The organism is Clostridium sp. (assembly GCF_050717515.1).
In the GTDB taxonomy this organism is placed as follows: domain Bacteria; phylum Bacillota; class Clostridia; order Clostridiales; family Clostridiaceae; genus Clostridium_AD.
On record NZ_JBOITL010000023.1, the window covers coordinates 1 to 57,671 of the forward strand.

At 32.1% G+C, this 57,671-nt stretch carries 46 protein-coding genes, 1 other RNA gene, 1 pseudogene, 1 riboswitch and 1 other annotated feature (1 of these 50 running past the window's edge); of the genes and pseudogenes, 9 read left to right on the forward strand and 39 right to left on the reverse strand.

Annotation, left to right across the window (positions count from 1 at the left end; genetic code table 11):
* Positions 1-53 precede the first annotated feature (53 nt).
* From ACREV6_RS08010 to ACREV6_RS08025, 4 genes are all read right to left on the reverse strand, one after another.
* Complete coding sequence (locus tag ACREV6_RS08010; RefSeq protein ID WP_431577489.1) at positions 54-1,166, reverse strand: aspartate kinase; 1,113 nt, start codon at positions 1,164-1,166, stop codon at positions 54-56.
* A gap of 197 nt (positions 1,167-1,363) precedes the next feature.
* A riboswitch (Lysine riboswitch) is annotated at positions 1,364-1,535 on the reverse strand.
* A gap of 56 nt (positions 1,536-1,591) precedes the next feature.
* Entirely contained in the window at positions 1,592-2,503 is a 912-nt protein-coding gene (locus tag ACREV6_RS08015) for a PLP-dependent cysteine synthase family protein (RefSeq protein WP_431577490.1), read from the reverse strand.
* Entirely contained in the window at positions 2,487-2,984 is a 498-nt protein-coding gene (locus ACREV6_RS08020) for an S-ribosylhomocysteine lyase (RefSeq protein ID WP_431577491.1), read from the reverse strand. Before ACREV6_RS08020 ends, ACREV6_RS08015 begins: the two co-directional genes overlap by 17 nt.
* Positions 2,974-3,618 carry a class I SAM-dependent methyltransferase gene (locus tag ACREV6_RS08025; RefSeq protein WP_431577492.1) on the reverse strand — a complete coding sequence of 215 codons (645 nt, stop codon included), beginning with the start codon at positions 3,616-3,618 and terminating at the stop codon, positions 2,974-2,976. The genes ACREV6_RS08020 and ACREV6_RS08025 overlap by 11 nt, the downstream gene beginning before the upstream one ends.
* A gap of 125 nt (positions 3,619-3,743) precedes the next feature.
* Positions 3,744-3,975 (reverse strand) — a binding site (T-box leader).
* Between the two features lie 206 nt (positions 3,976-4,181).
* Here ACREV6_RS08025 and ACREV6_RS08030 point away from each other — a divergent pair.
* Positions 4,182-5,282 (forward strand): PRK06851 family protein, encoded by a 1,101-nt coding sequence (locus ACREV6_RS08030; RefSeq protein ID WP_431577493.1) that lies wholly within the window; start codon positions 4,182-4,184, stop codon positions 5,280-5,282.
* A gap of 86 nt (positions 5,283-5,368) precedes the next feature.
* On the opposite strand, the gene hypB is transcribed toward ACREV6_RS08030, so the two are convergent.
* Together hypB and ACREV6_RS08040 are read right to left on the reverse strand one after the other, a co-directional pair.
* The gene (gene hypB, locus ACREV6_RS08035) at positions 5,369-6,028 is read right to left on the reverse strand and encodes a hydrogenase nickel incorporation protein HypB (RefSeq protein ID WP_431577494.1); all 660 of its coding nucleotides are present in this window, start codon (positions 6,026-6,028) and stop codon (positions 5,369-5,371) included.
* Positions 6,029-6,045: 17 nt separating this feature from the next.
* Complete coding sequence (locus tag ACREV6_RS08040) at positions 6,046-6,384, reverse strand: hydrogenase maturation nickel metallochaperone HypA/HybF (RefSeq protein ID WP_431577495.1); 339 nt, start codon at positions 6,382-6,384, stop codon at positions 6,046-6,048.
* Between the two features lie 180 nt (positions 6,385-6,564).
* Here ACREV6_RS08040 and ACREV6_RS08050 point away from each other — a divergent pair, with 180 nt between their 5' ends.
* A complete protein-coding gene (locus ACREV6_RS08050; protein WP_503417271.1) occupies positions 6,565-6,924 on the forward strand; it encodes a DUF5658 family protein in 360 nt (119 codons plus the stop codon).
* Positions 6,925-7,027: 103 nt separating this feature from the next.
* Positions 7,028-8,140, forward strand: coding sequence for a DUF362 domain-containing protein (locus ACREV6_RS08055; RefSeq protein WP_431577496.1), 1,113 nt, complete (start codon positions 7,028-7,030; stop codon positions 8,138-8,140).
* A 507-nt stretch (positions 8,141-8,647) separates the two neighbouring features.
* On the opposite strand, the gene truA is transcribed toward ACREV6_RS08055, so the two are convergent.
* From truA to ACREV6_RS08095, 8 genes are all read right to left on the reverse strand, one after another.
* Positions 8,648-9,385 (reverse strand): tRNA pseudouridine(38-40) synthase TruA, encoded by a 738-nt coding sequence (gene truA, locus ACREV6_RS08060; RefSeq protein ID WP_431577497.1) that lies wholly within the window; start codon positions 9,383-9,385, stop codon positions 8,648-8,650.
* Positions 9,386-9,558: 173 nt separating this feature from the next.
* Positions 9,559-11,292 (reverse strand): glycoside hydrolase family 13 protein, encoded by a 1,734-nt coding sequence (locus tag ACREV6_RS08065; protein WP_431577498.1) that lies wholly within the window; start codon positions 11,290-11,292, stop codon positions 9,559-9,561.
* Between the two features lie 36 nt (positions 11,293-11,328).
* On the reverse strand, positions 11,329-12,000 hold the full coding sequence (locus ACREV6_RS08070; protein ID WP_431577499.1) for a helix-turn-helix domain-containing protein: 672 nt from the start codon (positions 11,998-12,000) through the stop codon (positions 11,329-11,331).
* An 80-nt stretch (positions 12,001-12,080) separates the two neighbouring features.
* On the reverse strand, positions 12,081-13,970 hold the full coding sequence (pulA, locus tag ACREV6_RS08075; protein ID WP_431577500.1) for a type I pullulanase: 1,890 nt from the start codon (positions 13,968-13,970) through the stop codon (positions 12,081-12,083).
* A 119-nt stretch (positions 13,971-14,089) separates the two neighbouring features.
* Positions 14,090-15,088 (reverse strand): LacI family DNA-binding transcriptional regulator, encoded by a 999-nt coding sequence (locus ACREV6_RS08080; protein ID WP_431577501.1) that lies wholly within the window; start codon positions 15,086-15,088, stop codon positions 14,090-14,092.
* Positions 15,089-15,234: 146 nt separating this feature from the next.
* Positions 15,235-16,077: a sugar ABC transporter permease gene (locus tag ACREV6_RS08085; RefSeq protein WP_431577502.1), complete on the reverse strand. Its 843-nt coding sequence runs from the start codon at positions 16,075-16,077 to the stop codon at positions 15,235-15,237.
* A complete protein-coding gene (locus ACREV6_RS08090; RefSeq protein WP_431577503.1) occupies positions 16,077-17,363 on the reverse strand; it encodes a carbohydrate ABC transporter permease in 1,287 nt (428 codons plus the stop codon). Before ACREV6_RS08090 ends, ACREV6_RS08085 begins: the two co-directional genes overlap by 1 nt.
* A gap of 84 nt (positions 17,364-17,447) precedes the next feature.
* Complete coding sequence (locus ACREV6_RS08095; protein ID WP_431577504.1) at positions 17,448-18,716, reverse strand: sugar ABC transporter substrate-binding protein; 1,269 nt, start codon at positions 18,714-18,716, stop codon at positions 17,448-17,450.
* Positions 18,717-19,292: 576 nt separating this feature from the next.
* Between ACREV6_RS08095 and ACREV6_RS08100 the strand changes: the two genes are divergently transcribed.
* Positions 19,293-21,017, forward strand: a complete 1,725-nt coding sequence (locus tag ACREV6_RS08100; RefSeq protein ID WP_431577505.1) for an alpha-glycosidase — start codon at positions 19,293-19,295, stop codon at positions 21,015-21,017.
* Between the two features lie 85 nt (positions 21,018-21,102).
* Positions 21,103-21,297 carry a hypothetical protein gene (locus ACREV6_RS08105; protein ID WP_431577506.1) on the forward strand — a complete coding sequence of 65 codons (195 nt, stop codon included), beginning with the start codon at positions 21,103-21,105 and terminating at the stop codon, positions 21,295-21,297.
* On the opposite strand, the gene ACREV6_RS08110 is transcribed toward ACREV6_RS08105, so the two are convergent.
* From ACREV6_RS08110 to ACREV6_RS08135, 6 genes are all read right to left on the reverse strand, one after another.
* Complete coding sequence (locus tag ACREV6_RS08110) at positions 21,294-22,661, reverse strand: vWA domain-containing protein (RefSeq protein WP_431577507.1); 1,368 nt, start codon at positions 22,659-22,661, stop codon at positions 21,294-21,296. The two genes, ACREV6_RS08105 and ACREV6_RS08110, sit on opposite strands and share 4 nt — an antisense overlap.
* 8 nt (positions 22,662-22,669) lie before the next feature.
* Complete coding sequence (locus ACREV6_RS08115) at positions 22,670-23,788, reverse strand: ATP-binding protein (protein WP_431577508.1); 1,119 nt, start codon at positions 23,786-23,788, stop codon at positions 22,670-22,672.
* A 13-nt stretch (positions 23,789-23,801) separates the two neighbouring features.
* Complete coding sequence (locus ACREV6_RS08120; protein ID WP_431577509.1) at positions 23,802-24,605, reverse strand: hypothetical protein; 804 nt, start codon at positions 24,603-24,605, stop codon at positions 23,802-23,804.
* Between the two features lie 253 nt (positions 24,606-24,858).
* Positions 24,859-25,047: non-coding RNA, 6S RNA (gene ssrS, locus ACREV6_RS08125), on the reverse strand.
* Positions 25,048-25,212: 165 nt separating this feature from the next.
* A complete protein-coding gene (locus ACREV6_RS08130; RefSeq protein ID WP_431577510.1) occupies positions 25,213-26,568 on the reverse strand; it encodes an L-cysteine desulfidase family protein in 1,356 nt (451 codons plus the stop codon).
* Positions 26,569-26,802: 234 nt separating this feature from the next.
* A complete protein-coding gene (locus tag ACREV6_RS08135) occupies positions 26,803-28,590 on the reverse strand; it encodes a sigma-54 interaction domain-containing protein (protein WP_431577511.1) in 1,788 nt (595 codons plus the stop codon).
* Positions 28,591-28,841: 251 nt separating this feature from the next.
* Here ACREV6_RS08135 and ACREV6_RS08140 point away from each other — a divergent pair, with 251 nt between their 5' ends.
* From ACREV6_RS08140 to ACREV6_RS08155, 4 genes and pseudogenes are all read left to right on the forward strand, one after another.
* Positions 28,842-29,546, forward strand: coding sequence for a DUF421 domain-containing protein (locus ACREV6_RS08140; RefSeq protein WP_431577512.1), 705 nt, complete (start codon positions 28,842-28,844; stop codon positions 29,544-29,546).
* A gap of 24 nt (positions 29,547-29,570) precedes the next feature.
* Positions 29,571-29,936, forward strand: a complete 366-nt coding sequence (locus ACREV6_RS08145; protein WP_431577513.1) for a DUF4363 family protein — start codon at positions 29,571-29,573, stop codon at positions 29,934-29,936.
* 400 nt (positions 29,937-30,336) lie between these two features.
* Positions 30,337-30,615 carry a CD3324 family protein gene (locus tag ACREV6_RS08150; RefSeq protein ID WP_431577514.1) on the forward strand — a complete coding sequence of 93 codons (279 nt, stop codon included), beginning with the start codon at positions 30,337-30,339 and terminating at the stop codon, positions 30,613-30,615.
* A 170-nt stretch (positions 30,616-30,785) separates the two neighbouring features.
* Positions 30,786-32,042: pseudogene (locus ACREV6_RS08155) on the forward strand (serine hydrolase domain-containing protein).
* Between the two features lie 360 nt (positions 32,043-32,402).
* On the opposite strand, the gene ACREV6_RS08160 reads toward ACREV6_RS08155, so the two are convergent.
* The 19 genes from ACREV6_RS08160 to uvrC all read right to left on the reverse strand — a co-directional run.
* A complete protein-coding gene (locus ACREV6_RS08160; protein WP_431577631.1) occupies positions 32,403-34,550 on the reverse strand; it encodes a HelD family protein in 2,148 nt (715 codons plus the stop codon).
* Positions 34,551-34,601: 51 nt separating this feature from the next.
* Complete coding sequence (locus tag ACREV6_RS08165) at positions 34,602-35,690, reverse strand: dipeptide epimerase (protein WP_431577515.1); 1,089 nt, start codon at positions 35,688-35,690, stop codon at positions 34,602-34,604.
* A gap of 207 nt (positions 35,691-35,897) precedes the next feature.
* A complete protein-coding gene (pepV, locus tag ACREV6_RS08170) occupies positions 35,898-37,289 on the reverse strand; it encodes a dipeptidase PepV (protein WP_431577516.1) in 1,392 nt (463 codons plus the stop codon).
* A gap of 414 nt (positions 37,290-37,703) precedes the next feature.
* Positions 37,704-38,222 (reverse strand): signal peptidase I, encoded by a 519-nt coding sequence (gene lepB, locus ACREV6_RS08175; RefSeq protein WP_431577517.1) that lies wholly within the window; start codon positions 38,220-38,222, stop codon positions 37,704-37,706.
* Positions 38,223-38,403: 181 nt separating this feature from the next.
* The gene (locus tag ACREV6_RS08180; protein ID WP_431577518.1) at positions 38,404-39,792 is read right to left on the reverse strand and encodes an alanine/glycine:cation symporter family protein; all 1,389 of its coding nucleotides are present in this window, start codon (positions 39,790-39,792) and stop codon (positions 38,404-38,406) included.
* 117 nt (positions 39,793-39,909) lie between these two features.
* A complete protein-coding gene (locus tag ACREV6_RS08185; protein WP_431577519.1) occupies positions 39,910-40,116 on the reverse strand; it encodes a hypothetical protein in 207 nt (68 codons plus the stop codon).
* 161 nt (positions 40,117-40,277) lie between these two features.
* A complete protein-coding gene (locus ACREV6_RS08190) occupies positions 40,278-41,213 on the reverse strand; it encodes a DUF5692 family protein (protein WP_431577632.1) in 936 nt (311 codons plus the stop codon).
* A gap of 372 nt (positions 41,214-41,585) precedes the next feature.
* Positions 41,586-42,977, reverse strand: a complete 1,392-nt coding sequence (rlmD, locus tag ACREV6_RS08195) for a 23S rRNA (uracil(1939)-C(5))-methyltransferase RlmD (RefSeq protein WP_431577520.1) — start codon at positions 42,975-42,977, stop codon at positions 41,586-41,588.
* 135 nt (positions 42,978-43,112) lie between these two features.
* Positions 43,113-43,472 carry a DUF1540 domain-containing protein gene (locus ACREV6_RS08200; RefSeq protein WP_431577521.1) on the reverse strand — a complete coding sequence of 120 codons (360 nt, stop codon included), beginning with the start codon at positions 43,470-43,472 and terminating at the stop codon, positions 43,113-43,115.
* Positions 43,473-43,785: 313 nt separating this feature from the next.
* Complete coding sequence (gene pyk, locus ACREV6_RS08205; protein WP_431577522.1) at positions 43,786-45,546, reverse strand: pyruvate kinase; 1,761 nt, start codon at positions 45,544-45,546, stop codon at positions 43,786-43,788.
* 81 nt (positions 45,547-45,627) lie between these two features.
* A complete protein-coding gene (gene pfkA / locus ACREV6_RS08210) occupies positions 45,628-46,587 on the reverse strand; it encodes a 6-phosphofructokinase (protein WP_431577523.1) in 960 nt (319 codons plus the stop codon).
* Positions 46,588-46,945: 358 nt separating this feature from the next.
* Entirely contained in the window at positions 46,946-50,509 is a 3,564-nt protein-coding gene (locus ACREV6_RS08215; protein ID WP_431577633.1) for a DNA polymerase III subunit alpha, read from the reverse strand.
* Between the two features lie 99 nt (positions 50,510-50,608).
* A complete protein-coding gene (locus ACREV6_RS08220; RefSeq protein WP_431577524.1) occupies positions 50,609-50,893 on the reverse strand; it encodes a Dabb family protein in 285 nt (94 codons plus the stop codon).
* Positions 50,894-50,937: 44 nt separating this feature from the next.
* On the reverse strand, positions 50,938-52,242 hold the full coding sequence (locus ACREV6_RS08225) for a DRTGG domain-containing protein (protein WP_431577525.1): 1,305 nt from the start codon (positions 52,240-52,242) through the stop codon (positions 50,938-50,940).
* Between the two features lie 8 nt (positions 52,243-52,250).
* A complete protein-coding gene (whiA, locus tag ACREV6_RS08230; protein WP_431577526.1) occupies positions 52,251-53,201 on the reverse strand; it encodes a DNA-binding protein WhiA in 951 nt (316 codons plus the stop codon).
* A gap of 56 nt (positions 53,202-53,257) precedes the next feature.
* A complete protein-coding gene (gene mgfK, locus ACREV6_RS08235; protein ID WP_431577527.1) occupies positions 53,258-54,589 on the reverse strand; it encodes a gluconeogenesis morphogenetic factor MgfK in 1,332 nt (443 codons plus the stop codon).
* Entirely contained in the window at positions 54,586-55,470 is an 885-nt protein-coding gene (gene rapZ, locus ACREV6_RS08240) for an RNase adapter RapZ (protein WP_431577528.1), read from the reverse strand. Before rapZ ends, mgfK begins: the two co-directional genes overlap by 4 nt.
* Before the next feature lie 317 nt (positions 55,471-55,787).
* A complete protein-coding gene (gene murB, locus ACREV6_RS08245) occupies positions 55,788-56,717 on the reverse strand; it encodes a UDP-N-acetylmuramate dehydrogenase (protein WP_431577529.1) in 930 nt (309 codons plus the stop codon).
* 152 nt (positions 56,718-56,869) lie between these two features.
* Positions 56,870-57,671 carry the 3' portion of an excinuclease ABC subunit UvrC gene (gene uvrC, locus ACREV6_RS08250; protein WP_431577530.1) on the reverse strand. It continues 1,061 nt past the right edge of the window, so only the last 802 of its 1,863 coding nucleotides appear in the window; the start codon falls outside the window, past its right edge; the stop codon is at positions 56,870-56,872.

Sequence of the window (57,671 nt, forward strand, 5' to 3'; positions counted from 1 at the left end):
TAAGGTAGTTTGAAATCTCCACCTGCATGGCGATTTCGGAGGGCCCTCCTCCATCATCTGTATAGCACAGCTATATTAAGCCACTCTTGCGAGTTGCTTACCACGCTTTCGTGGCGCACAGTCGTCTTCATTCCAAGTCCTACCATCGAAAATTTAGTTATGTCCGCGTCTACTATAACTTTATTGTCCATTATTATATTTTCTATAATTTCCAAACTATCCTTTAAACTTTCTTTAGGAATTGTAAAGGACACATTTACGGTTCCATCTATAGGAGATGTTTGACTTATCATATCTATATTTATTCGCCTGCTTCCTATAGCTTCAAATATAGTGGACAATATATTCACATCTTTAGGTATACGTTGAAGAGTTACTGCCACATCCTCATCACTAGTTGCTATTCCTGTTACTGGTTTACTTTCCATATTCATATTTTTAACCTCCCTAATTACAGTTCCCTTAATATCACTATTACTGAGTCCTACATATATAGGTATCCCATATTTTTGAGCAAGCTCTATAGATCTTGAATGCATTACTTGGGCTCCCAAACTCGCTAGCTCCAGCATCTCTTCATATTCTATTTCATCCAATTTCTTAGCCTCTCCATATGCCCTAGGGTCTACACTATATATTCCAGCCACATCCGTATATATTTCACAGCTGCCCTCCAGCTTCACTGCCAAGGCTACAGCTGTGGTATCAGAACCGCCTCTACCTAAAGTGGTAATATCACCCTCTCCATTTATTCCTTGGAATCCAGCAACTATTACAATTTTACCTTCTTTTATACTTTTTTTAATTTTCTTATCATTTATATCCTTAATTAATGCTTTACCATATTGTCCACTAGTTTGAATGCCAATTTGGTGTGCAGTATAGCTTATAGACTCATACCCCAAAGCCTTAATTGCCATGGCGAGTAGGGCACTTGAAATTATTTCTCCTGTTGATAATATAGCGTCGAGTTCCCTCTTATCTGGCTGCTGAGTTATACCTTTTGATAGGGCTATTAAATCATCTGTAGTTTTTCCCATAGCAGATACAACTATAACTAAATCTGTGTCTTCATTTTTTCTTTTTACTATACTTTGTGCAATCCCTTTAATTTTCTCTGTAGTGCCTACAGAAGACCCACCATATTTTTGAACAACTACTGCCATAATTCAATCATTCCCCTTTATATCTAGTGTACTTGCTTGTGCACTGATTGATTTCACCTATTTTATACAATGTTAAATAAAGTAGTAAAATTTTAAAAATTACCTCCAGAAACATTAAGATATTGTTTCAAAAAAAATAAATGCAGCAAAGGAACACCTTTGCTGCATAAAAATACATGTTTTTATACAAACCTTGTGTACCTTGTAGTTCTCCACTGAAAAATCAGTGACAATTTTACACATATTATATGTAAAACCAGAAAATATTTTCACAAAATATATCTTCTTCGGCTATAGCTCCTTTCCTTATTCATCCTCGCCTGTCAGCTCCGAACAAGTACTTTTAGATACAGCACCTCTACCCTAGGTAGTTTACTTTTTAAATTTGTTCCTAGTTTATCACAGTATGTTTATAAGCACAAGTATTAATTATAAATGTTCTTACTAAAATATCTATCTCCTCTATCGGGCAGTATCACAACAATGTTCCCATTTTTAATGGTTTTTCCAAGTTTTACTGCTGCTACTAATGCAGCCCCCGAAGAGCTACCGACAAACAGCCCTTCTTTTACCGCAATTAGGTTTAGCATACTTTTAGCTTCCTCATCAGATACTTTTGTAATGCCCTCCACTAAATCCATATCCATGGTGCCTGGCACAAAATTGTTTCCTATTCCTTCTATATCATAACAAAACTCTTCTCCACCACCAAGAGTTGAACCATAAGGATCCACTAGTATACCTTGTGTATTTTTATTCATTTCCTTTAAATATTTCATAACACCACTAAAAGTACCACCACTTCCTGCTCCTGCTACAAAATAATCAATTTCACCTTCTAAGGCATCATATATTTCTGGTCCTGTAGTCTCATAATGAGCCTTTGGGTTAGCATCATTTTCGAACTGCTGGAGTGAAATAGAATTAGGAATTTCATTAAGCAGTTCTTTTGCTTTCGCAATAGCACCGAGCATTCCGTCTTCCCTCGGTGTATTAATAATAGTTGCTCCTAATGCTCTCATCAAGGTTTGCTTTTCTACAGAAAACTTTTCTGGAACCACAAATATTACTTTGTACTTTTTATTTAAGGCTGCAAGTGCAACTCCTATGCCAGTATTTCCTGCAGTAGCTTCAACAATAGTATATCCAGCCTTTAAGATACCATTATCTTCTGCATCTTTTATCATGTAAACTCCAACTCTATCTTTAACACTACCACCGGGGTTCTCCCCCTCTAGTTTTGCGAAGATATTTACGCCTTCTTTTACGCCCAAATTGTTTAATTTAATAAGTGGTGTATTTCCTATAATATCTAATATACTATTTATATATTTCACTGCTAACACCTCTATTTAGAACTAATTTTGCATACTCTTTTGCACCTTCTAATGAATGATCTTTATAATTTCCACATTGAAATTTATTGGCTGCTGGTATCTCCTTTGACTCTATTACCTTTGTAAGTCCATAATTTAAAGTTTCTATAACCTTATCCACACTCACATCATTCCATGTAATCATATAAAATCCTGTTCTACATCCCATAGGTGAAATATCTATAATTCCTTCCATTACTTCTCTCATATATCCAGCAAGCAAATGCTCTAAGGTATGGATAGCCGCTATATCCATAAATTCTTCATTTGGTTGCATAAATCTTAAATCAAACTTTGTTACTATATCACCCTTTTCACCTATCTTCACCTCACATTTTCTTACAAAAGGTGCTTTTACCTTTGTGTGATCTAATGAAAAGCTTTCAACTTTCACATTTTCCTTAGGTATCATGTCCTCAGTTAATAATGTATTAAATTTCATAATTTAGTCCTCCCTTATTTGCTACTGCAATGAAAATTCCTGTTTCAGTAAATTCACCTTTACTAGAATATCCTTTGCATTTTAAATTTGTATTTTCAATATTCACTATGTCAAACCCAGCTTCGTATAACCACTGTTCCAACTGCTGATTTGAAAAACCAAGCCATTCGTCAAACATCTCATCCTTTGCCCACTGTCCATTGTGCTCTAGTACATCTGATATTATTAAAGTCCCATCTTTTTTAATTATTCTATGCATCTCTTCAATTGCTTTTTTAGCATCCTTCACATGATGAAGAGCCATATTAATAAAGACCACATCTACAGATTCATCAAACAAAACCAAGTTGTCTATGGATGATTTTATTGGATATACATTGTTGAATTTTTTAGTTTCCATTAATTTTTTAGATTCTCTAAGCATATTTATAGATTGATCTATAGAAAATACAATACTTGCTTCTAAGGCCAGTGCCAAGGATAAAAATCCAGTGCCGCATCCAAGGTCGGCCACTACTTTATCTTTTATATTTACTTTAGATAATACCTCATACTTTAACCTTTCCTCAAAATATTCACTTCTTATTACATTCCAACTTTTAGCTATCTCGTTAAAATAATCTAACGAACCCATAACATCGCCTCCATTTAGTTTTTATGTTTAATCTTTGCATAACATACTAAAAAAATAGTGTTGTGGCTAAGACCTTTTTCAAAAATACAGATATATTTTTGACGTCAAAAAAGCCCGTCTCCTTTTATAGAGACGAAGCTATAAACTTCGCGGTCCCACCCTAATTAGATATAAAATCTCACTTAATTTCAAGCACAAAATGCTTTATCGCTTTAACGGGCGAGCCCGTAGTCCCCTACTATAATTTCGGGTCCATACTCCAAAGGGCACTTCATATATCTTTCGGTAGAAGCTTCTCAGCAGCGCTTCCTCTCTGTACCCGTGCAACATATTACTTTCCTTTTTCATTGTATATATTAGTATTCATATAGGAATAGTTATGTTTTTATTATATGCCATATTTTATTTTTGTCAACCCTAGTTTTCAACTTATTTTCAATTGTTAATTTATATATCCTTCTAACTTAGGCGGTGTCTAAATTATATCAACACGTTTTTTATATCACCATTCTCTATGCTTGTGAATATTATATATTGATATGATAATATGGAGTGTGATATTTATGCAAGGTACTATTAAAAATATTTTCCCTGGTGGCAATACTTCAAGAGGATTCTATTCCTTCTACAGGTATATACTAGGACAGGATGAAGCAAGAAGAATAATATGCATAAAAGGAGGCCCTGGAACAGGTAAATCCTCCTTAATGAAGAAAGTTGGTAAATACTTCAATGAGAAAGGCTATGACATAGAATACCATCACTGCTCTTCTGATAATAGCTCATTAGACGGATTAGTTATTAAAAGACTTAATGTAGCAATACTTGATGGAACTTCACCTCATGTAGTTGACCCCGTAAATCCAGGCGCCGTAGATGAAGTGCTAAACATGGGAGATTGTTGGGATGAGGAAGGCTTTAAGAAATATCGACATAAAATAATCGACATAAATAAAAAAGTTGGGAAAACTTTTAAAAGAGCCTATAGATTTTTTGGAGCAGCTAAATTAGTTTATGATGATTGGTATACCTATAATAATGAAGCCTTAAATATTAATAAGCTAAACCTACTAAAAGAAAATCTAAAAGAATCACTATTTACTACCTCGCCCTCTAATATAGGTTATGATAGGCATTTATTTGCTACAGCTTTTACTCCTAATGGTATTGTCACCTACATTGAAAACTTGTGCTCAGATTATAAGAACATTTATGTGTTAAAAGGTGGTCCTGGTACTGGAAAGTCAAATATATTGGAATTTTTATCTTCTGAAGCCCTAAGGCGTGGACACTATATAGAAATTTTCCACACACCCCTTATTCCTGAAAAAATCGAGCATATACTGATTCCTGACTTAAATGTTGCCATTTTAACCTCTAATGAAATAAATAATTTAGATATCCCAGGTACTATAATTGACATGAAAGACTGTTTAAATCTAAGTACCCTTGAGAGAAACAAAGTTGAAATGGAATATGATTCAACTGAGTTTTTCACACTTTTAAACAAAGGTTTAACTACAATAAAAGAAGCAAAAGCTCTACATGACGAACTTGAAACTTCCTTTATACCAAATATGGATTTTTCTAAAGTAGACGAAGTTTTGACAAAGCTTATTAAAAAGATAAATGGATATGAAGATGATTATTTAAATAATAAGTAAATTTAAAAAGAGCTGTGCTTGTACACAGCTCTTTGCAGTTAATACACATTAATATGCACTTAATCCACCTTTTAAGACGTGATTTACTATTTTAGTGATTTCGTGTTTTTCCTTATCCATTCTGTGACTTCCTTAAATCCTGTGTTTTCTGTGGATGAAACCCTCGCTACCAATGCGGTAGGGTTGAGAGCTCTCACCCCAGACATAAAGTATTCTTCATCAAAATTCACATAAGGTATAAGGTCCCATTTGTTTATGATAATAATATCAGCCTTTTCAAAAGCAAGAGGATATTTATATGGCTTATCGCTTCCTTCTGTAACCGTCACTATAAGCATTTTAATATCTTCACCAATGTTAAACTCTGCAGGGCAAACAAGATTTCCTATGTTTTCTATAAACATAACTCCTGGATTATCCATCTTGAATTCTTTTAAGACTGATGAAATAGTGGGAGCATCAAGATGACATGCTCCGTGTGTATTTATTTGTATTGTATCTATGCCAAGTGAGGTTAAAATTCTTGTGTCAATATCTGATTCTATATCCCCTTCCACCACATATGCTTTTAAATCATTAAGTTCTTTTATCATAGAAATTATAACGGAAGTTTTCCCTGCTCCCGGTGCTCCCATTACATTTATAGCAAATATGCCTGCTTGTTTTAGGGTATAATTTATTTTTTCTGCAATTATATTATTGTGATACAGAATAGATTCCATCACATCTATTTTTTTATTATCCATTTTTGACCTCCTCAATTTTATACTTCTATATATTCAACATAAAATTCTTTACCTATATCCGTAGGTTGTCCAATACCACCGCAGTAACTACAAATGAATGAAAAAGACCGTGTTTCAAAGAATTTATGACATTCTCTGCATTTAAGCCTCGGATGGATATGTTTCATACTTATTATTGCCCCCTCGCAAAGAGACCCCACTGAAATCTCATCAAAGTACATCTGAATAGATTCCCCTATGAACCCAGAATAGTCCCCTATTACAAGCCCTATTTTCAAAACCTTTAATGCACCATTGTCCCTTGCATTACATTCCGCAATACGTATTATTTCACAGGCTATAGAATACTCATGCATATAATTATCACCTTCTTAACTATTATTATGAGCCTCTTTTACTCCTACCTCTATGCTTCTGTATATTTATTTTTTATATGCAAACACTAGGCACATAAAAATAAACTTTAGCTAATATATAATAATATATTCTTTATTCCACTAAGATATACTAGCATTTCATTGGAGGCGCTTACATTGATGTTTTTTATAAAAAACTATACATTTGAAAATATAAAACATAAGCTTTTAGTATTATACCTACTGAATGTAACAGATATATTCTTTACTCTTTTACTCCTGTCTACAGGCTTATTTGTGGAGGCAAACCGCCTAATGATCAATGCAGTGCAAAGTGCATCTGCTAGTTTTATATTGAAAATTTTACTACCTGCAGTATTATTATTATACATATGCATTAGAATGAAAAAAGCAAATGAGACTCAGCTAAAACAATCTAACATTATTCTTAATATCATTACTGGAGTTTATATAATAATTAATATTTCTCATTTAATATGCTTTTTGTTATTTTGTTTATTTATAATATTTCCTATTTAATAAAAATATGCTTGAGTGTGATCCCAATGCAATTGGAAGAGTTTGCTTCCATATGTTATAATGATAAAAATGTATAAAATAAATTATACAAGGGGGTAAATAAATGAACAAATCAAAGGTATTTTTTACAAACTTAAGAACAAAACCGGGATGTAATCTATTAGATAAGCTTCAAAAACTTGTAGTAGATGCAGGTATGAAAAATATAGATTTTAAAGATCAATTTGTAGCTATAAAAATTCATTTTGGAGAGCCAGGTAACCTTTCATACATAAGGCCAAACTATGCTGCCAGTATTGTTAAACTTATTAAGGAGCTCGGTGGTAAGCCATTCCTTACTGATTCGAACACCTTATATGCTGGAAGAAGATCTAATGCTGTAGACCATATTGAATCAGCTATGGAAAATGGTTTCAATCCTATGTCTGTTGGATGTAACGTAATAATAGCGGATGGATTAAAGGGTGGAGATTATAGAGAAATTCCAATCAACCAAAAACATTGCAAAACTGCTAAAATAGGTGCAGCCATTGCCGATTCAGATATAATTATTTCTATGACTCACTTCAAAGGTCATGAAATGACCGGTTTTGGTGGAACACTCAAGAATTTAGGTATGGGCTGCGGTTCCGTTGGAGGAAAGCTTGAAATGCATTCTGCATCTAAGCCTTTTATGAAAAAAGATAACTGTGTAAGCTGTGGAATGTGCATTAAAAATTGCCTACATGAGGCAATTTCCTTTGATGAAAATAAAAAGGCAACCATAGATTATGACAAATGCGTAGGCTGTGGCCAATGTGTTGCAGTATGTCGTTTTAACTGCGCAACAGTAAAGTGGAATGAATCTGCTGATAGTGCTAATGAAAAAATTGCAGAATATACCTATGCTGTTATTAAAGATAAACCAAACTTTCATATTAGCTTTATTATGAATGTTTCCCCTAATTGTGATTGTTCTCCAGAAAACGATGTGGCAATTATTCCAGATATAGGTATGGCTGCTTCCTTTGATCCAGTAGCCTTAGATCAAGCCTGCGTTGATATGGTTAACAGTGCAACTGCATTAAATTCAACTGAGCTTTCAGATAGACATTACCATGAAGGCCAAGATAAATTTTCTCATATACATCCTGATACAAATTGGAAGGTTGGTCTAGCCCATGCAAAAGCTATTGGCATTGGCACTGACGAATATGAGCTAGTAATAGTTAAATAAAAAAAGCACATAAGAAAGAAGGAATATCGTGAAATTTGTACCATTAATATTTGTATTATTATTCAGTATAAGTCTAATTATATATGGGATTAAGAAACAAAATAAGTCAACTAAATATGCAGGTATTTTTTGTATAATTATAGTTGTTATTTCTAATTTAATAGATAATTTAAACTTTTAATAATAAGATTCATTTATATAAACATTATTTTCAAAATACAAATTTAGGAAATTATTATAACTTTCCTTTAGGAAGTATGAAATCCCTCCGGAGTGACTTGCAATAAGAAGCGAAATAACATTGAAATTTCATTTAGAAATTCTTCTTTTGCTAATATAAAATTCTCGTGAGCTTGCCAGGACGGCAAGCTAGCGAACCTGAGCCAGGAAGGCGAATGTGAGCGCCAGAGAATTTTATATTCGCAAAAAATTAGAATTTGTTAATGAGATTTCACGTTTCGAGCTCTTATTGCAAGGCTCGCAGGAGAACTTCCATACTTTTATATTTTAATATTCAACATTTCTAAGTGATAGCCCTTTTGATTTAGCCATTAAGCTATATTTTGACTCCGTTTCTTCAGTTAACAATGTTTCTATATCCTCTAACTCTAGTTTTCCTTCACCAATGTCTATAAGACTTGCTATAATAATCCTTTCCATATTCCACAAAAAATCATTTCCATTAATTTCTATTTCTATCATGCCGTTTTTTTCTGTTATGTCTATATAATTGATAGTTCTAACAGTGGATTTATTATCAGATGTGACCGTAGCAAACCCTTGAAAGTCATGAGTTCCAACTAAAGATTTTGCTGCAATTCTCATTTCATCTAAATTAAGTTTTACCTCACTATGATAAACATATTTTCTGTTAAATACATTTCTTAATTCATTATTATTTATTTTATACACATAAGTAATTGATCTTATGTTATATGCCACATGAAATCTTTCACTTGCTTCTACCATAGATTTCACTGCTATATCTTCTGGTAAAAACTCATATAGATAATCAAGCATTTCATCAATACTTAAATCACAATTAGTATGAAAGTTTGCCATATAATTTTCAGCATGTACCCCTACATCCGTTCGCGCACAACCTGAAAGTTCAATAGTCTCTCCCGCCATCTTAGATAATACACTTTGAATTTTACCTGCAACCGTTAAATCATTATCTTCTTGTTTTTGCCATCCTTTATATCTACTTCCATCATATTCTAGTATCATCTTTAAATTTTTCATATATATATCCGCCTTTAACTTATTTGATTATTCATAATTTAATTTTACCCAATGAACACTTTAATTATATCTTTCCTATTAAAATAAAGCTATTACATTTCAGATAAACTCCAAGATTTTATAATGTTGAAGATGAAAGCATGTAGGCATATGAAATTTATATTCGCAAAAGATTAGAATTTCTTAATGGAATTTCTTGTTTTGAGTTCGGTTGCAAGGCAGGCAGGAGAAATTTCATATACCCGTGTTTCATAAGGTCTTAATTTTATATTCACACTAGCATCGCAACCTTCCACCACATAGTTTGATAGCAATAGTTTAGCCTTTTCATAATGGATATGCTGAGGAAATTCAAATATTGGTTCATTTCCAAAGAAATTAACTATGATTAAGACAATCTCCCCCTCTAATTGTCTTAGATATGCATATATCTCCTCATGTTCTCTATTAATCTCCTCAAAGCTACCATATACCAGTACAGATCTATTCTTTCTTAAAGCTATCAATTTTTTATAATAGTTTAGTATTGAATTTGGGTCTTCTAGTTGTTCCTCCACATTAATTTTTCTATAGTTTGAATTAACTTTTATCCAGGGGTTACCAGTAGTAAACCCTGCATTTTCACTATTATTCCACTGCATTGGTGTTCTTGAGTTATCCCGTGACATATAGCGTAGTCCCTTTAGATAGTTTTCTTCACTTACTAACCCACCCTTAACTAAATCCTTGTGTTTATTAAACACAGCCACATCTCTATAATCTTCTAATTTAAAGTCCCAGGCATTGGTCATTCCTATTTCATCTCCATAATAAATAAATGGAGTTCCCTTTTGAGTCAGTTGTAGACAAGCTAACATTTTTGCAGATTCTTTTAAGTAGTTCTTCTCTTCTCCTAGTCTTGATATAGTCCTTGTAGTGTCATGGTTCGAGTAAAATAAAGGACACCAACCTTCTTCTTCAGGCTTTACTTGCCATCCACTCATATTTTCCTTTATATCTTTTATTAAGTTTATAGGTTGCCTTTCCCAATCGGTTTCCCCTTTGCCTACACTATGCATATCAAAATGAAAAGTAAAATCTAATTCACCTTTATCTTTGCCCGTATAAACATGGGCATTTTTATAATTTACTCCACCAGTTTCACCAATTACTACATGATACCCAGTATTAAATACATCTTTTCTTAATTCTTTTAAATAATCATGAACCTCTGGTAGATTTTGTATATATTCTATGCAATTGCCATATACATGACCTTCTTCTATTATTCCATCAGGAAAGGAATGATCTTTTCCGAGATGATTAATAGCATCCATTCTAAAGCCATCTACACCTTTTTCCATCCAGTACTTTATCATGTGTTTTATTTCTTCTCTTAATTTTTCATTTTTCCAATTTAAATCTGGTTGTTTTTTAGAAAAAATATGAAGATAATATTCTTCTGATATCTCATCATATTCCCAAGCGCTACCTCCAAAAAAAGATCCCCAATTGTTTGGAGGGTTGCCATTTGTACCTTTATTCCAAATGTAATAATCTCTATAATGATTGTCTTTACTCTTTCTACTCATTTGAAACCAAGGATGCTCATCAGAGGTGTGATTAATTACCAAATCCATCACTAACTTCATTTTTCTAGAATGAAGTCCTTTAACTAACTCATGAAAATCCGTAAGCGTCCCAAATTCATCCATTATGTCTCTAAAGTCACTGATATCATATCCATTGTCGTCATTAGGTGATTTATTTATAGGATTTAAATACAATATACCTACTCCTAAGTCTTTCAAATAGTCTAGTTTTTCTATTATCCCTTTTAAGTCACCTATTCCATTACCATTTGAATCCTTAAAACTTCTAACATATGCCTGATATGCCACTGCTTCTTTCCACCATTTTTTATCCATCGTTATCCCCCTCTTCAATTTTATTAGGTTTATGACTTATGCGTAATTCCTATTTCTATACACTGTTGGAGAAACCCCCACTATAGATTTGAAAGTTCTGCTGAAATGACTTTGGTCATAAAACCCCAATAAAATTCCAATATATAAAATACTTTCATCTGTACTGAGCAATAGATTTTTTGCCCTGTCTATTTTTATTTTTTGCACATATTTCATTACTGAAACACCCATCTTCTTTTTAAAGCAATCGCTTGCATAACCCACTGAAACATTTAAATCTCTAGCCAACTTATCAAGCGAAGAGTGATTTTCGATATTAACATGTATGTATTGAAGCATTTTATTAATCATGAAATTATCAGTGACTTCAATATCATTTATTAAAATATTAAAATATGCTGTGACCATACTAATTTCTAAAGCTTGTAACTCAGTTAAATCAGTAATACCTTGGATTTTATCATAGAATTTATTATATAGTGGATGCAGAGCGCTTTTTGATACACCATTTTTTATAATTTCCTTTGTGTATATGGCATTCCATATAATTAAATCATTTTTTTTATTATTAATGGAGTGTCCATTTTCTTTTTCCTGGATATGTTTTTCTTTTAGGGTGCCTAATACTTTTGGTATATTTTTTGATTCGATCAAAAAGGATATATCATTATTAAAAATATAAATATCAGATTCAAAGGTCTCTAGCATGTTTTCACCTCACTATTTTAATCATCACCTTTTAGATGCTGCAATATTAAAAAGACAACCTTTACGTCGTCTTTTTGTTATTACCTACATAATATACAAGTAGAAAGATCAGCTACACTTACCTCATTAATAGAAATTTTAGGCCCTTTACTTACACCCATTTTATTAACCTCATATTCATTGGCTAAAATTTTCCACTCATTATCATCCGGTAAAGTTACTTTTATCACTTCACAGTTAGAATTATGGATTATAATTAATTTACTGTAATCCGCTTTATATATGGAAGTTAATTCATAAGCTACAGAATTACAAGGCGATTCAAGAAATATCAATGATTTTCTTACTGACTTATCATTATCTAAAGTCATAACCTTTTGGCTTTTTCTTAAAGCAATTAAACCCTTAATATACTCATAAGTTTCCATGTATTCAGTTTTTCTACTCCATCCTATTTCATTAATAAAGTCACCAGAATTATAGCTATTATGATTCCCTTGTTTTGTCCTTAGTATTTCTGTTCCTCCTTGAATAAATGGAACTCCTTGAGATGTCAGAATTATTGACAATGCCAATCTACTCATTTTTTCTCTTTCCAAAGGAGTGTTATTAGGATTGCTTTTTTCAAATTTATCAAATAAGCATAAATTATCATGAGCACTTACATAGTTTATGCTTTCACCAGGCTCTTGTGTGAAACCATATATTTCCTTGTTATAATTAATGCTACCAACAATGCCCTTTTTAATTTCTATTTCAAAGCCTAATCCACCATTTACAAAGCCTACTTGGTTACCGTCATTATCCCCTTTTATTACATTCCTCATATCGTCATTAAATACAGCTACTTGCATACCCTTTTGACTTCCTTTTGTTACTCGTTTAGATAGCTCTAATGAAGAATATCCACCGTTCCATGGTTCACCATAGATAATAATATTCGGATTAATAATTTTCGCTTGCATCACAACTTCTTTCATTGTATCTATATCATGAAGAGCCATTAAATCAAATCTAAACCCATCTATCTTATATTCCTCAGCCCAGAACTTAATGCTATCTACTATAAATTTTGTCATCATCGGCTTCTCTGAAGCTGTTTCATTCCCACAACCTGAACCATTAGTATAGTTGCCGTTCTCATCCCTTCTATAATAATATCCAGGAACCAAAATGTCCATTGGTGAATTTTCTATAGTATAAGTGTGATTGTAGACAACATCCATGACTACACTTATACCATTTTCATGTAAAGATTGAATCATAGTTTTAAATTCTCTAATTCGTACACAACCATCATTCGGATCTGTAGCATAAGAACCCTCTGGAACATTATATAAATAAGGATCATAACCCCAATTATATTCACATTTAGTTTCATCAACACTTGCAAAATCATAAACAGGTAATAATTGAACATGAGTTATTCCTAAATCTTTAAGGTGGTCCAGCCCAGTAACTACCCCCTCAGAAGTTTTTGTGTTTCTTTCAGTAAATCCCAAATATTTTCCTTTATGTTCAATCCCAGAGTCCTTTGAAACTGAAAAATCTCTAACATGCATTTCATATATTATTGCCTCGGTTCTATTAATAGGTAAAGGTCTTTTATGAGATTCCCAATTAACGGGGTTTATAGAATTGAAATCAACAATCATACCCCTTTCACCATTAGCATTGGATCCCTTAGCATATAAATCTGGTGTTTCTTTTTCTACCCCAGCATTTGTTACTAAATAATTATAATACTTATTTTTAAAATCCCCCTGAAGTTTAAGCTCCCAAACGCCCGCATCACCTTTTGTCATAAGGTATTTTTGTTTTAAGTCATCTTTGAAATTTTCATAAACTATTACTGCGATTTTTTCTACTGTAGGTGCCCAAACTTTAAATGTTGTATAAAGAGGTGTATAAACTGCGCCTAAATCATTCTCATCATATGGTATTTTTTGATTTTCTAATATTTTTTTCATTATTAAATCTCTCCTTAAAGTCTTTATGAAATAGATCACCTTTAAAATAAATATTTGTTAAAATGTATTTTATTTATAATATGTAATTAATAACCAAAAATAACCCTAGAAATCTAGAGTTATTTAGTTGACTCTCTTTCAATTAATTTTGTATCAATAATATAATTGGTTATATATTCTTTCTCATTTTCCAATTTGTTTATTAATAGCTTAACTGCAAAATAACCTAATTCTTCAGAATTAATATCCACTGAAGATAGTGTAGGATTTCTGTAAGCAGTTAATGGTGTATTATTAAACCCAACAATTGAAATAGGTGTTTTGGACATTTCGCTTATAGCTTTTGATGCACCAAATGCAATTAAGTCGTCAGTAGTGACAACCGCTGTAGGGCTGGATTTATCTAAAATTCTTTTCATAGCATCATAACCACTAATTTCTGCAAACTCTGCTACTTGTACCATATTTTCTTCTACTTTTACTCCAATATTTTCCATAGCTTTTTTGTAACCTTCTAACCTATTTATAGTTACATTAAGCGTAGCTGGTCCTCCTATAAATGCAATTTTTCTCTCACCCTTTTGTATAAGATAATTAACAACACTATACATGGCATGAAAGTTATCATTATCAACCCATAAAAGTCCTTCTGTATCTTCTGGTTTGCCTATTACTACGAAAGGATAATCCGCTTCCTTTAAATAAGCGATGCATTTGTCATCCTTTTTTACAAAAGGCAAAATAATGCCGTCAACTCTTCCACTATTTATTAAACTTGCTATATACTCTACTTCTTGATCTTCATTACTACTGTAGGCATACATAATATAATATCCCTTTTTTTGAGCATAATGGCTTATGCCCCTCATAATTTGAATAAAAAATGGATTAACAAATAAATCTTCATCAGTGCTAGGTAAAATAAGTCCTATAGTTTTGGTTGTTTTACTAACTAAGCTCCTAGCTATTGCATTAGGATGATATTTAATTTCCTTCATTGCTTTATAAACTTTTTTCTTTGTTGCATCACTAATTGTAGGATTATCCGCAATAACTCTTGAAACTGTTGAGGGTGATACCTTTGCTAGCTTTGCTACTTCTCTTATAGTTATCGACATGAAAACTTCACTTCCTACTTTCTAAAAATATTTATGCTAATTATATTGTGAGACTTGATTTCTGCAAGTCCAGCTTGTTCAAGTTTTAAACATCATCTAAAATAACTAATTAGTATGTTAGTCTAGATGATATCTAATTATAAAAACTAACCTTTAGTAGCACCGGATGATAGTCCTTCTACAATATATTTTTGTAAATATACAAATAATAATGTAATTGGAATAGCAACTAGAATTGCACCCGCAGCAAACATTGTAAATTGAGTGTTTTGTTGTTTCTGAACCCATTCAAATAATCCCATAGCAAGCGTTTTCTTCTCACTGCTTTTTAATATTATTTGAGGAAATATAAAATCAAACCAAGGTGCCATAAAGTTTGTAAGTGCAACTAATGTAATTATTGGCTTTGCTAAAGGTAATATTACTTTTACGAAAATAGTCATATTTGAAGCTCCATCTATTTTTGCAGCTTCATCTAAGCTTTTAGGAATACCATCGAAAAAGCCCTTGCATAACCAAGTATTATATGGTATTTGTCCACCCACATACACAAGAATTAACCCCCAATGACTATTTAATAATCCTAACTTACTTATTAGAATAAATGTAGCAGCCATAGCTAAGAATGCAGGAAACATTTGCAAAATCATCATTGCCATAAGTCCTTGCCTTCTACCCTTAAATTTAAATCTAGAAAATGCATAGGCAGAAAGTGTTGTTAGTATAACTGACAAAAACATATTAATTGTAGCAATTTTTAATGTATTCATATACCATTTTGGAAAATCAGTTTGTGTAAACAACTCTTTATAATGGATTAATGTTGGGTTTTTAGGAATTATAGAAGAACTAAATAAACTTGTACCGCTATTGAATGAGGACATAACAATCCAAATTACAGGTGTCACTGTTACTATACATAGTAACACCAATAGAGCATATACTAATATTTTTCGAATTAAACTAGATAAATTCATTTTTTTATTCATTACATCATATCCTCCTCTTTGAAGGCTTTGGTTTTACTAAACGTAAATGCTGAAATACTTGCAACAAAAATAAATATTATAATGGTAACTACAGCTGCCATATGGAATTGATTCTGATCCTTTGTCATCTTATAAATCCAGGAAATTAAAATATCAGTATCTCCTGCATATTGCATGTTTCCATTAATTGGATTACCATCTGTTAACAAATAAATCATTCCAAAGTTATTAAAATTATAAGCAAAAGTCATTGTCAATAGTGGCAATGTTTGAAAAAGCACTAAAGGCAATGTGATTTTAGAAAACTGTTGCCACTTAGTTGCGCCATCAATTTCAGAAGCTTCATATAGAGACTTGTCTATATTAGTAAGTATTCCTGACATAAGTGCCATAAAATAAGGTGCTCCTAACCAAACGGCTATTATTAGAACCATTATTTTCGCAAGTAGTGGGTCTGAAAAAAAAGGCATTTTTTTTATTCCAAAGGAAGCTAGCATATTATTTACTGGGCCAGGTCCACTAAATGCTAATCTCATTATAAGTAAGGATATAAATCCTGGTATAGCATAAGGCAAAAGAAAAATTGTTCTAAAAAACTTTTTAAATCTTATTCCCTTAACATTAGTTATTAGTGCTAAGAACAAGCCTACAAAAAAGGTACTAGCAGTGGTTACTACAGCAAATATAATTGTCCAAATTCCTACTCTTAGAAGAGTACTGCTCCACATTTTCATATTTACTAATTGTTTAAAATTATCAAATCCTACCCAATCAACTAAGTTCCTTGGTGGCAAATGATTAGGACTTGAATAGTTAGTAAATGCTATTGCTATGGTGGACAGAATAGGAACTACAATAAAAAATGCAATAAACAAAAATCCAGGTGTTAGCATGATATGAGGAAAATATTTTTCCCACACATAACTCAAAAATTCTTTTGTATTTAGTGGTTTATTGCCTTTTTCTATGTTTTCACCTGCTCGTTTTGCATCATAGATATTAAGTATGTATACTGAAATTACAAGAAATAAAACAACAACAGCTATAAGCCCTTCAATCAATAAGAAAATAGAATGATCTCCTGTTGCTAGCCCATTTACAAATTTCAGACCAGAATCTCCTAGTGAAATTAGACCATTTATTGATGTTGAAAAATATCTTATATTAAATATAGCTACTATTTCTATAATTGCAAACATAATTCCTTTGAATATTTCTTTGTTATATATTTGTCCAAGGCCCATAAAGAGCACAGAGAAAAGAGTTGATTTTTTTGATTTTCTCATTTCATACCTCCTAAATCGGATAGAATTTTATTTAAAATTAGTCATTTGCTATATAGCAAATGACTAATTTCTATTTACAACTAATTATTTTTGAGCTGCTATTGCGTCTCTTACAGTTTTAGCTGCAGTTTTAAGTGCTTTTTCAGGAGCAACTCCGTCATTCCACATTGATGAAAATGCTGCTCCGTATGGAGTCCAAACAAGTCCCATTTGAGGAATTGATGGCATTGGTACAGAATATTTTATTTGCTCTAAAAATGGTGCAACCATTGGATTGCCTTTGATTTTAGCGTTTTCCATTAGTTTTGTTACTGGTGGTATTTGTTTAGTTAATTCATATCTTTTTAATAACATTTCATCCGATGTTGCTAAACTAGCGAACATTTGAGCTGCTATTGGATATTTTGAATAAGCACTAACAAATAATGTTTTTACTCCTGATAAACTTGATTGTTGTTTTCCATCAGTTAATTTAGGTAATGGTGCTACACCAAATTTAACTTTAGATTTTTCGCAACCTGATACTGCCCATGGTCCATCTATCATAGCTCCTATTTTTCCTTCATTAAATAAACCTTCCATAATAATAGCAGATGAATCTGCTGCATTAATTGGCAAAACTTTTTTCAAGTCCATCAAAGATTTTGCTCCTTCAATTGCTCCAGGTGAATCAATACCTACGTCAGTTTTATCAGTTCCATTTTTAAAAATATAACCGCCGCCTCCTGCTATAAAACTATGAGAGAAGTAAGCATTTCCAACATCCCACATAAATGCAAATTTATTTGATTTTGCATTGTTAAACGTTTTAGCTTTTGCGATTATCTCTTCATAAGTTTTTGGTGCTGTTGGGAATACATCTTTATTGTAAAACAATCCATAAGTTTCTATTGCTGTTGGGTATCCGTAAACCTTACCCTCATATGATACTGCATCTACGGCTGATTTTAAATAGTCCTTCTTAACTCTTTCTGCAAATAGGCTATTTTCTAAAATTAAACCTGATGATACAAGTTCTCCAGTGTGATCATGTGGTGCATCAAATACATCAGCACCTACTCCAGCTGGTCCATCTGTAGCCATTTTGCCTTTAGCATCAACAGCTCCTACTTCTTCGTATGTAACTTTTACTCCGTATTTCTTTTCAAACTCAGTACCAATAACTTTCATATATTCTGTTTCAACACCTTTAGCAGTCCAAACTACTAGTTTAGCTCCTGATTCAGGTTTCGCTTCAGTTGTAACTCCTTCTTTAGCTGCTGGTGCTTTTTCTGCTACTTTTTTAGTGCCACATGCCGCTAATGATACAGTACATGTTAAAGCTAATAATAGACTTAATACTTTTCTTTTCATATTTAATCCCCCTAAAATAGTATTCTTGTAACGTCATTGCAAATCCTTGCAAGCGTTTGCATGATTTAATTATAAACCGAATTTTCTCAACTGTCAAACACTATTATAGTTAAATTTCATTTATTTAAATATAGTCATTTTTCTTATATTATTATTAAATATCTATAAAATCACTTAGAAACAGTATAATCTTTAGTTTAACGTCTCTCAATTACAAATTTAATTTACTTCTATTATAATAATGTTCTCATGAAATAGAAATTATTTTGTGCAAACGCATTCACAAAATATACAGTTACCCTGATAATTCCCTTTGTATATATAGAATTCCAAATAATCAACTCACTTTTCTTATTATTCTATGCCTTTAACATTTTTTTAAATTTCGGTCAATAACTACAAATAAAATCGCATAGTGTATATACATATTTTACGAAGTATATACAATTACCACTAAATGCTTATGCTATAATTGCTTCATAAATATACTAGGGCATACAAAAAATATCTATGACAACTTCCACTGTTTATTTTTATCATATGCCTTGGTTAAACATAAAAGTGAGGTAGATTAAAATGAATAAACATGCAATATACCATATTACTGAAACACCCTATGCCTATGGCAAAGATTTAAACACCCTAGTGCTTCGTTTAAGAACCGCAAAAAACGATGTTAAAAAGTGTAATTTACATTATAAAGATAGATATAACTGGGATAACCCATATGATGTTAAAGAAATGAAAATTACAGCTCAAGCTGACTTGTTTGATTATTTTGAAACAGAAGTATCTGTAGAGAGAAACAGATATAGATATTACTTTGAGCTAATTGATTGGAATAATAACATAATATATTTTGATGAAAGAGGCTTTAGAGATAGGGCTCCAACTCTAAAAGAGTTCACAGCTTTTCAATTTGCCTATTTAGCACAGGGAGATATATATGAACAAGCTACTTGGCTGCAAGAATCAGTTGTATATCAAATTTTTCCAGATCGTTTTTACAATGGGAACAAGTGTATTGACCCTAAAAACACTTCCCCCTGGGGCACCTCAGTAAAAGTCGAATCTATGTTTGGTGGAGATCTTCAAGGAATTATTAATAAGTTAGACTATTTAGAAGAATTAGGTGTTGATTTAATTTACTTAACTCCGATATTCAAATCTTCCTCAAACCATAAATATAATACAGCAGATTATTATGACATAGACCCTCAGTTTGGAACTTTAGATACAGCAAAAGAGTTAATAAAAAAATGTCATGAAAAAGGAATGAAAATTATTTTTGATGCTGTATTCAATCATTCTGGAAGCGACTTTTTTGCCTTTCAAGATTTACTAGAAAAGCAAGAAGCTTCAACCTATAAGGAGTGGTATTTTATAGATAGTTACCCGGTTACTACTGATAAGGTGAACTACTATACTTTTGCTAATGACGTAAGCAGCATGCCTAAATTAAATACTCATAATAAAGAGGCAAGAGAGTATTTATTAAAGGTGGGAGAATATTGGGTAAAAGAAATAGGAATTGATGGTTGGAGACTGGATGTTTGCGATGAAGTTGACCATGATTTTTGGAGGGCCTTTAATAAAGTAGTTAAATCCGCTAACAAAGATGCTGTTATTGTTGGAGAAATAATGCATGAAGCAAATTCCTTCTTAAAAGGAGATCAGATGGACAGCATAATGAACTATCCTTTTAAATCTGCCTTAGTGGATTTCTTCGCAAATAGAAGCATTCCTGTAGAAAAATTTGAGGACATACTATCCTCTAATAGGACTCTTTACATGGACAGTATCACAAGGCAACTCTGGAATCTAATGGGTAGCCATGATACTAAGAGATTTTTAACTGAATGTGAGAACAATGTAGACAGAATGAAGCTTGCAATTGCCTTCCAATTTTGCTACCAAGGAGTTCCATATATTTATTATGGAGATGAAATAGGTCTTAATGGTGGTGAGGATCCTCAGTGTAGAAAATGCATGATTTGGGACGCCGAAAAACAAAACAAAGAATTATTAAACCACTACAAGACTATGATATCTCTTAGGAAAAATAATAAAGCTTTAATTTATGGAGATTACAAAAGACTTTATTGCAAAGATAACGTATTGGTTTTCCAAAGAAGTTATGAAGATGAAACCCTATTAATTGCTATTAACAATAGTGACGAGGAGTATACTGTTAAGTTGTCTTTAGACAACACTGCTATAGATGTTTTCACTTCACAGAAAGTAAAATTAAACAATGGATTAATATTAGAACCTATGAAATTCGAAATATTAAAATTATAGCAACAAAAAAGCGGGGCAGTCATTGATAAAGGCATGCCCCTTTTTATCTTTAAGCTGTAAGAAATTTTGATAGGAGGATTTATAAATGAAAATTGATTCACATGTACACATAGGTAAAATTATTAATTTTAATATGCAAGAGGAAACAGTTTTGGCATCAATGAAGAAATATAAAATAGACTTTTCCTTAGTATCTAATGTTGAAGCTGCAGAGGTTGGACATGATCTAAAGCCCATTCCTAAGAAAAATCAATTTGGACAAATAGAAAAAAATTCTTAATATATTGGCTCATGGTGATTCCCAGAAAAACCATCCACCATTACATCCATCCTATCCTCAGTGTCCTCTTTTATGTCTACAGGTTTTAGTTTTTTTACCGTGCCAAATGGCTGTCCTAATGAAAGTTTATCACCACGTCCTGAAATAACCCACAAGGTTTTATAGCATTTTGGCGTTACCCCTAGGTTCACTTCACCCTTTCCATCTGTAAAATATATTAGTATGTTTGTATCAGTATTATTCACATAATTAAAAACCGGTGTAAATTTTGTACCACCACCGCCAGTACTGCTTCGCTGGCGTACATTATTAATGGATTTCACCTTGTATACTTGTCTTATTTCTGTATCACATTCAATCAGTGTTATTTCATGTTTATAAGTTTTTACAATATTAAAAACCTCTTTTATTGCTCCATGAAATTCCTCATCACTAATACTTCCACTTATATCTATAGCCAATGTAATTCTAGCTGTATGCCCTCTAAGTTCTCCTCTTAAATCTAATCTATTGGGTTGGCGTCTACTTCTTCTTGTAATAGTCTTCTTTTTGTCACCTTCTAGTGTTCCCATCATTTTTTTTAGATACATATTCCAAGGAATTTCACCTTTTTTCCCTGTAAGGCCCTTAATCATACCTTCCAAATAAAGAGGAACTGCGCCCTTCTCTGCAAACGTTACAAATTTCTCGGTAAAATTTTTAAGAGTCTCCTCATCTATTTCTGTGGATTCTTCCCACAAATCATGAGTTTTAGAAGCATCATATTCTTTTTTTATCTGCTCGTACTTAGACTCATCTTCCTTACTTTCATCTTTTTCCTCTAATAAATTTAGAGCCATTTGAATTTTATCCGCATAATACTCCATAATCATATAGGGTTGCATCTTTAAACTATACTTAAAATTTATACTATCTAAAGTTGTAGCAAAGTGTGGAAGATCCTTTAGATGCTGATTAACTACTATATCCATTGCCATATTAATAGCCAAGCTACTATATTTTGTTTTAAGTATTTTTGCACGATTTAGATGAAATGATAATATATGATAAATCTCATGTTTAATAGTGCTTTTCATCTGATCCCCTGTAAGATTCAAAAAAATATAGGGATTAAAATAAATTACATATTTAGACAATTTAAAATTTACAGCTGTAGGCGAAGTTATATCATATTTTATCTCTCTAGACATTTGAAGCAGAAAATAACCATAGAAGTTTTCATTGTCTTCTATGAGCATAAAATCAACCATGGTGACAAGTTTCAAAAAATCTTCATTAAAATCTTTTGGCATGTCTTCAATTGCTTTTACATTAGAGATTTCGTCGTAAAGTGAGTTTTTAAGACTTTCAAATACTTTTCCCATAATATCACCTAGCCTTTTATCTCATTATAGGCCTTAAAATACATTTCAACGAAAGCTTCATTTTCCAAGCATAACTTATAAACATTATTATAACTCTCTTTAACATCTTTCATAATCCCTACCCCTAGGTCCACAGGATATAACCCCAAAAATTCTACAAATCTTATTATATCGCTATTTAAAATTTCTTTTCTATCTAAGTTATGCAATATATTCTTTGCTATAAGATATAATCTTGTGTGGCTTTCTTTTTTTACTTTCGCTATAACTTCTTGTGTCAATTCTGAAGGATTAAACACCTCTTCATAAGAAATTAAAGGTTTATTATTCTCCTGTTCAAACGCCATAAACTCATGAGCAATTCTATCACCTAAATTACCTTTTAGAATATTTAAAAATACTCTTTTAGGAATCTTATCTTTATTTGTTTTGTAAATCCTATAGCTCTTAGAAACCCTTTCAAAGCTTCTAGGAGTTGCTTTTATCTGCTCATCCTTTAGTGTACTTTGTAAATATTCTGGGAAAGTAGATATAAACTCTATAACCTTTTGCTCTATTGTATTTTCAATAGCCCAGGTCAGCCAAGCTTTTGAATCGCTTTCCATATAAAGCCAAACAAATCTATTTTCTTGTGCTGCATCCATATCAACTACTTGATAATCAACATCATCTCCATATTTACTAGAAGGATTCATTGCAGCTAATATTTTTACTTTATCATGAAGCTTATACCCATTTATATCTCTGTTTAGTATAAGATTCATAAGTTCTTGTTGCACAGTATGCTCACAACGGTTTATTTCATCAATAAATAAAAACACTTCTTTGCCATCATCTATCAAACTGTCTATTTCCTGCAGCTTTGTGTGAACTGCATAAACAGTATTTTTTTTACTAATAGCCCTACCGCTATCATCCTTAAAACTATAGTTCTCAACTGTTGGGAGACCGCCTATTTCCCCTTCTTTTAAAAGGTTTCCATCTATAGTAACTAGGCTCCAACCTTTCTTTCTTGCTAGCTCTTTCGCTAGGGCAGTTTTTCCTATACCGCTTTCTCCTACAATTATTGGTACTTCATCCGTTTCTATAACAAGTTCCGCGCTTTGCAGCGTATCTTTAAAATTCATAATTTATCTCCTCTTAAATCATCTTCAGTTTTTCATCAACTGCTATTTTTTTGCAGGTTTTACTTCCATATTTATAAATAAAAATGGTTTTATCCAATGATATATTCCCATATTTTTCATTTATACTTTCACAGTTCATAAAATCCCTTACATATTTTTCTGATATATCTTCTTTAGATAAGGCCTCTCTAAAAGTCATCTCTACAACATCTCTTGGCAAGTCATTAATAAAATATTTTATTACCAGAGAGTTGTGTTTTAAGAACAATATTTTTTTATTTTCATCTATATTTGAAATGAACTTTATAGCAGCTTCATTTTCCGTAATGGCCAATATCTCCGCCTTTGTAGTTGCATTTTCTATATATCTTAAAGTCTCATAATTTTTTTCTATAGCTAAAAGTTGTATTTTTTCAATTGGATTGTCTATAAATCTTATAGAGTCATAATCTCTCTCTATAGCCAATTTTTGTAATTCAACACTGGGATTTTTAGCATATTTTATTGCATACCCCTTTTGCGAAATAGCAAGCTTTATTAATTCTTCACAAGGGTTTTGAATAAAGTCTAAAGCATTCCAGATTTTTGACACAACATATTTTTGCATATCATAGGTTGGATTTTCTATAAACTCAATGGCCATACAATTATTTTTTATTGCCATGTCTTGCATCTCTTTTGTAGGATTTTTTATATAACGTATCATTATCCCATCTTTTTTTATAGCCCTAATTTTCATTTCTTCACTAAGCTCTTTAATATTTTTTATAATAATTGGGTTACTATCTATCATTTGAAGAATTTTATCATCTGTCATAAAACTTCACCTCTATACTAGGCATATTCAAAAAGCAACTATTCATTAATCTAGTATTTTTTTATAACTGCCTTATTAATTTAATACAATTATACCATAAAAAAGAAAAGTATAAATAGTTGTTAACCGTCCCCAACTATTTTCGTCCCCACTATTTCATATTTTACAATTTTAATATAATTTTAATATTTTTTTGTAAACTAAAAAAAGAGATATTTCTATCTCTTTTATAAACGAACCAAAATTTTAAAATTTATAATCCAAGGTACCGTTGCCCCAATTTTTGCACCTATCTTTATGATAGGTGGGTGTCCTCAGAGATGTTTAGCAGTCCTTGCCACTTAAATATTGGTCTTATAGGCCTAATATGCATCTAGATCTTGAACTCCCGTATTAATACTGTAGGTTGAAAATAAGAGCTTCACGAATATCCCAGAAATATAGATTTATATAAAATTTTTAAGTAAGTTTAGTTACTATCTATTAATTTTATTATATCAGAATTAAAATAAAATTCAATAGTAAATTAAGGTTTTTATAAAAAAATTTATTGATAATATGATATAAAATATAATACATTCTCACTTATTCTTTATTTTATTAAATGCTATGCAATAATACCTTGTTTTTTTAAGCATGTTTTCGAATATTCATTTGATGGTAGGGTCTCAAACTCTTTTTGCATTTTCTTCATAGTTTTTAATATAACAACATCAGCAATATTCATGCCTTCTGAAGATAAAACTCCTAAATTCATAATTGTATCTTCTGCAGTTTCTGCCACAATTCCATTTCTTGCCGGTACAATAGAACCATTTATAGCCAAAACTGCGGACTGCACAGCAACTGATGCAGATGTGGAAAGTTTTAATGCACATCCTTCTTTTGCACCATCACATATCATACCGCTTGTATTTGCAAGGGTGTTCTTTATAACGCCATCTATTTGCTCTTCACTCGCACCCATTAACCATGCTATAGCTACCCCTGAACCAGTTCCAGCTGCAACACCACAAGCACAAAGCGCTGATAATCTTCCTATATAATGTTTTATATAGCTATTCATAATATGACTTATTGCAACTGCTTTAGCCAGTTTTTCATCAGTCACATTAAATTTATTTTTGTACGCTACTAATGGTAAAATCGCTGTAAGCCCATTATTTCCACTTCCGTTACTACTCATAACAGATAAATTTATTCCGGACATTCTAGCATCGCTAGCAGCTGCAGTTAGCATCATTGAAGAAGTCATTAAGTCCTCACAAAGAACCCCTTGCTCCATACCTTTCTTAAGACTAAATCCAACTCCCATGCCCATTTTTTCTTTAAGTCCAATTTTAGCTATAGCCTCATTCATCACTACTCCATCTAACATAAAAGCAATATCTTCATGAGGAATTTTCTCAATTTCCTTTATAATTTCTCTTATTTTTAAACCATATAAAATATTTTTTCCCACATTGCTTTTTTTATCTTCTTTTCTTAAATCTAAAAGGACTTCTCCTAGTCTTTCAATATAAACAAATCTATTATGTTTTCCGCTTATGATCACACTACAATTGCCTTTGTCTGTCACAAGATTTACTTCTACATAAATCTTGTCTTCAGTATCTTTAATGTCCAATGATACTTTTCCACTATGCAAAAGTTCTTTCGCAAGTTGTACTTGCCTTTCATTAATTCCTTCAAGTACTCTTAAATCCTTTTCACTTTCTCCACCAATAAACCCAAGGGCCGCTGCGATATGAAGCCCAACTTCCTTTGTATTTGGTATACCAACTGATAATCCATTTTTATATATGTTAGGACTAACAAAAACTTCTGCACTCTCTATATAATTAAAGGTCATTAATTCTTTAGCCTTTGCACAAGCAAGCGCAACAGCTACTGGCTCAGTACATCCCATGGCAGGAACTACTTCTTCTTTCAGTGTTTCAACTATAAGATTTCTTAATTTCATAAAATCACTCCCTCTATGTATTAGCCTACTGTAGGCTATAGTACTATGCATTCCAATAAGATCCATCAAATATACCAAAAACTTATGTGTTTCTTATGAATGTTCTTTTTTTGCAGATGCCTAATACATATTAAAGCAATATTCATGCCAAAAAAATAATACTTGGAATAGCCCTTTCAATATTGTTTTTCTCATAATGATAAAATCTAAGTAAAAACAGTATCAAAATGAGATTTATTTCTCATTTTGATACTGTTCTATTTTATATTCTTTTAATTTTCTATATAGTGTTGCTCTGCTTAATTCTAAAGCCTCCGCTGCCTTTGTAATCGCTTGTTTGCTATGTCCAAAATGTTCTAAAGCTTTTAAGATTTCTTTTTTCTCTAATTCCTTAATAGGTATAATCCCTATATTTTGATTGATTTCTAAAGTAGCTGGTGAAACTTTCAACCGCTTAGGCAAATCGTCACATTTTATAACTGAACTACCACACATATTTACCGCATATTCTATGGTGTTTTCCAGTTCACGTACGTTCCCTGGCCATTGGCAGTTCACAAAAATATCTAATACCGCATCCTCTATTTTACTTATATGCTTTTCTAGCTTAAGGTTGCATTTTTCCAAAAGATAATCCACAAGAACCACTATATCATCTTTTCGTTCCCTTAATGGAGGTATATTAAGTGGAATTACATTCAATCTATAAAACAAATCTTGCCTAAACTCTCCTTCCAATACTTTTTTTTCTAAATCTTTATTTGTAGCTGCAATAATTCTTACATCTATAGGAATGGATTCTTTTCCGCCAATCTTTTCAATAACATATTCCTGCACTACCCTTAAAAGTTTAGTTTGAAGATGAATAGGCATATCTCCAATTTCATCCAAAAATATAGTTCCCTTATTTGCCAGTTCAAATTTCCCTGCCTTGCCTCCTCTTCTCGCTCCTGTAAATGCTCCATCTTCATATCCAAAAAGCTCACTTTCTAGTAATCCTTCTGGAATAGCTGCGCAATTTATTGGAATAAAAGGCCCCTTAGCTCTAGCACTATAAAAGTGAACAGCCCTTGCAAATAATTCTTTTCCCGTTCCACTTTCTCCCTGAATAAGTACTGTAGAAGTAGATTTAGAAGCTTTTTTGGCTTCTATTTTAACCTGCTCTAAACAAGAACTACTACCTATAATACTGTCAAAAGAAGTAACTATAGTCCCTGTAGTCATGCGGTTTACTGTTTTTAACAAATCAGAAATATTACTAAAAGAACATACGATGCCAAAGCTTTTATCACCAATACTAATAGGCTTTGCATCAAAAACGCCTCTAAAATGGTGGTCATTCCTATTATAAGTGAATTCTTTGTTTTTTAAATTCTTATGTTCATCAATAAGCAGATCAAAATCTAGACTACCGATAATTTTTTTTATATTGGTATTTAAAATTTGATTTCCCTGGAGCTTAAAAAGCTCCGCTGCTTTAGTATTATAATGAAGAATATTTCCTGCGTGATCCGCTGCTATAATTCCTCTATCTACAGCATCAAGAACTATCTCAAGTTCACTTACTAAAAGCTTTATTTGCTCTGTATTTTCCTGTTCTAATAGCTTTGATGATATTAAGTCCGCCATTCTATTTAAAAAATTCATTAGGTTTTCTTTATTGTTAATAATAGCATCCCGTTGCTCTTCTTCAAACGCAATAAGCCCAATTACTCCAACAGTGTCCTTTCCTACATGAATTGGACAACAGACCTCTGCAAATTCCTCACAATTGTGTGCATTCTCACATTCTAAGCATGTAAAATGTTGCCCTGGATTTTCAATAATAAAACTTTCTCCACGAGTTAAAGAAAAACCAAAAGCAGATTTTTCATTTACTTTTTCACCAATACAATTTCTATATCTTCCAGTACCTGCTATTCTATTATAATTATTATCTACAACAGTCACATCTACCCTTATGACACTTGATATTGCCTCAGAAATTTTCTGAACATTTGAAACAATTTTTATCAAATCCATCTTTATCATCCTTTTGCTTTTTACTTAGATTCACACTCATTATATATCTGCTGCCACCCACGTGGCAAGTGGCAAGTTTCTTGCCATGCCCAGAGCTGGGGAGATCTGGGGACAGTTAACAACTAATTAAATTATTTCATTTAAAAGCCGGGGACAGTTAACAACCAATTAAACTATTTCATTTAAATTTTCTAGAATTAATACAAATTATAAATTTGGACACAATATTATTGAAGGAAGGTGTTGTTTCCATGAATGAGGGACTAATAGTACTAGTGAGAGGAGTAATCGGGTTTTTTACCTTATTGATATTTACCCGTATTCTCGGCAAGCAGCAGGTCAGTCAACTGACTTTTTTTGATTATGTAGTTGGTATAACTATAGGCTCTACCGCCTCCTCTCTAACTACAGATTTAACTAGTAGAGCTTGGCCTCATTGGGTAGGCCTGTTTACTTGGACTGCTTTATGTTTAATTTTACAATTAATAACCCTTAAATCAAAAACTGCTGAAAAGTACCTAGATGGACAGGCAACCATTGTTATTATAAACGGAAAAATACTTGAAGAATCCATGAAAAAATTTCGATACACCATAGGCGACCTTCTATCACAGTTAAGAGATAAAGGTATTTTCGACTTAGAGCAAGTGGCTTACGCAATCCTGGAAAAAGACGGTCAACTATCCATCTTAAAAAAGCCTGAATGTGATCCAGTTACCCCAAGGGATTTAAATATTAAAACTTCCGCTGCTAGTATTGATTTTGAAGTAATTTATGATGGATCTATTGTGCCAGATAACTTAGAAAGCATACATCGGAGTGAAAAGTGGCTAATGACTAAATTAAAAAAGAAAGGTATAAGTGATGCTTCTCAAGTGTTCTTAGCTACCTACAATGCAACCAGTGGCTTACATATAGATCTTTATGATGATCATATGAAAGATAATAATAAATAAAGTATAAAGGAGTAAATTAAAGTTATGAAAAAATTTATATCCTATTCTATACCAATAGTTACTTTAGCAATATTTGTATTATTAATGTTAGGCAGTAATTATTTTAAAAAACCTCACAATTCCTCAGAAGATGTGGTTGCTCTTGTAGAATTATCTATAGAACATGCAAAAGTTGAAAAATGGGATATGCTTCAGCAAGATATCGCAAGTATAGACTTTGCCTGGAAAAAAATAATACCTCGCATTCAATTTAGTGTTGAGCGGGATGAAATATATAATATAAGTTTAAATATAGCTAGACTTCACGGCTCCATAACCGCTGAAGATAAACCCAGCACTCTAATAGAATTAAATGAGATTGTTGAAAATTGGGAGGAACTAACGCGATAGTTTATACTGTTCTTTTAAATCAAAAGATTTTTTCTTATATTATGCTATAACTAAAAGTATATATTGCTAGCATAATATAAGAAAAAAAGAGTTTGTTTTGAAAATAAACATTATACTTTCTATATCCCAATCCTTTTAAGAGAATCTTTTATAGTCGCAAATACAAAAATCAATTGATATTTTATACAAAATTTGATACTATTTGTAATGTAACATTCTTATTTAGGAAGTGATAATATGCGCATTGGATTCAATAATTATGAAAAGGACACAAAACTCTGTGCAAAGTCTGTAAGTATGGCTTGGGCGAGTTTGCACAGAGACATAGATCTCGCCTTTAATAATTAAAACTCATACATGTACAGGCTTTGTTTCCTTATTAAAATATAATTTTAAGGAGATGAGCTTTGTGAATTATGTAAATGCTGGAGTAATTTTACCTGATAATTTAGTTGTTGAAATTCAAAAGTACATTCAAGGTGGATATTTATATGTTCCATCTCAAGGTCAAACAAGAAAAAAGTGGGGAGAAAATTCAGGAAATCGAGATTTTATAAAAAACAGAAATCAAGATATATGTGTAAGGCATAAAAAAGGGTATACAATCAAAGTTTTAGCTAAGGAATTTTTCCTCTCAATTGATAGTATTAAAAAAATTGTATATACAAAAGGTTCGTAGATTAAAAGCTACTGCTCTCACATTGGGGGTGGTAGCTTTTATTGTGTAAAAAACAATGCAGAAAAGTTCTTCCCCTTTTGCTTCATAGGGTACTAAGTTAAAATTATCGTATATAGTAATTCTTCAAACACTATAATTTTATAAAATATATAAACAGAAGGTGAAGTTTAATGAGTATTAATTATAAAATAAATGAATATTTAGATGCGTATACTAAGCTATGGCCATTTAGTGGGGCCATTTTAGTAGTAAATAATGGACAAGTTATATTTAATAAAAGCTATGGTATGGCAAGCATAGAACACGGCGCTGCAAATACAACAAAAACAAAGTATAAAATTGCTTCTCTTACAAAACAGATTACCTGTATGGGCATTATGATCCTAAAGGAAAGAGGACTACTTAATGTTTACGATAGCCTGAAAAAGTTTTTTCCTGATTATCCAGAACTTGATGAAAGAATAACAATTCATCATTTAATGACACATACCTCTGGCCTTTGTAGTGATTTTTCAGTAGTTGACCCCTATCTTATGCTTGGGAAACGCTTATATACGCATAAGGAAGTATTTTACCTTTTTAAAGATATGCCTCTGGAATTCCAACCAGGTGAAGGTTGGAGCTATTGCTATTTTGGGTATTATTTACTTGGTGTTATAATTGAACGAGTTTCAGGAAAGTCTTATATTGAATTTTTAAAAGATAATATTTTCAAGCCTTTAGGAATGAATAATACTGGTCTTGATGACTACATTTAGATTCTTCCTAATAAAGCAAGTGGATATTATGTAAGTATGGAAAAGTTAATATGCAGCGAAATAGATACAATGAGTGTTTTTTCAGCAGGAGCCATCTATTCTACTGTAGAAGACATGCTCTTGTGGGATCAATCCCTATACAGTGAAAAACTTGTATCAAAAGACACAATGAATGAGATTTTCACACCCTACAAAGAAAACTATGGGTACGGCTGGATGATAGATAAAAACCACAATCGTAAAAGGGTTCACCATAGTGGTGGTGGGAGCGGCTTTAGCCACCAATTCCATAGATATATAGATGATAAAGTTACCATTCTTGTATTGAGTAATTATGGATTTTCCAATTCATTTAATATTAATGAAAACATTGCAAAAATAGTTTTTGATGAGGAGTGTTATATACCCTCAAAGCCTATAGAATTTGATTTGGATCTAAATGTTTATGATAGTTATGTTGGTATATATGAAGAAGATGGTTTTATACTTGAAGTTAAAAGAGATGAAGATAACCTATATTTTATACAAAACAATAAATGGGTAATGCCCATTTATCCAATATCTGAAAACACATTCCATCACATTTGGATAGATCAGGAGTATATTTTCGAAAAAAATATTAAGGGAGAGGTTTATTTTGATGGAATTAAGAAGAAGATTAATATTTAATATGCAGTGAAAGTTAATTAAAATAGTAATGGGACATTCCTTTGGTGGACTATGTGTACAGTAATACGCAAAAATGTATCCTAACAAATTAAAAAGCATAATTCTGCTTGACTCTACTTCTTATAACTTTAAGCAGTTGTACATTAAAGCAAAATTTATAGGCTTGCATTATGAGCGCATTTTTTGAAACAAGTTCTTTTTTTCTTAGATTATGCTAACAAAAGTATAGATTGCGCAGAATGCATTTGAGCAAGCCTTAGCAATTAAAATAAATTTTAGAATTACTTGGCAAAGCGAAAGCGTTCTAGCAATCTATACTTTTAGTTATAACATAATATAAGAAAAGATTTCCTGTTCAATTTAAAATGAACTCTTCTTAACCACATGAAGCTCATGTAATGCTCTAGTTGCCATCACATATCTAAGTTTATCCTCTTGCTTATATTGCTCTGCGGAAGCATTTGGACCTTCTAATAGCATGATAACTGCATCAAATTCAAGACCCTTAGCAAAATAGGATGGAATAACCACAATTCCACTATGGTAAACTGCATTTTCATTGCTAATAATTTTAATCTTAGCAATGCCTTTAATTAGCTTAAATATTTTTTCTGTTTCACTTATATCTTTACATATAATTGCAATATTTTCATAAGCCTTGCTTTTAAAATCTTCAACCTTTTGTACTATATAGTTTGTAAGTTCATCCTTATCAAAAATTGATTTTTCTGTTACGGCTTCACCATTTCTTACTATAGGAACAATAGGCTCTGTGCTCAAATATTTATTAGCATACTCCATTATTTCCACTGTAGATCTGTAACTAGTATTTAGTTTAAACTCCTGAACATTACATTGTGGAAGTATATTTTTCAAGTCATGCATAGGAAGTCTTCCCTCATATGGAATAATTCGTTGATTACTATCTCCAACTATGGTTAAGGAAGTACACCTTGTTAATTCTTTTATTACTAAGAATTGAAGTTGATTATAATCCTGAGCTTCATCTATTACTACATGTTTGATTTCTTCTGAAATTTTTATTCCCTCTAACCTATTTTTAAAATACAATATACCGCCTAAATCATTTTCTGTTAATCTTTTATAGCCATTAATTTTGTTGTATAAATCAACACAATTTCCATTTTCAAGCCAAATAAGATTCCTTTTTAACTTAATTACTTCTTTAATAACTTCACGTATTTTAAGTTTTCTATTAAACTCTAAATCATTTACTTTAAAGCTCTTTTCTTCCTCAGATAATGAAGACACAGTTTTTTCATATTCCTTTTGTATAAGTCTAACTTTTTCATCTCTAGCATCACTAATCTTAGAATAAATAATTCTTTTAATTTTCTTACTTCTCCTAAATAATGGCATAGTTTTATAATAATTATAAAACATTTCCATTATATCTTCTTTAGATAATATTACCTCATTCATAAAAAATAAATCTTCTATTTTAAAGTATTCACTATCTAATTTTTCTACTGCATCATCAAGGAAATTTTTATACTCTATAGAATTTTTGTACATAATGTCCTCTGTAAATTCACTTTCTCCACTAAGCACTTTTTCCATATATTCTTTTAGACTCATCACTTCTTCAATTTCCAAAATATCAAAGGCGAAGTCTCTAAATGTTGTTTGTTTAACACCTGATTCTCCAAGACTTGGAAGCACTAAAGATATATACTCCATAAATACATTGTTTGGTCCGAGTATTAAAACCTTATCTTGAAGTATTTTCCTGTAATTATAAAGTAGATAAGCTACTCTATGAAGAGCAATAGTAGTTTTCCCACTTCCTGCCACACCATCCACTACAATAGTTTTGGTTCTTGGTTGTCTTATTAAATCATCCTGTTCCTTTTGTATTGTCATTATTATATCTTTTAACTTTTCTGAAGCATTGCTACTAAGCACCATTTGAAGTATCTCATCTTTTATATCTAGCGCTGAGTCAAACATACCCATAAGTTTTTCTTTTTTTATAATATATTGCCTCTTAGCTAAAATATTCACTAGCATCTTTTCTTTAGGCGCTTCATAAAAAGCTTCCCCTAGAGCTCCGGTATAAAATAAGGATGCAATCGGTGCTCTCCAATCTACTATTAGTGGTTCAAATGTATTCTCTGGCGTAACTCCAAATCTTCCTATATACATTTCATTAATACCATAATCTTCTTCTGAAAAATCAATTCTTCCAAAATAAGGAGAACTCTTTAGTTGAGTTAACTCTTTAAGTCTTCTATCAATAGTTTTAAAGGCTTCTTCCTTGACATATATCTCATGATCAAAATATTCTATTACCATATCCTCATCATCTCTATAGTCTTCAATTACTTTTTTCCTATATTCTAAAATATATTTTGTAATTTCTTTTCTCTTTTCAATATATTTTAAAATTTCTTCACTAATGATTTCAATATCCACTTTTAGTTTTTCTTCTTCTATATTAAATTCTAATTGCTTTTTTAATTCCACTTCTATGAGACTAGCGTCCATATCATATTTATTATTATTCAAAACTATCACCCCATTTCAATGGTTATATTTTTATAAAATTTCATGCCATCCAATAACATCTGAAATACCAAGGCCAGGACCATCATTAATAGTTATTCTATTTCCTGTAATACATGCCCCTCCAATTATCGAATCATTCTCAAATAACAACATAGTATCTAGGTCTGCTTTAATCATATTAGATTTTGATGCCGCAAAACTAGTTGCTGCTGTTATGCCCATTCTGCTTTCTAGCATACATCCCATCATGCATCTTATACCCATATTTTCTGCCATGTTGTATATTTTTATTGCATTATTAATTCCTCCACACTTCATAAGCTTTATGCTTATAAGGTCTGCTGCTCTTCTTTCAATTATCTTAAAGGCATCTGAAGGCCCAAAAACTGCTTCATCTGCAAGAATCTTTGTTTCCACATTGTCTGTAACATATTTTAGTCCATCTATATCCCAAGCATTAACTGGTTGCTCAACAAACTCAATGTCTAGTCCCATATCTTCAAATTTTCTAATAATACTTACAGCTTCTTTGGGTCTCCAACCTTGATTAGCATCTACCCTTATTTTTATCCCTCGTCTTACTGCTTTTCTTACAGCTTTTACTCTCTCTATATCATGTTCTAAATCATTCCCAATTTTTACTTTTAAATATGTATACCCTTGCATTACAGCTTCTAGGGATTTTCCTACCATTTGTTCTACAGTATCATTTGCTATTGTAAGATCTGTAGTTAATGAAGTTTTGTATCCTCCCAAAAATTTATAAAGTGGCACTCCATAATTTTTACAAAGCAAATCATATATAGCCATATCAATAGCAGCTTTCGCACTATTATTTCCATGAATTGAATTATGAATTACTTTCATAATTTCTTCAAGATTATCAATGTCCAGGCCTAGAATTTCTGGCTTAATATAGTTTATTGCTCCAATAATTGAATTCTCTGTTTCTCCAGTTATAGAAGGAGTCGGCGCTGCACTACCATAGCCTATTTCTCCTGTATCTGTAATCATTTTTATAACTATTTCATCAGAAAATGTAAGAAATCTCTTTCCTACTCTATATGGTTTTTTCAAAGGAGTAGTAATTTTACCAATTTTAATTTCTTTTATTTTCATAATTATCCCTCGCTAAAATTATAATATTTTTTATAGTATTTAACTTGTTCCTAATATTATATTATACCTCTATATCCATTTTAATTCTACAATTTTGCTATTAATTAATTTTTAAAATACTAAGGCCTACATCTTATTTTATAAGATATAGGCCTATAAGTTATATGATTTCCACCAAAACATACATCATATTTTATAAGAGGTATGTTATTTTGCTAATTCATATAATGCGTGAGCATATATTTTTGCATTTTTAATTAAATTATCAATAGTGATATATTCATTTTTCTTATGAATAGTGTCTGGTTCTCCTGGGAACATTGGTCCAAATGCTACAGTGTTAGGCATTTCTTTAGCATAAGTTCCTCCACCTATAGATACTAATTTAGCTTCTTTTCCAGTTTGCTCAGTATAGACCTTTTGAAGTGCTTTAATAATTGGGCTCTCTGGTGAAAAATATAATGGTTCTTGATGAACAAATTTTTCTACTCTTATTCCAGTTCCCTCTATTCTATTATTAAATGGATTCATCATATCTTCTAATTTGTTTGTTACAGGATATCTTAAATTCAAGGTCATTGTAGCTGAATTTTCATCCATACGTACAACTCCAACATTAAAAGATAATTTTCCTGAATTCTCATCTTCGAGACAAACTCCAAAAGACTCTCCGTGTGTTTCCATACCTATGTTCTTATTTAAAAATCCAACAAATTTTGACACATCGTTTGTTCCAAAATCCACAGTTCCAAGGAAAGCAAATAATTGCATTATGGCATTGACTCCAATTTCTGGTGTACTTCCATGAGCTGCTTCACCTACAGATTTAATTATTACCACATCTTCTTTAACCTCTGCTGAAAGCTTGTAATTCATTTTTTTCGCAAAAGTATCTAATGCATTAATAATGTTTTTTGCGTCTTTAGCTACAATTCCTGCCTCGCAATAATCAGGTACTATATTAGCTACTTGACCACCCTTGATATATTTAATGTGGTTTTCACTTGAATTCTTTTTATTGAAATCTTTTACAATGTTGAAAATAGTTATACCTTTTTCTCCATTGATTATTGGATAGTCTGCATCTGGTGTAAAACCAGCAACTGGTGCTTTTTCTTTTTCTAAATAATATTCAAGTTCCTTGCTTCCTGTTTCTTCATTAGTTCCAAATAAAACTCTAATTCTTTTAGACACAGGCAATTTTGCATCTTTAATTGCTTTTAATCCATATAATGTTGCCATTATTGGTCCTTTATCATCTGTAGTTCCACGTCCGTACATTTTTCCATCATGAATTTCTGCACCATATGGTGGATAAATCCATCCTTCGCCTTCTGGAACTACATCCAAGTGACCTAGGGCTAAAACATAATCTTCACCTTGTCCGTACTCTGCATATCCAACATAACCATCTAAGTTAACTGTATGAAAACCTAAATTTTTTGCAGTATTTAAAGCACATTCTAATGATTTAGCTACACCTTCGCCAAAAGGCATGCCAGGTTTTGGTTCACTTTCTACACTCTTAATTCTTATGACTTCTTGGGTAGACTTAACAATATCCTCTTTCATAGCGTCAATTAATTTATTTAATTCCATATTCGTTTCCCTCCATTTATAGTCCACATTAAACCTACTAATGTGGTTTATTTAGATATGATATATATTATTATTTTTCAAAAGTAATCCATCCCTTTCGAGATAAATACCTTAGAAACATAATTAATCTATTAATATAATTCTCTTCTACTTTTTCTTTGTTTTTTTATTAAACATACATTTAACCTACAAAATGGCTAAGAGCCATAACGGATCTTAACTTATATTTTTATCTTTATTATTTCTTGATTTTAATGTTATATACCATGTCTAATTATAGCACTATATGGTTTTTTTGTCTATTTTTGTAGCAAATAGGTAGATTCCTAATGCATACTATCAGTTCAAAAAGCATATTTCAAAAAAAAACAAAAGAACAGATGTACAAACTTTCATTCATACTCTGCTCTTTTCTTATTTAAATTTTCCAAATCTGCTAAAAGGACTAATTATAAATCTTGCTTTGCCCATTATATCTTTCTTCGGTATAAAAGGATTCACCCAATATCTTGCATCTGAAGAGTTTATTCTATTATCTCCCATAAAAAAATAACTGTCTTCTGGCACTTTAAATTTTACTCCTGCTTTGCCACCTGGATTTTTAACATAGCTCTCGTCTATTTTCTCCTTATTTATGTACAGTGACCCATCGTCTCTAATTTCAACTTCATCATTGGGTAGTCCTATAAGTCTCTTTATTAAATCTTCATTTAATTCATCAGAATGGAATACTACTATATCCCCATGTTTAAGGTTTTTCTTGTTATGAACTCTCGTTACTAAAATCTTATCATCTAGGTTTATAGTTGGTAGCATTGACCCAGTTGGAACAGACACGTTAAAGAAAATAACCTTATTTATGATAAATGCTATTATAATTGCTGCCAGTATTGGCAATATCCAATCTTTAAATACTTTTTTTATAATATCCATGATTATCTCCTCTCAATTCTAACACATTAATATTTTATCACAATATTTACAATATAGCAGTATTTAAAATTTAGTATATGTAAACAATTCTTAAACTTTTAGTGCTTTGACGACATAACCTATAAAATTATTAAAGCCCCTAGCATTTTAGCGTGCTAAGAGCTTTATTTATAAAATTCCTCTACATTGGTAAATATTTCCCCTTTTCATCAACTTGCCTTATTGGATCAGTATCTATTGCCTCAAGGTTATCATCCCATAAATATTTTTTAGTTTCACTAATAATTACAGGGCTGAGCAATATTAAAGCAATTAAATTTGGCAATGCCATTAATCCATTAAATATATCTGCTAAATTCCAAACTAGATTAAGTGAGAAAACTGAACCAACATAAACAAATATAACCCAAAGTATTCTATAAGGAAGGATTGCTTTTTTACCAAGTAAGTACTCAATTGCCTTTTCTCCATAGTATGACCAACCAAGTATAGTTGAAAATACAAATGTTAAAAGTCCAATTGTTAAAATTATAGGTCCTACCACAGGAATAGCCGCGAATGCGCCTTTAGTAAGTGCAGCACCCTCTAAACCTTCTTTCCACAACCCTGAATTTACAATAACTAAGCCTGTCATTGCACATACAACAACCGTATCCCAAAAAGTCCCTGTTGCTGAAACTAAAGCTTGCTTAACAGGATTTCTTGTTTGTGCTGCAGCTGCAACTATTGGGGCACTACCAAGACCTGATTCATTTGAGAAAAGTCCTCTTGAAATACCATATCTCATTGCCATCATAACTCCTGCTCCAGCAAATCCACCAGCTGCAGCTTGAGGTGAGAAAGCCTCCCTAAATATTAGGGCTATTGTGCTTCCAATAGTTTTGTATCCCATTACAAGAAGTATAATACATCCAATAACATAAAATATTGCCATGAATGGAACTAGAATATCGCAAACCTTAGCTATTTTCTTTATTCCACCCAATATAACAACTGCTACTAATACAGCTATTACAAGTCCTGTAGCCCAAGTTGGAATTTTAAATGTTTCATATACCATTGATGATACGGAGTTTGCTTGTACCATACACCCAATACCAAAAGCTGCAATGGATGTAAATAATGCAAATAATACTCCTGCCCATTTTGCATTAAGTGCATGTTCTAGAACATACATTGGTCCACCTGCCATTGTACCATCTTTAGTTTTAACCCGATACTTAACAGATAATAAAGACTCAGAATACTTTGTAGCTATTCCAAATACACCTGTTAACCAGCACCAAAGAACTGCGCCTGGTCCCCCAAGACCAACTGCCGTTGCAACACCAACTATATTTCCCGTTCCTATAGTAGCTGCAAGTGCTGTGGTTAGAGCACTAAATTGACTTACATCTCCCACACCAAAATCATCTTTGGTTACAGAAAGTTTTATAGCCTTAAAAATGTAACGTTGAATAAATTTGAGCCTAAAAGTTAAAAATAGATGAGTGCCAAATAATAATACAATAAGTGGTATTCCCCATATCCAGCTATTAATTTGGGAAATTAGTTGACTAAATGACTCCATAAAAAATCCTCCTTTTATAGTTTTATCACTCTTATTATACATTATTTGGAATCTACAATAAATCAGAATTTTACGACAAATTATTTTATAAAACTTATCAAAAAAAAATATGTAATCTCAATTATGTTTAAACTTTTTCTTAAGTATTTGGTCAATATACTCTTTCGATTTCCAGTTCAACCCACCTATCTTAGTCATTTTCTTGCATTCAAGAATTATTTTTTTATTTCCTAGGTTAATAATGCCCATATAATGTTTTTGAGATATAGATTCCAATAATCTTTCATTTTTCGTAAATATTATTATACAAGTTTGTTCCGTCATGCTTTGATGATTTCTTTAACTCCATGAATAAGTTTAACTAATATTCTAAGCTTAAGTTTATATATAAGTAAAAACAACCTCCAATATTATAATTGGAGGTTGTTTTTAATGTAAATTTTTATACATATAATTTTATTGATTACTGCAACATCAAAAGTTAATTATCTATTTTCTTCAATAACCTGCTTGTACGCTTTTGTTCCAACGAAAATTTCGTCTTTTAATGGATTGAGTTTGTTTTTGCGGATCTTATTAAACTGATAAATTGCTAGTGCAGCATTTCCGCTTAAAGACACCAAACTTACGATAAAAAACGCAGTTGAATTATGTGTAGTAGCTACTGGAGCTATGCGATCTGCAAAGGAAGGTATCGTCATAACAAACATAATCCACAAGGCAAGTGTTTGTGCGCGATGCTGAAGCCACGCTCCTTTTTTGATAAAGAAAGCAGGTATTGTGCAGGAAAGCAACAATGCCAAACCACAGTAAAATGAATGATCCGCTATACAATTGTAGGTATAGGCGAAATTCCACAAATCATAAGCTATGATCCAAGGCCAAATCATGTCAGGCCAAATCATATCTTTTGTTTTGTCTTTAGAAATAAAAATACCAACCCATCCGCAGATGGTGACGATATTAAGTAATCCAGCTATACCATTCATGATATTCCATGGTCCTGACATTACCCAAAGGTTGTCTACATATGCTCCATTCCATGCCCCGTATGAAAAGCATTGGAAATCACGAATAGCTGCTTCAAATATATTAAGTGCCAATATAAATGCAGGAAAGCATAATACCCACTTCTTTTTAAGGAGTGATGGTATATAGCGAAGAGCCATAAACCCAAGACATCCTGCCAGAGCGGAATAAGTTTTTACCCAATTAAACCAAGTGCCTGTACCATATTCATTCCCTGGTGCTGCCGTTGTTGGCCAAACAAATATAGTTAGCCCTATAGGAACAATTAAAAAAAGTATAATCCCGCCCCATTTTGTAGAACGACCAAGCTCATTAAAAGCCATTAAAGCAAATACGACAAAAATTAAAATCCCCCAACTAGTAAAATTTGGTGTTTTGTACAAAAGACCCATAATACTTTCCCCCCATAAATTAATATTCGACATAACTCTAATACCCCTGTAAACACAAATCATTTAACGTATAAATGTTTGTGAACTTGGTGTCTATTCTTGTCGACAGGCATAATTATATTATATAATGTCTCGCGTGTCAAATACTTGAAACATGCCCAATTGTATCAATTAAAGTAAAAAAACTCAACGTCAAAATGAAATATAACTCTTAAATGATCTTTTACAAATACCTAAACCTGTTTAGTTCTCTATATTTGTTCTCACCTTTAACAAAAATCCCCCAGACTAATAGTCTGAGGGAACATAAAACACACTTAAATTTTTTCCTAAAATTCTCAACTTGCCACTTGCCACGTGGATGGCACCAACCTATTTTTTCTCTAACCTTGCAACACACTCAACGTGAGCCGTTTGAGGAAACATGTCCACAGGCTGAATCTCTAAAGTCTTATATCCAAGTTCATCTAAAATCCCAAGATCCCGAGCTAAAGTACCTGGATCACAAGAAACATAAACTATAGTTCTAGGTCCCATACTACTTATGGCTTCTAAAAGAATTTTATCACAACCCTTTCTTGGTGGGTCAACTACCACTACATCAGCCCGCACTCCAATACTTACAAGCTTTGGAATAACACTTTCTGCCTCACCTAATATAAATTCTGTATTATTTATCTTGTTTTCTTTTACATTTATTTTAGCATTTTTAATGGCTTCTGCTACTATCTCAACACCGTATACCTTTTTCGCTTTTTGAGATAGGAATAAGGATATAGTTCCTGTACCACAATAAGCATCCAGCACCACTTCTCCACCACTTAAGTTTGCATACTCTAGTGCTTTACCATACAACTTCTCTGTTTGAATTGAATTAACTTGAAAAAATGATAGTGGAGAAATTTCAAATTTAAATTCTCCTATATAATCAGTTATAGTATCTTTTCCCCATAGCGTTACACATTTTGCTCCCAGTATTACATTTGTTTTTTCACTATTAATATTTTGTACTACACTGACAAGCCCTTGAATCTTTTTAGTCATGGTGGCTATAAATTCTTCTTTATGTGGAATATTCTTACCATTGGTAACTAACACCACCATTACTTCTCCTGTTTTAAAGCCTTTTCTAATCATAATATGACGAAGCAATCCATTATGGTTTTCTTCATTATAACTTTGGATATTATACTCTTTTATCCATTGTTTTGTAAGCTTTACCACAACATCCGCTACCTTATCTTGAATATGACAGGTTTCCATGTTTATTATATCGTGGCTTCTTGCTGCATAAAAACCAATATCTATTGCTCCATTTTTATTAGACACAGGCAATTGAACCTTATTTCTGTAATTATAAGGATTTTCCATTCCTAGTGTAGGGTGCACTATTACATCTTCTAGTTTTCCTATCCTATTTATAACTTGTATTACTCTATTAGTTTTAAAATCTAATTGCCCTGTGTAATCTATATGTTGAAGATTACACCCTCCACAATTCTTATATATACTACAAACTGGCTCTATTCTACTGCTTGATGCTTCTATTATCTCTAATAATTTCCCAAAGGCAAAACTTTTAGAAATCTTAACAATTTTTATTTTTACTTTTTCACCTACTATTGCACCCGCTACAAAAACAGTAAAGTTATCTATCTTACCTACGCCTTCACCCTCATACCCCATATTATCTATAGTCATTATATAGTCCTCATTTTTTTCAACTGGAACAATATAATTATCAAATTTTTTATTACTTTTCATTATTTTTTCCTCCTACTTTTACCTTAAGTATAACTATTTTCTCATACTAAAGGCATCTTGAAAAAATAATTTCTTTCAAGATGCCTTTTATCATCATCTAAGAAAACCCTTGCACTTTACAATTTAAAAATGACCTTATTCTTGGAAGGTCTCACATTCTGTTTTTTCAATACTTAAAGCATCTTTACCGTACATTATAATATTATCCGCTAAACATAATTTTTTTTCATTATGTTTACAATTTTTAGCTTCACATCTAATCCTTGGACTCATCTCTATAGATTCACTATTAAATGCTTGTTTAAATTCACCTACTACATTCATATTAAGCACATTAACTAATGAATTCTTTAACCCCTTTTCAGCAAAATTCTCACACTGTGTTCCCTCACTACTATGGGCGCTTGATCCTGAAACATGGATAGTCCTAGCTGAACATATCGCTGATATGTTATTAACACAATTCATTGCGCTGCAACTTAAAACTCCGTTCATATTTATCCCTCCCACTACTTAGTTTTAATTATAGTTTGTAGCTTTTGCTTTTATTATACTATAGAAAAGAAAGATAAAGATAATTAAAATTATAATTTTTATGACTTTTTCACATAAAATCAAAAAAAAGCACCATATAGATGCTCTAATAGAAATCAGTTGCCTTTGTATTTATTTATAATTATAACCATAATTGTTTTAATTATACATAATATTATTCAATATGCAAAGTATTTTAAAATTTCAAAAAAAAAGATTGCCAGCTATCTGACAATCTTACTAGCAACATTGCTTATTTCTAAGTTGCTACTTTTTAATTTTTTACATTAGCCCTACCGCTATAAACAATACCTCGAGCTGCATCCATAGTTATAAATGAACCAGTTTTGATAACTTCAGCGGCTCCAGTTGCATTATATATTATTGGAATTTCTCTTGATGTACATTCAATAACAACACTTGAGCTTAGTTCGTCCTCTTCTACAATAATTCCAGAAACTCTATCTAATATATCAATATATTCTCTGTTTAATGTTTTCACTACTAAAATATCTCCATCTTGCATAGTATCATTAGCATCTTTTACACTTTTTACACAATGAGCTGTACCACAAGCTGATGCACTTATATTGCCCTTACCTTGAAGTAATATGTCTCCAACAATATGAACCTTCATCATATTTGTGCTTCCTACAAAATTTGCTGGAATTCCAGCAGCAATAACTACTAAATCTCCCTTTTCTACGTAGCCTGCTTCTAGTGCAATATCTACGGATTTATCTATAAGCTCATCTGTAGAATCTACCTTAGCTGAACATATTGCCACAACACCCCAGTTTAATGCCAGACTTCTAGCTACCTTTTCATAAGGAGTAACTGCTATAACAGGACATTCTGGTCTATAAGCTGATACTTTTCTAGCTGTATTGCCACTTTGAGTTGCAGTAATAATAGCTGAAGCATTTAGTTCCATAGCTGTATTGCAAGTAGCTAAACTAATAGCGTTTGGCACATTAGGAATATGGGATTTTATCTTCTTTTTTAAATTCTCTTCATAATTAAGAGCATTTTCAGCAGTTTGTGCTATTTTAGACATTATGAGAACTGCCTCTATAGGGTATTTACCATTAGCTGTTTCACCACTAAGCATTATAGCATCTGTACCATCAAATATTGCATTTGCAACGTCTGATGACTCTGCTCTAGTTGGTCTTGGATTTCTCATCATAGAATCTAACATTTGAGTAGCTGTTATAACTGCCTTTCCAGCAGCATTACATTTCTCAATAATCATTTTTTGAACTATTGGAACTTCTTCAGTAGGAATTTCAACCCCTAGATCTCCTCTTGCAACCATAATACCATCAGAGAACTTAATAATATCATCGATATTATTAACGCCTTCTCTATTTTCAATCTTAGAGAATATTTGTATATCTGCTCCACCATTTTCGTTAAGTATACGTCTTATATCAAGTACGTCAGAAGCTTTTCTTATAAAAGAAGCAGCAACAATATCAACTTCCTGAGTAACTCCGAATTTTAAATCTTCAATATCTTGTTCTGTTAGTGCAGGAAGCTTTATTGAAACTCCGGGCACATTAACACCTTTATGATTGCCAACCATACCAGTATTAGCAACTATGCATTCAATTTTTTGGCCTTTTACTTCTTTTACTATAAGTCCTACTAAACCGTCATCTATTAATATAATATCATTAGGTTTAACATCTTGATTTAGTCTATTATATGTAACTGAGCAAGTAGTCTCATCTCCAATAACTTCTTCACCACAAACAACTGTAAACTTAGCGCCTTCTTTTAATTCAACTTTGCCCGCTGCAAAATTTCCTGTTCTAATTTCTGGCCCTTTAGTATCAAGCATTATAGCAATATGTTTATTAAGCTCTACTCTAAGCTCTTTCACCAGGTCCATTCTTATCTTATGTTCTGCGTGGTCTCCGTGAGAAAAATTATGCCTTGAAACATCCATTCCTGCATTGATTAAGCTTCTTATAGTTTCACTATTGTCACTAGCTGGTCCTACTGTACATATAATTTTAGTTTTTTTCATAAATTACTCTCCTTATTGAATCTTATTTTTAAATTTAACATCTATTTAAATAGGCTTATTTTAACATATTCTTGCTAATTTCTAATAAGAAAGAATTTTTGATATTTCATAAAGTTCCTCATCTAATTTTCTTGGCATTGCAAGCGATGTATTGATATCTTCATCAATTATTTTGCCATCTCTCATACCAATTACTCTTCCTGATTTGCCTTCCATAAGCACTTCTACTGCCGCTACTCCCATTCTTGAAGCAAGCATTCTATCAAACCCACTTGGACTTCCGCCTCTTTGAATATGCCCAAGTATGGTAGCTCTAGATTCTATTCCTGTTATTTCTTCAATTTCCTTAGCAAGCTCATTTGCTCCACCTACGCCTTCAGCCAGTATTATTAGGTTGTGCATTTTTCCTCTTAGCTTACCTTCGAATATAGTTTTGCACAAATCATCTATTTCATACCCTTTTTCAGGAATAATTACTTTTTCAGCTCCTCCGCCAATTCCAGCATATAAGGCTATGTCTCCACAATTTCTTCCCATTACCTCAACTACACTAATTCTTTCGTGAGAACTTGAAGTATCTCTTATCTTATTTATAGCATCAAGTACTGTATTTAATGCCGTATCAAAGCCTATAGCATATTCTGTATAAGCCAAATCATTATCTATAGTTCCAGGAATACCCACAGTTGCAATACCCATTTCTGATAAAAGCTGTGCTCCTGTGAAAGAACCATCGCCTCCAATTACCACCAGGCCATCAACACCAAATACTCTTAGTACATTAGCTGCTTTTTCGCGTCCTTCCGGAGTTTTAAATTCTTCACAACGGGCAGTTCTAAGGATAGTTCCACCTTTATGAATTATATCAGAAACAGAACGTCTATCCATTTCAAATAGTTCACCGTTCATAAGACCAGCATATCCTCTTTGTACACCCATAACTTTTATGCCTTTATATATAGACATTCTAACTACTGCTCTAAGGGCCGCATTCATTCCTGGTGCGTCTCCTCCACTTGTTAATACCGCAATTGTTTTCATAAACATTAACCTCCTTATAGTTATCTAGGGGATAAACAATTATTTATTGGTTATCCTTATAATCTTCTTCCTTGCACTATTGGGACAATCTCTGTACCATTGGGTCAAACGTAGTCCCACTATGGTTATAATATATCCATGCTTATTGACCGTAATATTAATACTGGTTAAATTTTTTCTTATACTCTAATTTTATACAAAATTCGCGAAATATTCAACGTTTTATATTCACAAACAACAAATTTTTATTAAGTAGCATACTATTCTGGTATTGTAAACCTTTCAATGAGCAAAAACGGGAGAAAAATATTTCTCCCACTATTGTTACCATAGGTTGCACTTCTAATATTAGAAGATTTTATTGTATTTTTATGTTATTTTCTCCAAATATTTCTCTTAAAACTCCCATAGTATCAGTTTCCTCACTTAGCCATAATGCTTTATCAACAGCGTACATTTTTCTTGGCTCCTTTGTACAAATATATACCGGAGTATATCCCCTATAAATGGACAAGTTTTGCTTTAATTTTTTTAGTGTATCCTTCATCATAGTTTCGTTTTCTATCAGAATATAAATTTTTTCACTGTTAATTTTTAATAGGGGTTTAATATCTTCACACAATATCTTGGGTTGTTCCTCTTCCCTAATGCTTACTCTTCCTTTTATTATTACTATTTCATCCTCTTCTATTAAGGATTTATATTTTTCAAAGGTCTTAGGAAAAACTATTACTTCCACACTTGCATATAGGTCTTCTAGATTAATAAAAGCCATCATTGCATTATTTTTTGTAACTTTTTTCGAAACAGTTGATATTATGCCTCCGATAATAACTTTATCCCCATCTTGAAGTTTAAAGCTTTCATTCAATAGTTCATTTCCTTCTTCAAGGCTTTCATCTACAACAATATCTGATATCCTTGTATCCGTTTGTATTTTGAGAGTCTCTTCATATTCATCTAGTGGATGACCAGATAAATATATTCCTGTCATTTCTTTTTCCATAGCTAAAAGGTGTTTCTTTTTAAATTCTTTAATATTAGGATACTCTATTTCGAAATTATTATAATCATTTTCAAAATCTAAAAATAAATTTATTTGTCCCGAAATATTCCTCTTCCTATCATTATTTACTCCATCTAATACTTTTTCATATATTGCCAAAAGTTGAGACCTATGAATTTTAAAATCATCAAAGGCTCCTGCCTTAATAAGACTTTCCACTGCTCTTTTGCTTACACAGGAAGTGTCTATTTTATTGCAAAAATCCATAAAACCGGTGAAATCACCTTTTTCTTCTCGATTTTTCACAATGCTATCTATTACATTTACCCCTACATTTTTTAGTGCTGTAAGTCCAAATCTTACAGTATCTCCTTTTACAGTAAACCCAGCATAACTCTCATTTATGCTAGGTGGCAACACTCCAATACCAATTTGCACTGCATATCTGGTATAAAAGGCTATTTTTTCACTAGCACCCTTTACACTGTTTAGCATAGCAGCTATAAATTCTGTAGGATAATAACACATTAAATATGCTGTTTGATAACCTACCACTGCATAGGCTGCGGCATGGGATTTATTGAAAGCATAGGAAGCAAAATCCATCATTTGATCAAATATACGATTTGCTGCCTTTTCTGTAATACCATTTCTCAAACAACCTTCTACTTCTATGGTTCCATCACCACGAACTATACCATGTATAAAGTTATATCTTTCCTCTTCCATAACTTTGTGCTTCTTTTTAGACATAGCACGACGTACAAGGTCTGATCTTCCCATAGAATACCCAGCTAGTTTTCTAACAATTTCCATAACTTGTTCTTGATATACCATTACGCCATAGGTAACACCAAGAATTTCTTCAAGTTGTGGTGTTTCATATTCTATCTTATCCATACTATTTTTATTTCTTATATAGCGTGGAATTTCAGCCATAGGACCCGGTCTATATAAACTTATACCAGCGATAATATCTTCTAAATTGTCTGGCTTTAGTTCTTTCATAAAGCTGGTCATTCCTGCAGATTCTAGTTGAAATATCCCTACAGTTTTTCCTTCTCCAATCATCTTGTAGACTTTGTGATCTTCAATATCTAAATCATCTAAATTTATAGTCACTTTCCTATTATCTAATATGAAGTCCACACAATCCCTCATAACCGTAAGTGTTCGAAGACCAAGAAAATCCATTTTTAAAAGACCAAGTTCCTCTAATGTTCCCATAGGAAATTGTGTTACTATCATTTCCTCATTTTTCTGAAGAGGAACATAAGTTACTAATGGCTGTGAGGCAATAACTACTCCTGCTGCATGAGTAGAACTATGCCTTGGAAGTCCTTCTAAGGCTTTTGCAATATCTATAAGCGCTTCAACCCGTATATCATCCTCATATAAGGAGTTAAGTTCTGCATTCATCTCAAGAGCTTTATCTATACTTATACCAATTACAGTTGGAATCATCTTAGCAATTCTATCTACCTCTGCATAAGAATAATTCATAGCTCTTCCAACATCTCTTATACAAGCTCTTGGAGCCATAGTTCCAAAAGTTATGATTTGTGACACATTGTCCGCTCCGTATTTTTCAACTACATAATCAATTACAGCTTGACGTCCTTCGTAGCAGAAATCTGAATCTATATCTGGCATTGATACTCTCTCTGGATTTAAAAAGCGTTCAAAAATCAAACTATATTTTATAGGATCTATCTTAGTTATACCTAATGCATAAGCCACTATAGAACCTGCCGCAGATCCACGACCAGGACCTGTTGGAATATCATGTTCTACTGCAAACTTTATAAAGTCCCATACTATAAGAAAATAATCTATATAACCCATTTGCTTTATTATATTAAGTTCATATTCCAGTCTCACTACATATTCCTTAGCCTGGTCATTAACCTCAGCTATTTCATTAACAGCTTCTATAGAAAATTCTTTTTTCTCTACCTCACTAAATACTTTATAAAGCGATACCATACCCTTGTAGCAATATTCCCTTAGAAATTCGTAAGGATCTACACCGCCAGGCAATGGAAACTTGGGTAATTTAGATACATGAAATTCATAATCAAAATTACACTGCTCTGCAATTTTCACCGTATTACTTAAAGCCTCTTTAACATAGGCAAAGGTCTTTTTCATTTCGCCTGGGGATTTTAGATAAAATTCATCTGATGGGTATCTCATTCTATTTTCTTCATCCACAGTTTTGGCTGTTTGAATGCATAAGAGCACATCATGAGCCTTTGCATCCTCTTTATTAATATAGTGAGTATCATTGCTGCAAATTAAAGGAATTCCTGTATCCTTTGAAAGTTTAATTAAAAGTTCATTGACCTTAAGTTGATCTTGCATACCATGATATTGTAATTCTAAGTAAAATCCATCACTAAAAATTTTCTTATATTGCAGCGCTATTTCCTTTGCTTTTTCATAATTATCCCGTAAAAGATGGCTTTGAATCTCACCGCCAAGACAAGCACTACTAGCTATTATTCCTTCACTATACCTTGACAAGAATTCATAATCAACCCTTGGTTTATAATAAAAGCCTTTAATAGAAGCTGCCGATACTATCTGCATTAAATTTTCATAGCCTTTTTCATTCTTAACTAAAAGCACCAAATGATGAGTTTTATTTTCCCTATCTGCCTCTTTTATGTACATAGATTTAGCTGCTACATAGATTTCACAACCAATAATAGGTTTAATTCCCTGCTTCTTTGCTTCTTTATAAAATTCCACACAGCCGTACATTACTCCATGGTCTGTTATAGCAATACTCTTCATACCTAGCTCCTTGGTTTTAGAAAGAAGGTCTTTAATCTTTCCGGAGCCATCCAGCAAACTATACTCTGTATGCACATGAAGATGAACGAAACTTCCTAAATCTTCTTTCTCTTTTATCTCTGGTTCAACCTCCACATTTCTTCACTTCCCCTCAAACCATATAATTAATCATTTAAAAATATTTTTTATCCACAGACACCTTAATTAACCCACAATTTAAACCTCATAATCCACAACTTTAGAAGTTTCGAGCATTGGTTTTAAATATTTCAATACCTCATTTACATGATATTCATGTACTGCATATGCATTCATATCCTCTAGTGAATCAAATCTAGTAACCAAAGCTAAATCATAAGAACGCTCCGTATGCAGCACATCCACTCCCACTTCTAGCCCCTTAAGTTGTGGTATCTTTCCCTGCATACTAAGTAAAATATTTCTAGCTTCACTAGCCTTATCTTTACTTTTTAATTTGAAAAATACTATGTGTGTAAACATTAAAGTACCTCCTCATAAAATTATATTAATATCAAAAGCATATATTATTTACTAAATATCTTTGCGGAAATTATAGCCTTTGCCACCGGCTGCTTAAGCCTATTATACATACTGATTTCTACTTTAGAAAAACTCCTACCCTTATCCAGAACTTCTGCATATATATCTATATCACTACCCATTTGTACAGGCTTCATAAAATATGCCATAATACTATCTACCGAAATATTGATATTATTATTTTTTCTTAGTGCCATTATTCCCATAGTTGATAAAAGCATATTCAATGAGCTCCAAGATGCAGTTCCAACAGGGTCTAACATTTGAGGAATAATTTGGCCATTAAAGTGTAGCCCATCCCCCTGATGTTCACATTTAAAATTCTTTAAAATAAGATCTTCTATAGTTTCCGATACTTGAGGCTGCCTGAGTGAAAACTCCATTGCTTTTATAACATCCTCAATACTTAGAACTCCTACTAACTTCTTTTTATTAACCACAGGACAGAGCTTTATTCCATCCCATCCCATAATGTGAGCAGCATAAGCTACTGTTGTTTTAGGTGTTACACTTATAGGATCCTTGCTCATAACCTTATGTATTGGTTCATTTTCATCATCATGTCCTTGTAGATCTCTTAGTGTAACTATGCCAATAAGCTTCATATTCTCATCTACCACAGGATATCTTTCATGATTAGTTTCCATCATTAGTTTTCTCCAGGTGGCAATAGTGTCAGTACCACTAAGATACTTAGGATGTATTTCCATTACATCTTCAACTGAAATAATTTCTTTTTTAATCATACTTTCATAAATAGCTTTATTTATCATGCTTGCTACTGTAAAAGTATCATAAGCTGAAGACAATACAGGAATACCTTTTTCATTTGCCAAGGCCTTTATTTTTTCACTGCAATTAAAGCCTCCAGTAATTAATACCGCGGCTTCATTTTCAAGGGCAAGCTCTTGTGCCTCTTCCCTATTTCCAACGATAAGTAGATACCCCGGACTTATATATTTATTTATAGTTTCAACAGCCATGGCTCCTATTATAAATTTATTTAAACTTCTATTTATGCCCTTTTTCCCACCTAAAATCGTTGCATCAAGGATGTTTATAACTTCAGCATAAGTCAAGCTTTCAATGTTTTTTTTATCTACCTTCTCTACTCTTACAGTTCCAACCCTAGGTACAGTGTTAACAATCCCCATATTTTCAGCTTCTTTTATAGCTCTATATGCTGTACCATCACTAAGGCCTAATTCGCTACTTATGCCCCTTACTGAAATTTTAGTTCCAATTTCTAGGGAAAGTATATAATTAACAATCTCTTCGTGCTTTGACATTAGATGTTTTACCTTCCTTCTTTCCTTAATTCCTCAGCAATCTTTTCTATTCTTCTTAATCTATGATTAATTCCAGATTTGCCCACTGGTGGTTCAAGTATTGCACCAAGTTCCTTTAGTGATTCATCCGGGTAATCCAGTCGTAGTTCCGCAATCTCCCTTAAATTTTTAGGAAGCCTTTGGAACCCTAATTCCTTTTGTATTAATTTAATACTTTCAACTTGTCTTACAGATGCATTTACTGTTTTACTAAGATTTGCGGTTTCGCAATTAACAAGCCTATTTACATTATTCCTCATTTCCTTCATTATTCTTACATTCTCTAAAAATAATAATGAGTTGTGAGCACCAATTATATTAAGTAGATCAACAATCTGCTCACCCTCTTTAATATAAATTACAAAACTACTTTTTCTTTGTATTATCTTTGAAAGTAGTCCATAACTATTAATAAGCGTACACAGTTCCTCTGCATAATCACTGTCATGTGTAACAAATTCTACATGGTAGTTTTTTTCTGGATTACTGATACTTCCACCGCCTAAAAAGGCACCTCTTATATATTTACGTTTGCATTCTTCAGCATCAATTAACCTTTCTGGTATAGTATAATCTATGGAAAAAAAGTTCTCGTCTTCTAGTACTGCCACTTGCTTTAATAAGTCTTTAACACCCATTTCTTCTGTAATTATAACCACATAAACATTCTTTTTCTTAAGAGAATTACTTCTTTTAACTAGTAATCTAGCATGAATAGCAAAATGCTCCTTTAATAATTTAAATATAAGTCTTGCAATTGCAGGATTTTCGGTGGTTATTTGAAAATTAACTTGTTTATTTGAACCAAGTCCAATAGTTCCACTAACCTTCATTATAGCCGCCAGTTCTGCCATGGCTTCTTTTTTACTCATTTCTGTAAATCTACAAATTTCATTTTTAACCTTAGACGAAAATGACATTATTTTACTCCTTATTGCGTTTATTTTCAAAAGAACATAAAAATAAATATTGATTATTATTTATTTTTATGTTCCTTAAGCCTCTGTGATAAATAAAAATATTCCACTATTCTCTTTTTATCGTAAAATAGCTTTTTTTCCATAATTGTTTCTAATAAACTGGCTGCAAGCTTGTCTTCATCATGTCTTACATAGCCCTTTTGAATCTTCACAAAATCACTCTTAATTAGCTCTATACCAAGTTTTGCAACTTCTTTTTCATTTATATTAACCATATTAGAATTATCTTTTTTATATTTTTCTTCTAAATCATCACTTATTTTCCCTATGTTTACTAAAACATAATCCACAACCTTGCACCCAGCATGTTTAATGATAGCATTTATATGGTCACATACACTATAATTATCACTTTCTCCGGGTTGAGTCATTATATTTGACACATAAATTCTTAAGGCCTTTGTTTTATCTAAGGCGTCTCTTATCTCCCTTACTAATAAGTTTGGAATAATACTAGTATAAAGGCTACCTGGTCCTAGTATTACTGCATCTGCTCCATTTATAGCAATTAACGCTTCTTTAATTGCTTTAGCATCTTTAGGCTCTATAAAAATCTCCTCAATAGGACTCTTATAATCAAGAGCAGCTTTTGGTATATTTGATTCTCCGTCAATTATTTTTCCATTTTGGAGTTTCGCCTTTAAAATCATATTATCTAGTGTAACTGGAATAACCCTTCCGGTTACAGCAAGGACTGAGCTCATTTTCTGAACAGCTTCTTCAAAATTATTTGAAATCCCATCCATTGCTGCTAAGAATAAATTACCAAAATTTTGATCCTTGAGCCGCCCATCTTTAAATCTATACTGCAATAATTCCTCCATTAGTGGCTCCGTATCCGCTAAGGCTAAAATGCAATTTCTAATATCCCCCGGGGGGAGAATACCCAAGTCATTTCTTAAAACACCAGATCCCCCGCCATCATCTGCCACCGTAACTATTGCAGTTATATTGTTAGTATATTTTTTCAAACCACGAAGCATAGTTGCAAGACCTGTACCGCCTCCGATTACTACAATTTTAGGACCTTTTACAAGTGCCCTCTTTTCATAAATCAAATCTCCAATATTTTTCGAATCAATTGCTACATCTACATTTCCTATATTCATCAATATAATAAATGATTTAATAATTTGCATGGTCGCAACATATAAAATCAAAGCTCCAATGCCAATTAAAAAAATAGTAAAACCTACATTTGTAGGCCACAAATGTTTTTTATTAATAAACTCATTAACTCCATAAAATAAAAACAAAATTCCTATAATCCATACAAGAACCCATCTTTTTATATTAACACCAGGTTTAAGCAAGTCCCTGGTTATCATAGCTTCCCGCCACCTCTATTCACATCTTCATATATATCCCTGTGATCTATATTAACATTATACCCACTCTGCTCTAGCAGTTCATAAATTTTGTTGGATATAGCTACAGATCTGTGTCTTCCCCCTGTGCATCCAATAGACACTATCAGCTGTCTTTTTCCTTCTTTTTTATAATTTGGAATTAGAAACTCTAACATATCTTGAAGCTTATCTATAAACACTATAGTGCCCTCATAATCTAACACATAATCTCTAACTGGTTTTTCATTACCTGAATACTGCTTAAGCTCAGGAATATAATATGGGTTTGGCAAAAACCTAACATCAAATACTAAATCTGAATCCACAGGTATCCCATACTTAAACCCAAAAGAAAGTACAGTTATCATAAGTTTAGTTTCCATCTGACCTTCCTCACCATAAATATTATTAATTTCTTCTGTAAGTTCTCTTGCAGAAAGCTTAGTAGTATTAATTATATGGTCAGCACGCTCACGTACATCCTTAAGTTTTTTTCTTTCAGTGGCAATTCCATTTAAAACTCTTCCCTCCGGCGCTAGAGGATGTTTTCTTCTTGACTCTTTATATCTTTTAACAAGCACTTCATCTGAAGCCTCTAAAAATAATATTTCATACATATATCCTTGTTCTTTTAGAAAGGTTAAGCTTTCAAACAAATCATCAAAAAACTTTCCGCCCCTAATGTCTATAACTAGTGCAATTTTATCTATATTTCCGTTGGTTTGATAACACGCCTCTGCAAATTTGGGGATTACGGTAGGCGGTAAATTATCCACACAAAAGAATCCTAAATCTTCAAGGTTTCTTATGGTTTGTGTTTTACCAGCACCAGAAAGCCCCGTTAATATAACAAATCTCATTTTAAAACCCCCTCTACAAAGATTAATAATAATACAGTTTCATTTTTTTATTATAACACATTTAGGGGTGATTAAGCATCTGAAAAAAATAACAAGTTAGCCATGACAAGGATATTTTTTTGAAGAGGTGCCCAATATATATTTAAATAAAAAAAATGCACAACAAATTAACCCGTTGTACATTTTAAAATCTTATTTTTTATATAAACTCTCTCTTAACGCCCCTATAAACAATTCATTTTGTTTTTCTGCATCACTATGATTGTATTAAACCCACATTTCAAAAGAAACTCCTTCTGAAATGCGGTTCTTTAAACTTACTTAGAGGCTTCTTTTTCTTCGCCCCAAATTTTCACTTCGGTATGAAGTTGTACACCAAATTTTTCTTTCACGGTGTATTGCACAAGCTGGATCAAGTCCAGAATATCCTTTGCACTGGCATTCTTCTTATTAATAATAAAACCAGAATGCTTCTCAGATACTTGAGCACCCCCTACGTAAGTACCTTTTAAACAACAATCTTCTATAAGCTTACCGGCGAAATAACCCTCTGGCCTTTTAAATGTACTTCCGGCTGATGGATATTCTAAAGGTTGCTTATCACTTCTTCTTTTTGCAAGAGTGTCCATCCTTGCTTTTATAACATCCACATCTCCAACCTGGAGATTAAGAGTAACTGATACTACTGTATATCCATGTTTTAAAATCGCACTACTTCTATAAGTAAGTTCCATTTCACCATTAGTTAAAGTTAATAACTCTCCATTATCATCAATAGCTAACATACTTTCCATTACCATAGACATTTCACCATCATAGGCGCCTGCATTCATAGCTGCCGCACCACCAATACTGCCTGGAATTCCACTAGCAAACTCCATGCCTTTAAGTCCGCTACCCAAAGCTACCTCAGCCACATTATATAATGTAGCCCCACTTTGTGCAATTATTTTACTTCCTTCTACCTCAATTTTATCAATCTTAGATAGTTTTATAACTACCCCGCGAATTCCACCATCTTTTACCAGCAAATTAGAACCATTGCCTATTAAATAATATTTAACTCCATTTTCTTTGCAAATTTTTATTACAGCTTGAATTTCACTAATATCTTCTGGAGTTACTAAAATATCCACTGGTCCACCTACTTTGAAATAAGTATGGTTTTGCATTGGTTCATCTATCATTATGTTTGCGCTGTCTATTACTTCATATAATTGTTTAAATACTTCTACATATTGCTTCATATACACTCCTCGAACATATTAATATATTTATATACTCCCCTATCATAAATTTTATGATTAATATTAGGAAAGTTATAGCTCTTTTAGTTTAACCTTTTTTTAAATATATTTCAACAGTTTAAATTATTCATTATTCATTCCACTGACACTATTTACTGTTTTTTAAAATATTCTAAAACACATTGTGCCGCTTTACTATCCATAGAGGGAGTGTCCATTAATTCCTCAGCCCTTGCATTTTTTATATTATCAATGCTACCAAATTTCTTGAGTAGCTCTCTTCTTCTCTTTTCTCCTATATTAGGTATATTATCTAATATAGAATATAGTGTTCTTTTGTCTCTTAAGGTTCTGTGGTAAGTAATAGCAAATCTATGCACCTCGTCCTGTATTCTAGTAATTAAATGCATACTTTGAGAATTACTTTTCATAATTAGCTCTATATTATTATATATCAAACCTCTAGTTTTGTGCTTGTCATCCTTAACCATTCCACATACAGGTATATTTATATTAAGACTATTCAATACTTCTAGTGCCACATTGACCTGTCCTTTTCCACCATCCATAAGAATTAAATCAGGGAATATACAAAACTTGCCTTTACTTAATTCTAAACTTCTCTCTTTTATTTCTTCCACTTCATAAAGTCCACGCTTAAACCTCCGCTCTAAAATTTCACGCATGCTATCATAATCGTTTGCTCCTATTACAGATTTTATTTTAAACCTTCTATAATCACTACTTTTAGGTTTCCCATCTTCAAAAACTACCATACTACCTACCGAATCCACCCCCATTATATTTGAAATATCATAGGATTCAATTCGCTCTGGTATTTCGTCAAGTTCCAATAGTTCTACAATCTCCTGCAATGCAATTTTATGAATTTCCTTATCCTCTCTATCCTTTAATTTGAATTGTTGGAGAGTTATCTTAGCATTATTTTCTACC

What these genes read in the sequence shown, in the direction of transcription:
- ACREV6_RS08010 (WP_431577489.1), bottom strand. Translation starts at nt 1,166, where the DNA reads ATGGCAGTAGTTGTTCAAAAATATGGTGGGTCTTCTGTAGGCACTACA.
- ACREV6_RS08020 (WP_431577491.1), bottom strand. Translation starts at nt 2,984, where the DNA reads ATGAAATTTAATACATTATTAACTGAGGACATGATACCTAAGGAAAAT.
- ACREV6_RS08025 (WP_431577492.1), bottom strand. Translation starts at nt 3,618, where the DNA reads ATGGGTTCGTTAGATTATTTTAACGAGATAGCTAAAAGTTGGAATGTA.
- ACREV6_RS08030 (WP_431577493.1), top strand. Translation starts at nt 4,182, where the DNA reads ATGCAAGGTACTATTAAAAATATTTTCCCTGGTGGCAATACTTCAAGA.
- hypB (WP_431577494.1), bottom strand. Translation starts at nt 6,028, where the DNA reads ATGGATAATAAAAAAATAGATGTGATGGAATCTATTCTGTATCACAAT.
- ACREV6_RS08040 (WP_431577495.1), bottom strand. Translation starts at nt 6,384, where the DNA reads ATGCATGAGTATTCTATAGCCTGTGAAATAATACGTATTGCGGAATGT.
- ACREV6_RS08050 (WP_503417271.1), top strand. Translation starts at nt 6,565, where the DNA reads ATGTTTTTTATAAAAAACTATACATTTGAAAATATAAAACATAAGCTT.
- ACREV6_RS08055 (WP_431577496.1), top strand. Translation starts at nt 7,028, where the DNA reads ATGAACAAATCAAAGGTATTTTTTACAAACTTAAGAACAAAACCGGGA.
- truA (WP_431577497.1), bottom strand. Translation starts at nt 9,385, where the DNA reads ATGAAAAATTTAAAGATGATACTAGAATATGATGGAAGTAGATATAAA.
- ACREV6_RS08065 (WP_431577498.1), bottom strand. Translation starts at nt 11,292, where the DNA reads ATGGATAAAAAATGGTGGAAAGAAGCAGTGGCATATCAGGCATATGTT.
- ACREV6_RS08070 (WP_431577499.1), bottom strand. Translation starts at nt 12,000, where the DNA reads ATGCTAGAGACCTTTGAATCTGATATTTATATTTTTAATAATGATATA.
- pulA (WP_431577500.1), bottom strand. Translation starts at nt 13,970, where the DNA reads ATGAAAAAAATATTAGAAAATCAAAAAATACCATATGATGAGAATGAT.
- ACREV6_RS08080 (WP_431577501.1), bottom strand. Translation starts at nt 15,088, where the DNA reads ATGTCGATAACTATAAGAGAAGTAGCAAAGCTAGCAAAGGTATCACCC.
- ACREV6_RS08085 (WP_431577502.1), bottom strand. Translation starts at nt 16,077, where the DNA reads ATGAATAAAAAAATGAATTTATCTAGTTTAATTCGAAAAATATTAGTA.
- ACREV6_RS08090 (WP_431577503.1), bottom strand. Translation starts at nt 17,363, where the DNA reads ATGAGAAAATCAAAAAAATCAACTCTTTTCTCTGTGCTCTTTATGGGC.
- ACREV6_RS08095 (WP_431577504.1), bottom strand. Translation starts at nt 18,716, where the DNA reads ATGAAAAGAAAAGTATTAAGTCTATTATTAGCTTTAACATGTACTGTA.
- ACREV6_RS08100 (WP_431577505.1), top strand. Translation starts at nt 19,293, where the DNA reads ATGAATAAACATGCAATATACCATATTACTGAAACACCCTATGCCTAT.
- ACREV6_RS08105 (WP_431577506.1), top strand. Translation starts at nt 21,103, where the DNA reads ATGAAAATTGATTCACATGTACACATAGGTAAAATTATTAATTTTAAT.
- ACREV6_RS08110 (WP_431577507.1), bottom strand. Translation starts at nt 22,661, where the DNA reads ATGGGAAAAGTATTTGAAAGTCTTAAAAACTCACTTTACGACGAAATC.
- ACREV6_RS08115 (WP_431577508.1), bottom strand. Translation starts at nt 23,788, where the DNA reads ATGAATTTTAAAGATACGCTGCAAAGCGCGGAACTTGTTATAGAAACG.
- ACREV6_RS08120 (WP_431577509.1), bottom strand. Translation starts at nt 24,605, where the DNA reads ATGACAGATGATAAAATTCTTCAAATGATAGATAGTAACCCAATTATT.
- ACREV6_RS08130 (WP_431577510.1), bottom strand. Translation starts at nt 26,568, where the DNA reads ATGAAATTAAGAAATCTTATAGTTGAAACACTGAAAGAAGAAGTAGTT.
- ACREV6_RS08135 (WP_431577511.1), bottom strand. Translation starts at nt 28,590, where the DNA reads ATGGATTTGATAAAAATTGTTTCAAATGTTCAGAAAATTTCTGAGGCA.
- ACREV6_RS08140 (WP_431577512.1), top strand. Translation starts at nt 28,842, where the DNA reads ATGAATGAGGGACTAATAGTACTAGTGAGAGGAGTAATCGGGTTTTTT.
- ACREV6_RS08145 (WP_431577513.1), top strand. Translation starts at nt 29,571, where the DNA reads ATGAAAAAATTTATATCCTATTCTATACCAATAGTTACTTTAGCAATA.
- ACREV6_RS08150 (WP_431577514.1), top strand. Translation starts at nt 30,337, where the DNA reads ATGAGCTTTGTGAATTATGTAAATGCTGGAGTAATTTTACCTGATAAT.
- ACREV6_RS08160 (WP_431577631.1), bottom strand. Translation starts at nt 34,550, where the DNA reads ATGGACGCTAGTCTCATAGAAGTGGAATTAAAAAAGCAATTAGAATTT.
- ACREV6_RS08165 (WP_431577515.1), bottom strand. Translation starts at nt 35,690, where the DNA reads ATGAAAATAAAAGAAATTAAAATTGGTAAAATTACTACTCCTTTGAAA.
- pepV (WP_431577516.1), bottom strand. Translation starts at nt 37,289, where the DNA reads ATGGAATTAAATAAATTAATTGACGCTATGAAAGAGGATATTGTTAAG.
- lepB (WP_431577517.1), bottom strand. Translation starts at nt 38,222, where the DNA reads ATGGATATTATAAAAAAAGTATTTAAAGATTGGATATTGCCAATACTG.
- ACREV6_RS08180 (WP_431577518.1), bottom strand. Translation starts at nt 39,792, where the DNA reads ATGGAGTCATTTAGTCAACTAATTTCCCAAATTAATAGCTGGATATGG.
- ACREV6_RS08185 (WP_431577519.1), bottom strand. Translation starts at nt 40,116, where the DNA reads ATGACGGAACAAACTTGTATAATAATATTTACGAAAAATGAAAGATTA.
- ACREV6_RS08190 (WP_431577632.1), bottom strand. Translation starts at nt 41,213, where the DNA reads ATGGGTCTTTTGTACAAAACACCAAATTTTACTAGTTGGGGGATTTTA.
- rlmD (WP_431577520.1), bottom strand. Translation starts at nt 42,977, where the DNA reads ATGAAAAGTAATAAAAAATTTGATAATTATATTGTTCCAGTTGAAAAA.
- ACREV6_RS08200 (WP_431577521.1), bottom strand. Translation starts at nt 43,472, where the DNA reads ATGAACGGAGTTTTAAGTTGCAGCGCAATGAATTGTGTTAATAACATA.
- pyk (WP_431577522.1), bottom strand. Translation starts at nt 45,546, where the DNA reads ATGAAAAAAACTAAAATTATATGTACAGTAGGACCAGCTAGTGACAAT.
- pfkA (WP_431577523.1), bottom strand. Translation starts at nt 46,587, where the DNA reads ATGAAAACAATTGCGGTATTAACAAGTGGAGGAGACGCACCAGGAATG.
- ACREV6_RS08220 (WP_431577524.1), bottom strand. Translation starts at nt 50,893, where the DNA reads ATGTTTACACACATAGTATTTTTCAAATTAAAAAGTAAAGATAAGGCT.
- ACREV6_RS08225 (WP_431577525.1), bottom strand. Translation starts at nt 52,242, where the DNA reads ATGTCAAAGCACGAAGAGATTGTTAATTATATACTTTCCCTAGAAATT.
- whiA (WP_431577526.1), bottom strand. Translation starts at nt 53,201, where the DNA reads ATGTCATTTTCGTCTAAGGTTAAAAATGAAATTTGTAGATTTACAGAA.
- mgfK (WP_431577527.1), bottom strand. Translation starts at nt 54,589, where the DNA reads ATGATAACCAGGGACTTGCTTAAACCTGGTGTTAATATAAAAAGATGG.
- rapZ (WP_431577528.1), bottom strand. Translation starts at nt 55,470, where the DNA reads ATGAGATTTGTTATATTAACGGGGCTTTCTGGTGCTGGTAAAACACAA.
- murB (WP_431577529.1), bottom strand. Translation starts at nt 56,717, where the DNA reads ATGAAGCAATATGTAGAAGTATTTAAACAATTATATGAAGTAATAGAC.